62 protein-coding genes (2 of these 62 cut by a window edge) are annotated in these 55,145 nt (G+C 62.7%); 33 read left to right on the top strand and 29 right to left on the bottom strand.

Translation table 11 applies throughout. From position 1 onward, the window contains the following. From HMI59_RS01890 to HMI59_RS01880, 3 genes are all read right to left on the bottom strand, one after another. Positions 1-427: the start of an ABC transporter permease gene (locus HMI59_RS01890; protein ID WP_021473010.1), read on the bottom strand. It extends 563 nt beyond the left edge of the window; 427 of the gene's 990 nt are visible here — the first part of the coding sequence; it begins with the start codon at positions 425-427; the stop codon falls past the left edge of the window. Next, positions 427-1,410, bottom strand: coding sequence for an ABC transporter permease (locus HMI59_RS01885; protein ID WP_021473009.1), 984 nt, complete (start codon positions 1,408-1,410; stop codon positions 427-429). Before HMI59_RS01885 ends, HMI59_RS01890 begins: the two co-directional genes overlap by 1 nt. A gap of 330 nt (positions 1,411-1,740) precedes the next feature. After that, a complete protein-coding gene (locus HMI59_RS01880; protein WP_370583558.1) occupies positions 1,741-2,346 on the bottom strand; it encodes a TetR/AcrR family transcriptional regulator in 606 nt (201 codons plus the stop codon). An 87-nt stretch (positions 2,347-2,433) separates the two neighbouring features. On the opposite strand from HMI59_RS01880, the gene HMI59_RS01875 reads away from it, so the two are divergent. Further along, positions 2,434-3,003: an NAD(P)H-dependent oxidoreductase gene (locus tag HMI59_RS01875; protein WP_193592618.1), complete on the top strand. Its 570-nt coding sequence runs from the start codon at positions 2,434-2,436 to the stop codon at positions 3,001-3,003. A 172-nt stretch (positions 3,004-3,175) separates the two neighbouring features. Next, positions 3,176-4,096: a hypothetical protein gene (locus tag HMI59_RS01870; RefSeq protein WP_227471505.1), complete on the top strand. Its 921-nt coding sequence runs from the start codon at positions 3,176-3,178 to the stop codon at positions 4,094-4,096. A gap of 12 nt (positions 4,097-4,108) precedes the next feature. On the opposite strand, the gene HMI59_RS01865 is transcribed toward HMI59_RS01870, so the two are convergent. The 3 genes from HMI59_RS01865 to HMI59_RS01855 form a co-directional block, all read right to left on the bottom strand. Continuing rightward, positions 4,109-4,648: a hypothetical protein gene (locus HMI59_RS01865; RefSeq protein ID WP_166185972.1), complete on the bottom strand. Its 540-nt coding sequence runs from the start codon at positions 4,646-4,648 to the stop codon at positions 4,109-4,111. Further along, positions 4,629-5,702, bottom strand: coding sequence for a hypothetical protein (locus tag HMI59_RS01860; RefSeq protein WP_193592617.1), 1,074 nt, complete (start codon positions 5,700-5,702; stop codon positions 4,629-4,631). The genes HMI59_RS01865 and HMI59_RS01860 overlap by 20 nt, the downstream gene beginning before the upstream one ends. A gap of 125 nt (positions 5,703-5,827) precedes the next feature. Continuing rightward, positions 5,828-6,676, bottom strand: a complete 849-nt coding sequence (locus HMI59_RS01855; protein WP_193592616.1) for an isocitrate lyase/phosphoenolpyruvate mutase family protein — start codon at positions 6,674-6,676, stop codon at positions 5,828-5,830. A gap of 104 nt (positions 6,677-6,780) precedes the next feature. Here HMI59_RS01855 and HMI59_RS01850 point away from each other — a divergent pair, with 104 nt between their 5' ends. The 9 genes from HMI59_RS01850 (at position 6,781) to HMI59_RS01810 (ending at position 13,502) form a co-directional block, all read left to right on the top strand. Next, positions 6,781-8,088 carry a PLP-dependent aminotransferase family protein gene (locus HMI59_RS01850; RefSeq protein WP_193592615.1) on the top strand — a complete coding sequence of 436 codons (1,308 nt, stop codon included), beginning with the start codon at positions 6,781-6,783 and terminating at the stop codon, positions 8,086-8,088. Continuing rightward, a complete protein-coding gene (locus HMI59_RS01845) occupies positions 8,085-8,513 on the top strand; it encodes a universal stress protein (RefSeq protein ID WP_166185976.1) in 429 nt (142 codons plus the stop codon). Before HMI59_RS01850 ends, HMI59_RS01845 begins: the two co-directional genes overlap by 4 nt. 144 nt (positions 8,514-8,657) lie before the next feature. Next, the gene (locus HMI59_RS01840; protein WP_227471504.1) at positions 8,658-8,996 is read left to right on the top strand and encodes a hypothetical protein; all 339 of its coding nucleotides are present in this window, start codon (positions 8,658-8,660) and stop codon (positions 8,994-8,996) included. 60 nt (positions 8,997-9,056) lie between these two features. Continuing rightward, the gene (locus tag HMI59_RS01835; protein WP_193592614.1) at positions 9,057-9,545 is read left to right on the top strand and encodes a DUF2306 domain-containing protein; all 489 of its coding nucleotides are present in this window, start codon (positions 9,057-9,059) and stop codon (positions 9,543-9,545) included. A gap of 50 nt (positions 9,546-9,595) precedes the next feature. Next, positions 9,596-10,993 carry a mycothione reductase gene (gene mtr / locus HMI59_RS01830; protein WP_166185978.1) on the top strand — a complete coding sequence of 466 codons (1,398 nt, stop codon included), beginning with the start codon at positions 9,596-9,598 and terminating at the stop codon, positions 10,991-10,993. Positions 10,994-11,110: 117 nt separating this feature from the next. After that, positions 11,111-12,067: a DUF808 domain-containing protein gene (locus HMI59_RS01825; protein WP_166185979.1), complete on the top strand. Its 957-nt coding sequence runs from the start codon at positions 11,111-11,113 to the stop codon at positions 12,065-12,067. A gap of 24 nt (positions 12,068-12,091) precedes the next feature. Then, on the top strand, positions 12,092-12,481 hold the full coding sequence (locus HMI59_RS01820) for a hypothetical protein (protein WP_166185980.1): 390 nt from the start codon (positions 12,092-12,094) through the stop codon (positions 12,479-12,481). A gap of 74 nt (positions 12,482-12,555) precedes the next feature. Continuing rightward, positions 12,556-12,882, top strand: coding sequence for a hypothetical protein (locus HMI59_RS01815; RefSeq protein ID WP_193592613.1), 327 nt, complete (start codon positions 12,556-12,558; stop codon positions 12,880-12,882). After that, positions 12,879-13,502, top strand: coding sequence for a hypothetical protein (locus HMI59_RS01810; RefSeq protein ID WP_193592612.1), 624 nt, complete (start codon positions 12,879-12,881; stop codon positions 13,500-13,502). Before HMI59_RS01815 ends, HMI59_RS01810 begins: the two co-directional genes overlap by 4 nt. Positions 13,503-13,635: 133 nt before the next feature. On the opposite strand, the gene HMI59_RS01805 is transcribed toward HMI59_RS01810, so the two are convergent. The 4 genes from HMI59_RS01805 to HMI59_RS01790 all read right to left on the bottom strand — a co-directional run bounded on the left by HMI59_RS01805 (position 13,636) and on the right by HMI59_RS01790 (position 18,717). Continuing rightward, complete coding sequence (locus tag HMI59_RS01805) at positions 13,636-15,231, bottom strand: 2-oxo acid dehydrogenase subunit E2 (protein WP_193592611.1); 1,596 nt, start codon at positions 15,229-15,231, stop codon at positions 13,636-13,638. A 51-nt stretch (positions 15,232-15,282) separates the two neighbouring features. After that, the gene (locus HMI59_RS01800; RefSeq protein ID WP_021472993.1) at positions 15,283-16,263 is read right to left on the bottom strand and encodes an alpha-ketoacid dehydrogenase subunit beta; all 981 of its coding nucleotides are present in this window, start codon (positions 16,261-16,263) and stop codon (positions 15,283-15,285) included. Next, complete coding sequence (gene pdhA, locus HMI59_RS01795; RefSeq protein WP_021472992.1) at positions 16,263-17,447, bottom strand: pyruvate dehydrogenase (acetyl-transferring) E1 component subunit alpha; 1,185 nt, start codon at positions 17,445-17,447, stop codon at positions 16,263-16,265. The genes HMI59_RS01800 and pdhA overlap by 1 nt, the downstream gene beginning before the upstream one ends. A gap of 151 nt (positions 17,448-17,598) precedes the next feature. Then, positions 17,599-18,717, bottom strand: coding sequence for a histidinol-phosphate transaminase (locus tag HMI59_RS01790; protein ID WP_193592610.1), 1,119 nt, complete (start codon positions 18,715-18,717; stop codon positions 17,599-17,601). A gap of 105 nt (positions 18,718-18,822) precedes the next feature. On the opposite strand from HMI59_RS01790, the gene HMI59_RS01785 reads away from it, so the two are divergent. Then, complete coding sequence (locus HMI59_RS01785) at positions 18,823-19,251, top strand: phage holin family protein (protein ID WP_193592609.1); 429 nt, start codon at positions 18,823-18,825, stop codon at positions 19,249-19,251. A 17-nt stretch (positions 19,252-19,268) separates the two neighbouring features. Here the strand turns inward: HMI59_RS01785 and HMI59_RS01780 are convergent, their stop codons facing one another. Together HMI59_RS01780 and HMI59_RS01775 are read right to left on the bottom strand one after the other, a co-directional pair. Next, complete coding sequence (locus HMI59_RS01780; RefSeq protein ID WP_193592608.1) at positions 19,269-20,627, bottom strand: hypothetical protein; 1,359 nt, start codon at positions 20,625-20,627, stop codon at positions 19,269-19,271. Beyond that, positions 20,627-20,938, bottom strand: coding sequence for a hypothetical protein (locus HMI59_RS01775; RefSeq protein ID WP_021472988.1), 312 nt, complete (start codon positions 20,936-20,938; stop codon positions 20,627-20,629). The genes HMI59_RS01780 and HMI59_RS01775 overlap by 1 nt, the downstream gene beginning before the upstream one ends. 168 nt (positions 20,939-21,106) lie before the next feature. Between HMI59_RS01775 and purB the strand changes: the two genes are divergently transcribed. The 4 genes from purB (at position 21,107) to HMI59_RS01755 (ending at position 24,502) form a co-directional block, all read left to right on the top strand. Further along, positions 21,107-22,513, top strand: a complete 1,407-nt coding sequence (gene purB / locus HMI59_RS01770; protein WP_166185986.1) for an adenylosuccinate lyase — start codon at positions 21,107-21,109, stop codon at positions 22,511-22,513. A 98-nt stretch (positions 22,514-22,611) separates the two neighbouring features. After that, positions 22,612-23,268, top strand: a complete 657-nt coding sequence (locus HMI59_RS01765) for a histidine phosphatase family protein (protein ID WP_193592607.1) — start codon at positions 22,612-22,614, stop codon at positions 23,266-23,268. Between the two features lie 192 nt (positions 23,269-23,460). Further along, positions 23,461-23,964 (top strand): GNAT family N-acetyltransferase, encoded by a 504-nt coding sequence (locus HMI59_RS01760; RefSeq protein ID WP_021472985.1) that lies wholly within the window; start codon positions 23,461-23,463, stop codon positions 23,962-23,964. A gap of 103 nt (positions 23,965-24,067) precedes the next feature. Further along, a complete protein-coding gene (locus tag HMI59_RS01755) occupies positions 24,068-24,502 on the top strand; it encodes an acyl-CoA thioesterase (RefSeq protein ID WP_021472984.1) in 435 nt (144 codons plus the stop codon). Between the two features lie 161 nt (positions 24,503-24,663). Here the strand turns inward: HMI59_RS01755 and HMI59_RS01750 are convergent, their stop codons facing one another. The 5 genes from HMI59_RS01750 to HMI59_RS01730 all read right to left on the bottom strand — a co-directional run bounded on the left by HMI59_RS01750 (position 24,664) and on the right by HMI59_RS01730 (position 29,453). Next, entirely contained in the window at positions 24,664-25,413 is a 750-nt protein-coding gene (locus HMI59_RS01750) for an SDR family oxidoreductase (RefSeq protein WP_193592606.1), read from the bottom strand. Positions 25,414-25,517: 104 nt separating this feature from the next. Continuing rightward, complete coding sequence (locus HMI59_RS01745; RefSeq protein WP_021472982.1) at positions 25,518-26,858, bottom strand: MFS transporter; 1,341 nt, start codon at positions 26,856-26,858, stop codon at positions 25,518-25,520. A gap of 57 nt (positions 26,859-26,915) precedes the next feature. Continuing rightward, positions 26,916-27,929 carry a biotin-dependent carboxyltransferase family protein gene (locus HMI59_RS01740; protein ID WP_179012715.1) on the bottom strand — a complete coding sequence of 338 codons (1,014 nt, stop codon included), beginning with the start codon at positions 27,927-27,929 and terminating at the stop codon, positions 26,916-26,918. Further along, on the bottom strand, positions 27,926-28,663 hold the full coding sequence (locus tag HMI59_RS01735) for an allophanate hydrolase subunit 1 (protein WP_166185991.1): 738 nt from the start codon (positions 28,661-28,663) through the stop codon (positions 27,926-27,928). Before HMI59_RS01735 ends, HMI59_RS01740 begins: the two co-directional genes overlap by 4 nt. Position 28,664: 1 nt before the next feature. Then, positions 28,665-29,453 (bottom strand): LamB/YcsF family protein, encoded by a 789-nt coding sequence (locus HMI59_RS01730; protein ID WP_193592605.1) that lies wholly within the window; start codon positions 29,451-29,453, stop codon positions 28,665-28,667. Between the two features lie 288 nt (positions 29,454-29,741). On the opposite strand from HMI59_RS01730, the gene HMI59_RS01725 reads away from it, so the two are divergent. Further along, entirely contained in the window at positions 29,742-30,686 is a 945-nt protein-coding gene (locus tag HMI59_RS01725) for a LysR substrate-binding domain-containing protein (RefSeq protein ID WP_021472978.1), read from the top strand. Between the two features lie 121 nt (positions 30,687-30,807). Then, positions 30,808-31,029: a hypothetical protein gene (locus HMI59_RS01720; RefSeq protein ID WP_021472977.1), complete on the top strand. Its 222-nt coding sequence runs from the start codon at positions 30,808-30,810 to the stop codon at positions 31,027-31,029. 224 nt (positions 31,030-31,253) lie between these two features. Here the strand turns inward: HMI59_RS01720 and HMI59_RS01715 are convergent, their stop codons facing one another. Beyond that, the gene (locus HMI59_RS01715; RefSeq protein ID WP_021472976.1) at positions 31,254-31,928 is read right to left on the bottom strand and encodes a 4-carboxy-4-hydroxy-2-oxoadipate aldolase/oxaloacetate decarboxylase; all 675 of its coding nucleotides are present in this window, start codon (positions 31,926-31,928) and stop codon (positions 31,254-31,256) included. A gap of 17 nt (positions 31,929-31,945) precedes the next feature. Further along, positions 31,946-33,154, bottom strand: a complete 1,209-nt coding sequence (locus HMI59_RS01710) for an aspartate transaminase (protein WP_166185992.1) — start codon at positions 33,152-33,154, stop codon at positions 31,946-31,948. 287 nt (positions 33,155-33,441) lie between these two features. Between HMI59_RS01710 and HMI59_RS01705 the strand changes: the two genes are divergently transcribed. Next, entirely contained in the window at positions 33,442-33,999 is a 558-nt protein-coding gene (locus HMI59_RS01705; protein ID WP_227471503.1) for a hypothetical protein, read from the top strand. A gap of 45 nt (positions 34,000-34,044) precedes the next feature. Further along, positions 34,045-34,407, top strand: a complete 363-nt coding sequence (locus HMI59_RS01700) for a nuclear transport factor 2 family protein (RefSeq protein WP_193592604.1) — start codon at positions 34,045-34,047, stop codon at positions 34,405-34,407. Positions 34,408-34,448: 41 nt separating this feature from the next. Here the strand turns inward: HMI59_RS01700 and HMI59_RS01695 are convergent, their stop codons facing one another. Then, positions 34,449-34,883 (bottom strand): hypothetical protein, encoded by a 435-nt coding sequence (locus HMI59_RS01695; protein WP_193592603.1) that lies wholly within the window; start codon positions 34,881-34,883, stop codon positions 34,449-34,451. Positions 34,884-35,058: 175 nt separating this feature from the next. Here HMI59_RS01695 and HMI59_RS01690 point away from each other — a divergent pair, with 175 nt between their 5' ends. Next, the gene (locus tag HMI59_RS01690; protein ID WP_193592602.1) at positions 35,059-35,763 is read left to right on the top strand and encodes an alpha/beta fold hydrolase; all 705 of its coding nucleotides are present in this window, start codon (positions 35,059-35,061) and stop codon (positions 35,761-35,763) included. Between the two features lie 18 nt (positions 35,764-35,781). On the opposite strand, the gene HMI59_RS01685 is transcribed toward HMI59_RS01690, so the two are convergent. Continuing rightward, a complete protein-coding gene (locus HMI59_RS01685) occupies positions 35,782-36,204 on the bottom strand; it encodes a hypothetical protein (protein ID WP_193592601.1) in 423 nt (140 codons plus the stop codon). A gap of 194 nt (positions 36,205-36,398) precedes the next feature. On the opposite strand from HMI59_RS01685, the gene HMI59_RS01680 reads away from it, so the two are divergent. From HMI59_RS01680 to HMI59_RS01665, 4 genes are all read left to right on the top strand, one after another. Beyond that, positions 36,399-36,587, top strand: coding sequence for a CsbD family protein (locus HMI59_RS01680; protein WP_193592600.1), 189 nt, complete (start codon positions 36,399-36,401; stop codon positions 36,585-36,587). Positions 36,588-36,899: 312 nt separating this feature from the next. Next, positions 36,900-37,178: a GlsB/YeaQ/YmgE family stress response membrane protein gene (locus tag HMI59_RS01675; protein ID WP_193592599.1), complete on the top strand. Its 279-nt coding sequence runs from the start codon at positions 36,900-36,902 to the stop codon at positions 37,176-37,178. Further along, on the top strand, positions 37,171-37,431 hold the full coding sequence (locus HMI59_RS01670; protein WP_193592598.1) for a hypothetical protein: 261 nt from the start codon (positions 37,171-37,173) through the stop codon (positions 37,429-37,431). Before HMI59_RS01675 ends, HMI59_RS01670 begins: the two co-directional genes overlap by 8 nt. Before the next feature lie 166 nt (positions 37,432-37,597). Next, on the top strand, positions 37,598-38,464 hold the full coding sequence (locus HMI59_RS01665; protein WP_193592597.1) for an AraC family transcriptional regulator: 867 nt from the start codon (positions 37,598-37,600) through the stop codon (positions 38,462-38,464). Here HMI59_RS01665 and HMI59_RS01660 read toward each other — a convergent pair. The 7 genes from HMI59_RS01660 to HMI59_RS01630 form a co-directional block, all read right to left on the bottom strand. Further along, on the bottom strand, positions 38,461-39,006 hold the full coding sequence (locus tag HMI59_RS01660) for a cysteine hydrolase family protein (RefSeq protein ID WP_021472965.1): 546 nt from the start codon (positions 39,004-39,006) through the stop codon (positions 38,461-38,463). The genes HMI59_RS01665 and HMI59_RS01660 overlap by 4 nt on opposite strands. Before the next feature lie 30 nt (positions 39,007-39,036). Continuing rightward, positions 39,037-39,957, bottom strand: a complete 921-nt coding sequence (locus HMI59_RS01655; RefSeq protein ID WP_021472964.1) for an SDR family oxidoreductase — start codon at positions 39,955-39,957, stop codon at positions 39,037-39,039. A gap of 90 nt (positions 39,958-40,047) precedes the next feature. Beyond that, positions 40,048-40,851: a DUF1206 domain-containing protein gene (locus HMI59_RS01650; RefSeq protein ID WP_062098468.1), complete on the bottom strand. Its 804-nt coding sequence runs from the start codon at positions 40,849-40,851 to the stop codon at positions 40,048-40,050. Positions 40,852-40,938: 87 nt separating this feature from the next. Continuing rightward, complete coding sequence (locus HMI59_RS01645; protein ID WP_193593854.1) at positions 40,939-41,163, bottom strand: hypothetical protein; 225 nt, start codon at positions 41,161-41,163, stop codon at positions 40,939-40,941. 116 nt (positions 41,164-41,279) lie between these two features. Next, the gene (locus tag HMI59_RS01640) at positions 41,280-43,880 is read right to left on the bottom strand and encodes a GH32 C-terminal domain-containing protein (protein ID WP_370583557.1); all 2,601 of its coding nucleotides are present in this window, start codon (positions 43,878-43,880) and stop codon (positions 41,280-41,282) included. 27 nt (positions 43,881-43,907) lie between these two features. Next, complete coding sequence (locus HMI59_RS01635; protein WP_193592596.1) at positions 43,908-45,113, bottom strand: NosD domain-containing protein; 1,206 nt, start codon at positions 45,111-45,113, stop codon at positions 43,908-43,910. Between the two features lie 87 nt (positions 45,114-45,200). Further along, the gene (locus HMI59_RS01630; RefSeq protein WP_193592595.1) at positions 45,201-45,395 is read right to left on the bottom strand and encodes a hypothetical protein; all 195 of its coding nucleotides are present in this window, start codon (positions 45,393-45,395) and stop codon (positions 45,201-45,203) included. 546 nt (positions 45,396-45,941) lie between these two features. Here HMI59_RS01630 and HMI59_RS01625 point away from each other — a divergent pair. The 7 genes from HMI59_RS01625 (at position 45,942) to HMI59_RS01595 (ending at position 54,190) form a co-directional block, all read left to right on the top strand. Beyond that, a complete protein-coding gene (locus HMI59_RS01625) occupies positions 45,942-47,228 on the top strand; it encodes a sugar ABC transporter substrate-binding protein (RefSeq protein WP_193592594.1) in 1,287 nt (428 codons plus the stop codon). A gap of 82 nt (positions 47,229-47,310) precedes the next feature. Next, on the top strand, positions 47,311-48,198 hold the full coding sequence (locus HMI59_RS01620) for a carbohydrate ABC transporter permease (RefSeq protein WP_021472957.1): 888 nt from the start codon (positions 47,311-47,313) through the stop codon (positions 48,196-48,198). A gap of 5 nt (positions 48,199-48,203) precedes the next feature. Then, positions 48,204-49,127: a carbohydrate ABC transporter permease gene (locus HMI59_RS01615; RefSeq protein WP_193593638.1), complete on the top strand. Its 924-nt coding sequence runs from the start codon at positions 48,204-48,206 to the stop codon at positions 49,125-49,127. Between the two features lie 59 nt (positions 49,128-49,186). Next, positions 49,187-50,227 carry a LacI family DNA-binding transcriptional regulator gene (locus tag HMI59_RS01610; RefSeq protein ID WP_193592593.1) on the top strand — a complete coding sequence of 347 codons (1,041 nt, stop codon included), beginning with the start codon at positions 49,187-49,189 and terminating at the stop codon, positions 50,225-50,227. 38 nt (positions 50,228-50,265) lie between these two features. After that, on the top strand, positions 50,266-51,813 hold the full coding sequence (locus HMI59_RS01605) for a glycoside hydrolase family 32 protein (RefSeq protein ID WP_193592592.1): 1,548 nt from the start codon (positions 50,266-50,268) through the stop codon (positions 51,811-51,813). A gap of 11 nt (positions 51,814-51,824) precedes the next feature. Next, positions 51,825-52,772: a carbohydrate kinase gene (locus tag HMI59_RS01600; protein ID WP_193592591.1), complete on the top strand. Its 948-nt coding sequence runs from the start codon at positions 51,825-51,827 to the stop codon at positions 52,770-52,772. A 59-nt stretch (positions 52,773-52,831) separates the two neighbouring features. Then, the gene (locus HMI59_RS01595; protein ID WP_193593637.1) at positions 52,832-54,190 is read left to right on the top strand and encodes a NosD domain-containing protein; all 1,359 of its coding nucleotides are present in this window, start codon (positions 52,832-52,834) and stop codon (positions 54,188-54,190) included. A 48-nt stretch (positions 54,191-54,238) separates the two neighbouring features. Here the strand turns inward: HMI59_RS01595 and HMI59_RS01590 are convergent, their stop codons facing one another. Beyond that, the gene (locus tag HMI59_RS01590) at positions 54,239-54,706 is read right to left on the bottom strand and encodes a phage tail protein (RefSeq protein WP_193592590.1); all 468 of its coding nucleotides are present in this window, start codon (positions 54,704-54,706) and stop codon (positions 54,239-54,241) included. A gap of 185 nt (positions 54,707-54,891) precedes the next feature. On the opposite strand from HMI59_RS01590, the gene HMI59_RS01585 reads away from it, so the two are divergent. Beyond that, positions 54,892-55,145, top strand: partial view of a GAF domain-containing sensor histidine kinase gene (locus HMI59_RS01585; RefSeq protein ID WP_193592589.1) — the 5' portion only. It continues 976 nt past the right edge of the window; only the first 254 of its 1,230 coding nucleotides appear in the window; its start codon is at positions 54,892-54,894; the stop codon falls past the right edge of the window.

The following is a 55,145-nucleotide window of genomic DNA, read 5'->3' as shown; positions in this document are numbered from 1 at the left end:
TCAGCGCTTCGAGGATGAACAGCATGGTGGCGTCCACTTTGCCCCCGAAGAACGCCATGGTGCAGCCGTAGACGGCGGAGATCAGCACGGAAAGACCACCGACGATCAATCCGATGAAGATCGAGGTCCTGGTGCCGTCCACGATCAGGGCCAGGAGGTCGATGCCCGCCTGGGTGGTGCCGAAGAAGTGCTCGGGCGACGGTCCCATTCCGATGTTGAGGGGATCGATGGTGTCCTTGTCCCACGGGGTCAGGAAACCGCCAAACAGGGAAAAGAGGAACAGCGCCAGGAAGATCACGAGGCCGGCCACGGCAGTTTTGTTCCGCATGAAACGACGGAAGATGATGCGCGACTTGCCGATCACCACGTCCTGGTCTGCAACGCGGGACTCGTCGATTTCGGCGATGGGGTCAATGATGTTGCTCATTACTGGACCCTCACTCGTGGATCGACCAGCGTGGTGGCGAAGTCTGCCAGGATGGCGCCGATCGCGAAGATCACCGAACCATAGGCCAGGGTTGCCGTGGCGACGTTAACGTCCTGGAGGCCGATCGCCTGGATGCTCCACAGCCCGATGCCGGGCCACGCGAAGATCGCTTCGGCGAAGAAACCGCCCGTGAAGATGGCCGGGATAGTGAACGCGATGCTCTGCGCTACCGGGATGAAGGACACCCGCAACGCGTGTTTGCGGATTGCCTGGTTGCGGGTGAGGCCCTTGGCGCGGGCTGTCCGCACGAAGTCGGCATTGACGTTGTCCAGCAGGTATTGCCGCTGCGCGATCTGGTATCCGGCCCAACCGAAGATGGTCATCGCGAAGGTGGGCACAGCGTAGTGGGCCACAAGGTCAACGAAAGCCGGCCAGCCGGGGTCTATTCCCGGCGTCGAAATTCCCGTCACGAAGAAGATGCGCTCCCCCACCGCCTCGTTGACGCTGATGGCGCCCAGCTGCACCAGGAAGTAGGCGATCGGCGCAGGGAGAATGTGGACCAAGTAGCTGTAGGAGGTGATGACCCTGTCCGGGAACTTGTACTGCCGGGCTGCCGAGTAGACGCCCAGCGCAACACCGATGATGAGGGTCAGAATGATGGAGGCGATGAAGAGCCGGGTGGAGACCATCACGCGGTCCGCGAACTCGGCGTTGACGTACGCCCCGTTCGGGCTGCGGCCCCAATCCCAGCGTGTGATGATGCCGCCGAGCCAGTCCACGTAGCGCTGCCACGGGTTGGCATCCGGGTCCAATCCCAGTCCCCTGAACGACGCCGACACCTGTTCCGGAGTGGGCCGCGGAATCCTTTCCTGCTCGAGGAGCGCCGGCTTGAGCGTAGAGACAGCCAGGAAGTATCCCGCGCTGGTGGTCAGGAAGATCATGATCAGGTAGATTCCCGACCGCTTCAGCAGATATTTCAGCATGTCGGGCGGCTGCCCTTGATCGTGGCAAAGCTCAAAGCTGGTCCTTCCGCGGTTACCGGCGGTGGCCGGTGTCAGCTACGAATTGGCGCAGGGATGTGTACCCCCAAACCCCTTCAGTGATCACCGGCCATGTATGGCATGGGTCACATTCAAGAGGAAACTACCACAATAACTGCTTCATATTTGGCTTGAGGCGGCCCGGTTTCTCGCCTGCAGCCAGATCGTTATGAGCAGACTGCGTCATGTATGGAGGTGTTATGCCACTTACGGCCCTGCCTCACCGCAGCCGACAGCGCGCGCTCCCTTGCTGAACGTGCCCGGATGCAGCCGTCAGGTTGACGGGACGAGGCGGCGGACCAGTTCACTCCAGGAATCGGTGAGCCGCTTGGGCGAAATTCCGTGAACACGCACGTCATTGACGATCCGGTCCGGGTCCAGGGCCGCAATCAAGGCCATCGCCATCACCCAGGGATCGGGAATGCCCGCCTCCCGCAGCAGCATCTCCACATGCCGGTGCGCGAGGGCGGTGGGGGGAGCTTCGAAGCGGTTCCGGGTGGAAGCACCCGCAGCCTTCCACAGGTCACCGTTTTCCAGAATGAAATAAATCCGACCCTCACCGAAGGCAACCAGGCGGTCCCGCGGCGGCGCGCCGGGGCCCAGCGGCGGCGGCCCGAACATGAAGCCGCGCTGAAATTCGGATTCGGAGTCGCTCAGCAAGGTCATCATCAGTCCGGCCCGGCTGCCGAAGCGCCGGAACACCGTCCCCTTGCCGACTTTGGCCTTGCACGCCAAGGCATCCATGGTGAGCGCTTCGGCGCCAAACTCATCCACGAGCTCGCGCGCGGCACTCAGCAGGCGCTCCCGGTTGCGCGCGGCGTCACGCCGTTCGTGCGGCGATTCAAAAGGCACGTCCGGCCGGAGTGGGATGAAGCTCACATGAGTCATTCTAGACCCCGGGAATAGAAAGCGGACCATGGTCCGTTTAGTATCGGTGAAGGCCCAAAACCTACCAAGGAGACCACAATGACCAAGAGCACCGTCCTCACCCTCGTCGGCAGCCTCCGCGCTGATTCCCACAACAAGAAGCTCGCCGAGGCCATCGCGCTGAACGCTCCGGAAAACGTTGAGGTCCAGATCCACGGCTCGCTGGGCAACATCCCGTTCTACAACGAGGACATCGACGTCGAAGGCCAGGTTCCGGCCGAAGCCGCCGCCCTCCGTGAGGCTGCAGCCAACGCTGACACCCTCCTCCTGGTCACCCCCGAGCACAACGGCACCGTCCCCGCATCCCTCAAGAACGCCATCGACTGGCTGTCCCGCCCGTTCGGCGCCGGCGCCCTCGCAGGCAAGCCGACCGCCGTCGTCGGAACCGCTTTTGGCCAGTACGGCGGCGTCTGGGCGCAGGACGAAGCCCGCAAGGCCGTCGGCATCGCCGGCGCCAAGGTCCTCGAAGACGTCAAGCTCGCCGTGCCGGGATCCATGGTCCGCTTCGCTGAACTGCACCCGAAGGACGACGCCGAGGTCGTGGAGCAGATCAAGGGCATCTTCGAGCCGCTGACCGCCGTTCAGGATGACGAAGCAGCCGCAGCCTAGTCACTCTTCCTGGTGCCCCCGTTCCGTCCAATTACCGGACAGAACGGGGGCACTTTGCGTTCAGCGGCACCGTTTTCCACACCGTTCCCGCCCCGCGTGACCGAGTCTTGTCCGAACCGTCACCGTACTGGCATGTTGCCCACCTGCAAGGCGGCCTAACGTTTAAGGACAGGTGAACGGACAGGAGCGTGGGGCTGTCATGCGTGCCGGGCTGGGGCTGCAAAGTACGACGGCGATCGCAGCCGCCTGCCTGTTGTTCAGTACGTGGGTGGCCGGCTGCACGGCGTCGCCTGAGGCGGTTTCGCCTTCCTCCACGCCATTCGTTTCCGGAGCCGGTGCTTCAAGTCCGCAGAACCCGGACGAACCCGTCAGCAACAGCCTGACCCCGCCAGTTTCGCCTGCCACACCGCAGCTGGATACCACCCCCACGAACCCGTCTCCTCTTAGTGATCCCGGCCAGCCCTCAGTCCCCGGCCCGCTTCCGGGATCGGGCGGGGCTGTGCCCAGCGGGGCCGCTACGGGCGGCGGCGGAACGGGCGCGGGCCCAGGTCCTTCGACCCCGGCAGACACCAGCCAAGGCGCCAGCAGCCCGGCCGACCCGGGCACCGCCGTCGAGCCTTCCCCGGGGCCATCAGCCAGCCACTCAGCGGGCGGCGAGGCCGCGCGGGCAGCGGTAGTGCCCCCGCAGGTGGAGCCCGGCCCTGCCGTTTACTACGTGGCCATCAACGACGGCGGTTCCCGCGGTGTGCGGTTCGGCTGCAATGACAGCCTTGTCCCCGTCCGCGGTCCGGCGTCATCCGGCGATCCTTTGACCGTGGCCCTCGGCCGCTTGTTGGGCGCAGGGTTGCCCGTGGACAACGACGCCGCACTCTACGATTCCCTCGCGGCTTCCTCCCTGCATTTCGTCTCCGGTTATGTCAGCGGCTCCACGGTGGTGGTGAACCTGGGCGGGTCCATCCGGCCGGGGGGCGTGTGCGACATCCCCCGGATCGAAGCGCAGCTCACGCACACCGTGGTGGCTGCCAGCGGTGCAACGCGCGCCGAAATCTATGTCAACGGTATGACCTTGGAAGTCGCACTGAGCCTGCGGTGACGTGGGCGGCGGTCATGCGGTGGCAATGGCCAGGACCCGGCGGAGCGCCCACGCCACTCTGAGCAACGCCAGCGTGGACGCGAAGGCAAAGACGAAAACCACGGCTTCCGGGATCCAGAGCCCCCTCACTTCGTCACCTTCCAGGACCACAGTGATAAGGGAAGCGATCAGGAGCAGTCCGAGCCCGGGGATCGCGAACAGGAACACCTCACCGATTTGGCGTCGGTGCGTGGGGGTGAGCTTCTCCAGCGGCAGTTCGCGTTGACCGGGCGCTGATTTCTTGCCGAGGACGTTGATCAGCATGGAGACGCTGGTCAGCGTGAGGCCGGCTGTGGCGCCGGCCATCGTCGCGAGGGTCTGGAACAGCGTCCGGCGGGCACCGGGTCCGACGCCCTCCAGGATCAGAGGCTGCCGGAACAGCAATGCAGCAGCCATCCACAGGAGCACCAATATCAAGGCCCAGAGGTAGTCAGCCCTCGGATGGAGGAGGAACCAACGCCACAGGGTTCGACGCCTTCCGCGCCGCTCCACATCAACCTCGTACAAGCTCATGCCCGGCACCCCCTTCCCGGGAATCCGCCTTGACGCTTGGCGTCGGCACATCAGCACTGGCGGCCTCTTTCGCAGCCAGGGCGGCAGCCATGGCCTCGCGCACCGCAGCCATCCCACCGGCGATCAGGTCCGGCACCAGGGCAGTATCAGGTGAGCCCCGGACCTCGGGCAAAGTCCGTGCGAAGAATTCCTCATTGTCCCGCGCTTGCTTGTTCAGTATGGAAACCGCTTGGGCAACGGATTTGGCGGGATCATTGAAGGCATCCGCATCCACCTCAACGTGCGAGACGAACCGTTCCTTGAGCAGATCAACAACCTCACGATCGCCCGTCAGTGAATCTTTGCCCTCGGCCACCACGTAATCGAAATGTTCCACGGAGCCCGCGTGCCGGAATTGCTCGATCAGTTGCTGGATCCGTTCGCGGATGCGCTGTTTGTCTGCGGCCTTGCCGGACCGCCCGACGCTCAGCGAGATCCGGAACGTGCCCTCGGTCATCAGCCTCGACGCGCTGTCCAGGACATCGGCCCACTCGCCTTCCATGAGCTTTCCGGATAAACGCTCGGCCGGGAGCGCGAACTCAAAACGGCTTACTTCCAGCCGGCTGAGAATCTCCTCGACGTCCTCGCGCACCACCGGAACCAGACCGGGATCCAAGCCCAGCATCCCTTCCAGGTACTCCCCCATCCGCGAAGCGCGCGGGCCGTTGCCGCTCGTCAGCACGGCCACGACGTTTCGCTTCAAGAAAGCGAAGTAGGTGGTTTCCAGGAGGTGGTCCCCCGGGGCCAACGGCAACGGCTTGCGGCGGCCCGATGGATCCCCGACGCTGGGCAGGTTGGTGTCCCGCACCCGGTCAAGCAGCAGGACCGGGTGCGGCGTAAAGGCGACAGCCTGGGCTACCAGGACGGTTCCATCCGGGGACACGTAGTGCCGGTCCGTACCCGCTTGACGAGCCTGCTGAAGCACTTCAGCCAGCCGGCGCGCCGGAAACGGACGGCTGAGGTCATCGCCGTTCACCTGCGCAATGCGCCAAAACTGGACGCTTCGCCTCGCCATCCATCCTCCTGGTTGCCCGCTCTCCGAGCCCGGTTACCGGCTCCTTCTCTTGTTCCAAGCTATTGGTGGGGTCTGACATTAAAGGCGCGTGCCGCCGTCGTTCGCTTGCACTGGCGACGCCCGCATCAGGGCACGTACTTCGGGCCCGCCGCGAACAGCGCGTCCATTTCGTCATGGCTGCGGGTGCCCGCCAGGCAGGACCAGTTGCCGTCGCCCAGAACTTCTGTGGCGACGCGGGCCACCTTGGCATAAGCAGCCTTTGCTGTGTTGCCGCCTATGCTCACGCGCCGTACGCCGGCGTCGTGCAATTCCATGGGCGAAGGCGCGCCGAGCCCGCCCAACGCGTTCAGCGGCGCGGCAATACCGGTGGAAAGCTGGTGCAAAGTGTGGAGATCCAAGACGCCCGGGACGAAGATGCCGTCGGCGCCCGCCTGCAGGTATGAGGCCGCGCGTGCGAGCGTCTCCTCGTAAGCGGCATCGGGATAGGCCCCGGACAAGTACGTATCAGTGCGCGCGTTGATGTAGAGCGGGATCCCGCGTTCATCCGCCGCGGCCCGGATCAGGGCGATGCGGCGGGATTGTTCCGCTATATCCGCGAGCGGTTCGGTTCCGGAGTCCTCGATGTTGATTCCGACGGCGCCGGCGTCCAGTACCGCGTTGATGGTGGCGCGGAGTTCGTCGTCCGAACGTCCGTATCCCGTTTCGATGTCCGCGGTGACCGGCAGGCTTGTCGCCGCCACGACGCGCCCCAGGACCGCCATCGCCAAGCCCCACGGCACATGGTCGCCGTCGCGGTAGCCCAGACTCCAGGAGATGGCGGAGCTTGAGGTGGCGATCGCCGTCGCACCCGCTTCCTGCACCACCTTGGCCGAGGCTGCGTCCCAGACGTTCACCAAAACCAGCGGCGCGGGACCCGCTTGGTGAAGTTTATGGAACTGCTCGGCCTTGGTCACGGATGCCTGGTGCGAAGTCATGAGTACATTCCAGCCGTTCGGGTTGACTCCGTAAAGCCCCGGCCAGCCGTTTGGTTGAAAACAAACGTTGCCCTATTGGCAACCTTCGGGAGTATCCTGTCAGTGTGACCCACGAAACATTGAATGCCGACACCACTCTTCCCGCCGAAGCAATCGATGCCATTGAACGGGCAGCCACTGCGGCCCATCCGCATGAGGGACTGTTTTCAGCCCGCGCAGCCAACATCAAGCAGTCAGCGGTTCGCGACGTCTTCGACATCTCCATGCAGCCCGGATTGGTCTCCCTCGCCGGCGGCAACCCGTACCTGCAATCGCTTCCGCTGGAAAAGCTGGGACAGACGGCGGCCCGGATCATTTCCGAGGAAGGAATGACCGCACTGCAATACGGCGGCGGGCAAGGCACCGAAGAGCTCCGCCAACAGATCTGCGAAGTCATGGCCGCCGAGGGCATCAACGATGCGCGGCCGGAAAACGTAGTGGTCACCGCCGGTTCACAGTCCGCGCAGGACGTCGCCACCAAAGTGTTCTGCAACCCCGGCGACGTGGTGCTCGTTGAGAATCCGACGTACGTCGGCGCGCTGAACACGTTCGAGGCTTACCAGGTGCAGGTGGAACCGATCGAAATGGACGACGACGGCCTGGTCCCCGAGCTGCTCGAGGCCAGGATCGCTTCGCTTCAGGCTGAGGGCAAGAGCATTAAGTTCCTCTACACCATCCCCAACTTCAACAACCCTTCAGGCATCACCCTGGCCGCAGAGCGGCGCCAGCGGATCGTTGACATATGCCGCGCGGCGAATATTTTGGTCCTCGAGGACAATCCCTACGGCCTGCTGCGCTTTGACGGCCACCCCATCGAACCCATGCGGGCGGCGAACCCGGATGACGTGATCTACCTGGGCTCCTTCTCCAAGATCTTTGCCCCCGGCCTGCGCATCGGCTGGGCCTTGGTCCCCGCCCACCTGCAGCGGCGCTTCTACTTGGCTTCCGAAGCCGTCACCCTTTGCCCGCCGCCCCTCAACCAGATGCTCGTTTCCTCCTACATCCGCGAATTCGACTGGCGCGGCCAGATCGAAACCTACCGGGCGTTGTACGCGGAGCGCTGCCGGGCCCTGCTTTCTGCTTTGGACGAGCACATGCCCGAAGGCCTTATCTGGACCCGGCCTGACGGCGGCTTCTTCGTTTGGGTGACCCTGCCGGAGGGCGTGGACACTTACCCCCTCCTCGGAAAAGCCATCGACGCCGGTGTTGTCTTCATCCCCGGCGCGGCCTTTTCACCCGCGGACGGCCCGTCCAACAAGTTGCGCCTGGCCTTCAGTGCCGTGCCCCCGGATACGATTGCCGAAGGCGTACGCCGTCTGGCACCTGTGCTTGCAGAGGCCATCCAAGCCAGCAATGAAGGAGCAGCGCTATGACCGGAGTAGTCATTGTAGGAGTTGACGGCAGCGAGACCGCCTTGAGGGCTGCGAAAGCGGCCCAGCAGCTGGCCATCGGGCTGGGCGCCAATCTGCGCGTCGTCAGCGCCTTTGACACCAACCGGACCGAGGTTGTGGAAATCGGAACCGATCGATGGATTGTCTCCGACGCCGCCGAGGCCGAGGCAGTAGCCCGGACCGTAGCCGAGCAACTTGCCGACGACCGGCTGGAAGTAACCTACTCCTCTGCCCGCGGCAAGCCCGGGGAGGCCTTGGTCAAAGAAGCCGAGATCCATGATGCCCGGCTCATTGTGGTGGGCAACCGACGCATGCAGGGCATCGGAAGGGTCCTGGGCAGCGTGGCAAACACGGTGGCACACACGGCACCGTGCGACGTCTACATCGCCAAGACAGACGCCCCGTAAAGCGAGCAGGATCACGCCGCCGGGTGGGCAGTCTCACCCGGCTTTTGGCGTCTTTTGAGGCCGGCGAAAGTTGCAACCGTTATAAAATCGAGATGCCCCCAATGATGTGAGCCACCACTATTCTTTCGATTCCAGGGGATATTCTTGCTTACTTTGCAGCCTCGTCAGCGCGTTGGACACGACATCCTGCTGGCCCGCCACGGCAACAACATCAGCACCATGCATTTCGACCGCAGCAATGACCGCATCATTGCCCTGCTGGATGACGGCTCCTGGGACAGCGCCCCCAACATGATCGCCCCGCAGCTGGACATGCCCGAGACCATTGGCAGCGTCTTCCGCAAAGACTGGCGCTTCCTGTCCGTGGCCTGCATCGCCATGCTCACCATTGCGGCCGCTGCCATGGGCGTGAGCATCGAGCTCTCCAACCACATGTCCTCTTCGGACCTTCAAGCATTGCTGGTCAACTACCCGGCGTTCTGAAACCGCAGTCCAGACCGTAAAGAGGGCCGGAGGCTTCCCGGGTCCGCTACGCTCCGGAGTATGCCTTCTTCCTGGACTGTCCTGATCGCTGTGCACGCAGTGGCCGCCAGCTATGCACTCATATTTGGAGCCGTCAATCTGCTGCGACGAACCAAAAGCGGCAGTCTCCATAGGATTGTGGGGCGAATCTGGGTTGTTGCCATGTACATCGTGGTGTTGACCTCATTCGGAATCCGAACCATAGACGGCGGATTCAACTGGCTCCATGCACTCTCAGCTCTGACGTTTTGCACTCTGACAGCAGGGTTGTGGGCTGTAAGAACAGGGAATATTCGGGCCCACCGCAGCTTCATGACGGGTAGCTACTTCGGTCTGATCGGAGCGTTCGTGGGCGTGCTGGCTGTGCCCTCGCGCCGAATCCCCCAGCTTGCATTCCATGAGCTTCCTCTGCTGGGATTGCTGATCCTGGTTCTGCTCGGCACAGCAGCCATGACGGTGCTGGGGCTCGCCCGGCTTCGCAAAGCGCAAAGGCCTCTCGGCGCCGGGTAATCGGGCGTGGGTTCACTAGGGTGGAGGAAAGCCCTCAGGGAGGAACCCGCATGGAAGCTGCTGCCGCCGATCGGCACTATGACCTGGTCATCATCGGCACCGGATCCGGGAACTCCATCCCGGGTCCGGAGTTCGAAGACCTGTCGATTGCGATCATCGAAGAAGCTTCATTCGGCGGCACCTGCCTCAATGCCGGCTGCATCCCGTCCAAAATGTACGTTCACGTTGCAGACACGGCCCTGGAAATTGCTGAGTCCGGGCGGTTGGGCGTCCCGGCTACGGTCAACTCAGTCGACTGGCCGGGCATCGTAAGCCGTATCTTCCAGACCCGCATAGATCCCATCGCCGCCGCCGGTGAGGAATATCGCCGCGGCCCCATGACGCCAAACACCGATGTCTATGACCAGCACGCCGTGTTCATCGGAGAGCGCACCCTGCGCACAGGACAGGGCACCCAACAGAAAACCATCTCCGGTGACCGGATCGTCGTCGCCGCCGGCTCCCGGCCCTCAGTCCCGGAAGTCATCGCCGCCTCGGGCGTGCGCTACCACACCAGCGAAGACATCATGCGGCTGCCCGCACAGCCCAGGTCCGTGGTGATCATCGGAGGGGGTTCCATCGCCATGGAATTCGCCCACGTCTTCGACGCCCTCGGCACCGACGTCACGATCATCACCCGCTCGACGCTCCTGCGCCACCTCGACCAGGACCTCCACGACCGTTTCAACTCCTTGGCCGCAGAACGCTTCGACGTCAGGGCGGGCCGAACCACCGTGGGCGTCGAAGAGACAGACCACGGCGTAAAGGTCCGGCTCGACGACGGCTCGACCGCCACCGGGGAGGTACTCCTGGTAGCCACTGGGCGGATCCCCAACGGGGACCGGCTGGACCTGTCCTTCGGCAGGATCGAGATGACAGAAGACGGGCGCATCAAGGTGGACGAATACGGCCGCTCGACGTCGGCGCCAGGCGTCTGGGCCCTCGGCGACGTTTCCTCCCCCTACATGCTCAAACACGTAGCCAACGCCGAAATGCGCTCAGTCCGGCACAACCTGCTGAACCCCGGAAACCTGAGGAAGCTTCCGCACGACCACGTGCCCGCCGCCACGTTCACCCATCCCCAGATCGCCACCGTCGGCATGACCGAGGACCAGGCCCGCGAACGCGGGCACAACGTGACAACCAAAGTCCAGCACTACGGAGACGTCGCCTACGGATGGGCACTGGAAGACACCACCGGGATCTGCAAACTCATCGCGGACCGCAGCACCGGCAAACTCCTCGGCGCGCACTTCATGGGCCCGCAAGCTTCCACCTTGATCCAACAGATGATCACCGTGCTCAGCTTCGACCTCGACATGCGCGACTTCGCCTCCAAGCAATACTGGATCCACCCTGCGCTGCCCGAAGTCACCGAAAACGCCCTGCTCGGCCTCGAGTTCGACTAACCGGAATATTTTCGTGCCGGGCAAGCCCGGGACGTAGACTGCGACTATGCAGCTTTCAGGTCTTGCCCCAGATAATCTTGTCCGCCTGGATGCACCCCTACGGGATGGTGTGAAGCTGTGAGCGGGGGTCTTATTGCGCTGCTGGATGACGTCGCTGCCCTGGCCCGGCTAGCCGCCGCGTCTGTAGATGATGTTGCCGCCGGCGCCGCAAAGGCCGGGGCGAAGGCCGCGGGCGTCGTCATTGACGATGCGGCCGTGACACCGCAGTACGTGTCCGGGGTTGACCCGTCCCGGGAACTGCCCATGATCCGCAGGATCTTCTGGGGGTCGCTGCGAAACAAACTGCTGATCATCCTGCCGGCCCTGCTGCTGATCAGCGCCTTCATACCGGGAATCATTCCTGTGATCCTCCTGCTCGGCGGCACCTACCTCTGCTACGAGGGCGCCGAGAAGGTCTGGCACAAGGTGCGGGGCCATGCCGAAGCAGCCGACGCTCCGGCCCCGGACCGCGGGCCGGAAGCGGAGGCCAAAGTCACCCGTGGCGCCATCACCACCGACTTCATCCTGTCCTGCGAAATCATGGTCATCGCCCTGAACGAGGTCGCCGTCGAATCCCTCTGGGTTCGCGCCTTTATTTTGGTCGTCGTGGCCATCATCATCACCGTGGCCGTGTACGGGGCAGTGGCGCTCATCGTCAAAATGGACGACATCGGCCTTCACTTGACCAAGAGAGATGCCCCGGCCACCCAGCGAACCGGGCACCTGCTGGTCGCCGCAATGCCAAAAGTCCTCACCGTGATCACGGTGGTCGGAACGATCGCCATGCTCTGGGTTGGCGGACATATCTTGCTGCAAGCCAGCTACGACCTCGGCTGGCACCTGCCCTATGACCTGGTCCATAAACTCGAATCGCCCGTGGCTGAAATCCCCGCGATAGGCGGCGCCCTTGCGTGGCTGATCAACACTCTGTGTTCGGCGATCCTGGGCATCCTCTGGGGTTCCGGCGTCATGGTCCTGGTGCAGGCCGTCCGGCGTGTACTGCCGTTCGGAAAGAAGAAAAGCACTTCCCACTAAGGACGGAAGCCGTAAGATCAGGCTGTGGCGGCACCTGTGGATGTTCTCGGCCCGATCCTGGAAATGATGACCTGGGTGGGCTTCGTTCCCGGCGTGCCCCTGCTCATCGCGGCGTGGATCATCGCCAAGCGCCGGTGCCAGTGGGACTCGGTGGAAGCGACGACGTTCAGCGCCGGAGGATTCACCGGACTCCGCTGGAACCGCCCGGATGGGAGCGAACGGCAGGTGCTTCTTGAAGCCGTCCTGCCTGTGGACGGGCGGAACCCTGTCCAGGTTCACTACGACACCTGCCATCCGGCCCGCTGGTCCCTGACCCCTCCCCGGCCCGACCGGACCGTCCTGCTCCTGGGGCTGGTTTTCACTGCCGTTGGTTTGTTGAGCACGATTGGCGGCTTTGTGCTGCTGTTCTTCTAGATTTCGGAGAGCCTGCCGACGCCCGCTCGCATTTGGGGTGGTCGACCGGTACCGGCGAGTCGCATAATCGGTCCATGGGTGAGCGGCTGACCGTGGAACTGGAGGATATCGGGAGTACGTCCTGGTGGGCCGGGATCCTGACGGTCCTGACATCGCAGTACGGCAGCAGACTCCTCCGCTTTGTGGCCCGGTCCAATGGACGCTCCCTTTATACAAGCGACACGTTCACCTCACCGCGCCCCTACCGGGATGGTCCGCCGGAGGAGGCATACTCGCCCGGCATGCGACAAGCCCTGGACCGGCTCCTTGAAGACCTCGCAAGGGACGGCTGGGAGCAAACAGGCAGAGGAGAGCATCCGTGGTCTTTCGTCTTCGAGCGGGGCCAAAGGCAGGGCCTGTGACGAAGGCTGGTGACGCACCCGTGGGCTTCCTCCCGCGGTGGATCATCATGGTGGCGGCAGGGGAGGCACTCGGATTCCTGATTCCAGCGAGCATGGGCGCTTGGCTTGGGTTGATCGGGGCCCCGGACTCCGTGGTTTACCCGGCCATGATCGCCGCCGGCGCCTGTGAGGGTGCCTTGCTGGGGTACGGGCAGTGGCTGGGCTTCGGCCGCAGGGTGGTCTCGCGGGTTCCTTGGATTGTGGCCACCTCTGCCGGCGCCGCTGTTGCGTGGTCCCTTGGCATGCTCCCGGGCATCCAAGGGGGCTTGGACATCTCATCGCCGCCAACTCTCGCTCTGGTCATCGGTGGTGCAATGCTGTTGCTGGTGATAATTCCATCGCTGCAGTGGCTGGTCCTGCGCCGCGCCGGATCGAAAACCTTGCGCTGGATCCCGGTGAACGCCGGCGCCTGGGCAGCAGGCCTCCTCTGGACAATCGCACCATCGCCGATCGTGGATGAGCGTACGCCCGCCCCGGTCATGATCTCCGTGTACGCAGTGGCCGGGCTCCTCATGGCGGTCACCGTCGCAGCACTCACCGGACCAACGGCACGACGAATCGCGACAGGCCTGGCGCGGTAGAGATGTGCCGCCTATCGAGGGCAATGGACACGCGCGCGGCGCCGACCTCGCTTAAACGCCGACCTCGCTTAAACAAAGCCGGCTGCACCGTTGCCTATGGCAAGTGTGCAGCCGGTTTGCATTCAAGGTCCTGCTAGTCGAGCAGCAGCGCCGGTTCTTCCAGGATCGCTGCGACGTCAGCCATGAAGCGGGCCGACAAATCGCCGTCCACAACGCGGTGGTCGAACGAACCGCCCAGAGTGGTGATCCAGCGGGGAATGACCTCCCCGTCCAGTACCCACGGCTTCTGCTTGATGGTTCCGAAAGCAATGATGGCAACCTCGCCCGGGTTGATGATCGGGGTTCCCGTATCAATGCCCAGCGCGCCGATGTTGGTGATGGTCAGGCTTCCGCCCTGCATTTCCGCTGGCTGGGTCTTGCCGGCACGGGCTTTGGTGGCCAGTTCGTTGAGCGCCAAGGCCAGTTCCTTGAGGGAGAGGTCCTGGGCGTCCTTGATGTTGGGCACCATGAGACCACGCGGGGTCGCAGCAGCGATGCCCAGGTTCATGAAGTGCTTGATCTGGATCTCGGCGCCGCCCTTGCCGTCAGCGTCGTCAACCCATGCCGCGTTCACGCTCGGGTTCCGGGCCGCTGCCCAGATGACGGCCTTGGCCAGGATGAGCAGTGGTGAAACCTTGATGCCCTCGAAGTCGCGGGAGGCCTTGAGCCGCTTCACGAACTCCATGGTCCGGCTGGCGTCGACGTCCACAAAAATGCTCACATGCGGGGCAGAGAACGCTGAGTCCACCATCGCTTTGGCGGTTGCCTTGCGTACGCCCTTGACGGGTACGCGTTCGATTCTCTGCTCCTGCGGCTTCTTCGAGGCGCCCCAGAACGAATCGGCACCATCCAGCTCGGCATCGCGCTGTGCCTGGTAGCTGACCAAATCCTCTCTGGTCACTTCACCGCGCTGGCCGGTGGCCACGACGTCGGCAAGGTCGATCCCCAGATCACGGGCGAATTTACGGACCGGCGGTTTCGCCAAGACCCTGTTCACCAGGCCCGTGATGGTTCCGCCGATCACGGCACCGCGCGAGGCCGCCGTCGGGGTTGTTCCCTGGACCGGAGACGCTTGCTGGGAGGCCGGGGCAGCGGAAGGCACGACGGCGGGGGCCGGGTGCGGCCGCTGCGGCACCGACGGTACGGCTGCTTGGGCGGCGAGGGCGGCCTGGTGGTCCTGGACGGTTCCTTCCGGGCTCTCCGCGACGGGAACAGCCGCCGTTACCGGACGCTTGCGGGGACGGCGCTTGACGGCGTCCGCCTTCGGTCCGGAGCCAACCAAGGGGCCGCCGGCCGGTGCATCACCGCTGTCCGCCGGAAGCTTCCCATACATGGGTCCGGCATCCTGTACCGCGGACTGACCTGCGGATGGCTGGCCCTGGTTTGTTGAAGAGGCCGTTTCCCCACCCGCAGCAGGGGCTTGGGGCTGGGGAACTGCTTCGCCGGATTGGCCCTCGGAGACGGCCACGATGGGGGTCCCGACCTCCACGGTGATCCCTTCTTCCACCAAGAGCTCGGTGACCGTGCCGGCGTATGGAGAAGGCAGCTCAACGAGGGACTTGGCCGTCTCGATCTCGCAAAGGACATCGTTGATTGCCACAGTGTCGCCCGGCTTAACCTTCCACGCCACGACCTCGGCCTCGGTGAGGCCCTCGCCAACGTCCGGCAGGTTGAATTTCTTTACAGTCACAGTGGTCCTCGGTTTCCGTGCGCCCTCAGGAGGGGCTGGATCAGTGCAGGGTTAGTAGGCCAGGGAGCGGTCGAGCGCCTCGAGGATCTTGTCGATGTCCGGCAAGTAGTCCTCCTCAACCTTCGCCACCGGGTAGGGCATGTGGAATCCGCCCACGCGAATCACCGGGGCCTCCAGGTGCAGGAACGCCCGCTCGCTGATGCGGGCAGCGATCTCCCCGCCAATCCCGCCGAACGTCGGGGCTTCATGGGCCACGATGAGCCGGCCGGTCTTCTTGACGGAAGCCTCCACCGTGTCAAAGTCCACCGGGGAAATCGAACGCAGGTCCACTACCTCGATGCTTCGGCCATCCTCGGCTGCGGCGTTGGCGGCAGCCAGGGCAACGGGGACCAAGGGCCCGTACGCAACAATCGTGGCGTCCGTTCCCTCCCGGACTACGTGGGCTTTGAAAGGGTCCTCCGACAGTCCGGCATCCTCCACATCAACGTCACCCTTGAGCCAGTAGCGGCGCTTCGGCTCGAAGAAAATCACCGGGTCCTGGCATTGGATCGCCTTCTGGATCATCCAGTAGGCGTCGTGCGGGTTGGACGGTGTAATGATCCGCAGGCCTGCAGTGTGCGCAAACAACGCTTCCGGAGACTCGGAGTGGTGCTCAATCGACCCGATTCCTCCGCCGTACGGGATCCGGATAACCACGGGCACCCTCAGCTTTCCCAAGCTGCGGGAATGGATCTTGGCCAACTGCGTGGTGATCTGGTTGAAGGCCGGGAAGACAAAGCCATCGAACTGGATCTCACACACCGGTGAGTAGCCGCGGAGTGCAAGTCCAATAGCTGTGCCCACGATTCCGGACTCGGCAAGCGGGCTGTCCACCACACGATCCTCGCCGAATTCCTTGATGAGGCCGTCGGTAACCCGGTAGACGCCGCCGAGGTGCCCGATGTCCTCTCCCATGAGCAAGGACTTCGGATTGCTCTTCAGCGATGCGCGGAGGCCTTCGTTGATGGCCTTGGCGATGGTCATTGTTGCCATCAGTTGGATGCCTCCTCTTCGCTCTCAAACCCTGCCGAATACTCTTCGAACCACGCCAGTTCCTCTGCGATCAGCGGGTGCTGCTCTGCGTAGACATTGGCGAAGGCATCCCGGATATCCGGAACCTCGAGGCCGTGGGTGGTGCTGCGGACGTACTTGGCGAGTTCGTCGCCGTCGGCCTTGACCTGTTCGAAGAAGGCGTCATCCGCGAGCCCTTCCGCGCGGAGGTACTTCTCCAGCCGCTCCAGCGGGTCCTTCTCCCGCCAGGCTGCTTCTTCCGCGGATTCCCGGTATTTGGTGGGATCGTCAGCGGTGGTGTGAGCGCCGACCCGATAGGTGTAGGCCTCGATCAGCACGGGGCCCCGGCCCTCTCTTGCGTGTTCCAGCGCCCATTCAGTAACAGCGTGGACCGCAATCACGTCATTGCCGTCAACGCGTATGCCCGGGAAGCCGTATCCCTTGGCACGGTTGGCGAGGGGAACTTTGGTCTGCACTTCAGTGGGCACCGAGATGGCCCAGTGGTTGTTTTGGCAGAAGAACACCACCGGGGCGTTGTAGGAGGCTGCAAAAACCATGGATTCGTGGACGTCGCCCTCGGAGCTGGCGCCGTCACCGAAGTAGGCGATGACTGCCGCTTTGGGATCAGCCGACTCCTGCGCTGCCTTCTGGTCCCGCTGGATGCCCATGGCGTAGCCAACGGCATGCAGGGTCTGGGCGGCCAGAACCAAGGTGTAGAGGTGGAAGTTGTTTTCGCGGGGATCCCAACCTCCATTGGAGACACCGCGGAACTGCCTGAGCAGCTCGGAGAGATCGACATTCCGGACCAGCGCGACACCGTGTTCGCGGTACGTGGGAAAGATGTAGTCCTGCGGCTGGCTCGCATGGCCCGAGCCGATCTGGGCAGCTTCCTGGCCCGTGAGCGGAACCCACAAAGCCAATTCACCTTGCCGTTGGAGGGCCGTGGCTTCCTGGTCGAAACGACGGATCCGTGCCATGTCTGTGTAGAAGACGCGAAGCTTTTCCGGATCGATCCGCTTGGCGTAGTCCGAGAAGATGGAATCGGTGCCGAGCTGTCCGTCCGGGCCCAACAGCTGGACCATGTCCACAGCTTCTTCCGGCGCGACTGCCGCCGACGCCGCCGCCAGAGTCTGGTCAGCCCCGGAGGGCAGTTGTGTCGAGCCCATACAGTCTCCTTGCTAGCCCCCGCCGTTCGCAGTGGCAATTCTGTCGCTGGGATATATGCCCATTCAGGAATGCATTCCTGAATGGGCATATATTTTGGCTTTCGGTCCTTACTTTATAGGCAGTAGGTAGCGGTGGGACATTCGTTAACCGCTAGGAACCCTCCGGCGCCTTTGTATAACCTGCACAGAGCTGGAGGAATCTGCTGTTCGCTTCAACCTCGCCAATGCTTACCCGGACGCCCTCGTCTCCGAAAGCGCGCACGGACAACGCCTGTTCCGCAGCCAAGGCCGCAAACTCGCCACTGTTCGAGCCCAGGTTCAGCCACACGAAGTTCCCTTGGGCATCCGGAACGAACCATCCGAGCTCCCTGAGCCCGTTGACAACGCGTTCACGTTCATCGACGAGGCTTTGTACCCTTTCCACAACCTGGTCGAAATTCTCCAAGGACGTGACCGCAGCGCGTTCCGCAATTTGCGAGACAGCAAAGGGAGTCGCCGTGACGCGCAGGTGTTGCGTCAGCAGCGGACCGGAAACGCTGTACCCGACGCGCAGACCGGCCAAACCGTGAGCCTTGGAGAACGTCCTCAGCACCACCACATTCGGGTATTTTCGGTAAAGCTTGATGCCGTCGACAGCTTCGGGGTCCCTGACGAACTCCTGATACGCCTCGTCGATGACCACCACGACGTTTGGCGGGACGGACTTGATGAATTGTTCCGTTTCCTCGGCGGTGAGGATCGGTCCCGTGGGATTGTTCGGCGTACAGAGCAGAATGACTTTAGTGCGGACAGTAACGGCAGCAGCCATTGTCTCCAGGTCATGCCGCCCGTCCTTCAGCAAAGGGATCTGGACGCTGGCCGCTCCCGCGAGGCCAACACAGATGGGGTAGGCCTCAAAGGAGCGCCAAGCGTAGATCACTTCATCAGGCTTGCCATCGTCGTTTTGACCGGCGAAGGTGGCGAGGATCTGGTTGAGGGCGCCAAGACTGCCTGCCCCTGTGACGACGTCGTCAGCGGGTATGTCGAGGAACTTCGCCAGCGCATCGCGCAGCTTGGTAGCCAGCGGATCCGGGTAGCGGTTGATGTCCGACTGGTCCGCGATTGCCTGCAACACTGCAGGAATTGGGGGCAGCGGGTTTTCATTGGACGACAATTTGTAGCTGGTGAGGCCCTCAATCGCGGCAGGAGGTTTACCCGCCGCGTATTTGGGAAGCCTGTCCACGACCGGTCGAGGGAGTACGCCCTCCGGTACGTTGTCAGAATTAGTCATGGCTTCAAGCCTACTTGCAGGTCATCGACGGTGAAGCGCGATAGTCATTCGTTATTTATTGCCCGCAGCAGTGTCAGCACACCGCGGTATGGAAGCATTAGGTGCATGGGTTCCTTCATTGTTCGAGTCATCATCAACGGACTGGCCCTGTGGGTTGCCAGTTGGCTTTTGACAGGCCTGGAGATTTCGACGGCAGCAACGGAGAAGGCGGCAGCAAATGCCGGACTTACCAATAGTGCCGACACGGTGGGAATCGTCCTCGCCTACCTCTTCATAGGACTGATTTTCGGCGTTGTGAATGCCGTGGTCAGGCCGCTGGTCAAGCTCCTGTCCCTCCCGGTGACGATCCTGACTCTCGGTCTCTTCACGATCGTGATCAACGCGGCGATGCTTTACCTCACCGCATGGCTCAGCAGTTTTACGCCGGTGCATCTGACCATCGATTCCTTCTTCTGGACAGCTATCCTCGCCTCGATCATCATCAGCGTAGTGAGCGTGGTTGCCGGTTTGATCCCCGGAACCCGCAACCGATAGAGCATTTCAGGGAAGGCCTATCGAGGCCCGGATCCGGATCTTGACTCCGGGAGATGCGGGATCCGCAGGGCTGACCGTCCGTCAGGGGCAGGAACGGCCACCGGCGCGGGAGCCCGGACCAGCTTGAACCTGGAGACGGCCGCACCTGCACCGGAGCCAACTGCACCGGCAAATACAGCAGTAGACGCCACCAAGGACGGATCTTGACTGGCGGCTGCCAACTCGGCGCCTTCCGCATAATTGTCCAGGTCATGCCCCGGACCCAAACCGGGGTCCTCTCCCTCAGGCACCCCAACGGGCTTTGTGAGCGTCACCGTAGTTCTGTCCCTTGTCTCGGGATTCGCCTTCCCTTCGCTGCCCGGCACCCAATCCTGGGCGTGCTCGAAGTGAAGCACCGTGATTCCCGGCTCGGGAATTATCTCCCCTGTGGGTGAGCCGGCCGTCAGCACGTACTTGAGGTCGAACTCCGCAAGAAATGCTTTGTTCTGGCTGAGGTTCATGGCATGGACTCCACCCTGGCTGTGACCGACGGCCACAACGTCGTCTCCGCGTGATGCTCCCGCTTCCCGAAGGGCCTCGGCAATGGCCGGCACCACGTATTGGGAGTCATACCCTATGGCCTCAGCAATGCCTGCCTCATCCAATGGGTTAGACCCGCCCATGTTCGCCTGTTCGGGTTCGGTGCCTGGAATCATCACCATCCACGACGGCGCGTCAGCGTTGTGCGTCCGGATGACCTCGATTTCGCCGTCCCCACGGGCGTGAATCTCCTGAATCCGCCGGAGCGCCCACGCCATGGACGGATCCACGGACAGCGTCTCCTGGCTAACCGGCTCAATGCCGACAGTCCTGGGCTGCAGAGCTGGAAACATCTTGGGATTCAAGGTCTCGCGCACCGATTCCCTGGCGGTATGCCCCTCGGGAACGACCCTGTTGACTATCTCCTCCGTCACGTCGCGCCCCAACGGCCAGGACCACGTAAATTCGTCGACGCCGACGAAATGGGGCCGTGCCTGCCGTTCTTCCGCGGCTTCGTAGTCGCAGGCGCTGGCACGGACGTCGGCGCTGACTTCCACCAGTTGGCGGCGTACCCGTCCGACGTGCTGCCGGCCGGCTGCCACAGCATCCACGGCAGCGGAGCCGGTGGAAAGTGAATCGTAGAGATACGGCTCCAGCGCTTCTTGGATCCGCTGCGTTTCGTCCTCGATGCCGATCAGCTGTTGCACCAGTCCGTCCATGACCGCGACGCCGCTCAGAAGTTCTTCGAGCTGAAAAGAGATACCTCCGATTCCACCCCTGATTTTGAGGTATCCATCCTGGGCCGGAGGAGTTGGCTGCGGTGCTGAACCGGCGCCGACAGGTGCTGCATCCGCCACTACTGATCCGCTTTCCGGGAGACACTGGCGCTTTGGGAGTGGCGAAGGATGGCAGCGGCAGCTGCCTCCAGGGACTCCCGCGCACGCTGGAGCTCCGAGGCATGAACTGCCACGGTTACCCTGTAGGCGCGCCCCGCCGGTGATTGCCAGTCTTCCAACTGCGCCCGGCGCAGGGCGGCAAGTACAGTATCAGCCTGATCCACGCACGCGTTGGCCCGCCAAGCGAGCCTCTGGACTTCATGGCCGCGCGACGCGCACTCCAAGGGATCAAAGGCAGGCGGGGTGGCAGGAGGCATCAAGCCGACGCTCATAGTCCGTTACTCCATTTTGTTGTGGTGGTGATCTGTGGACTTGACGCTACGGAGCCGCTGCGGGGGTCCGGAAGCGGAAACAAGGGCTATGTGGAAAACACCGTGGGCATCCACAGAGGCGGTGTCACCAACTCGGGACCTCCCGCAGAACATGAAAGAATGGGCACCATGGCTGAATCCCCCCGCGTGTCCCTCGCTTCCGAACCCCTCGCCCTTGGTGCCCTTGATGGCCGCTACCGTGCCGCCGTCGCGCCCCTCGTCGATTACCTGTCCGAGGCGGCCCTGAACCGCGACCGCGTTCACGTCGAAGTTGAGTGGCTCATCCACCTCACCAGCCAGTCGGTACTCCCCGGCGCCGGACCCCTCTCCGACGAGCAGGTAGCCAAGCTCCGGGCCATCGTCACCGGTTTCAATGCCGCATCCGTCAACGAGCTGGCAGAGATCGAAGCCGTCACCGTGCACGACGTCAAGGCGGTCGAGTACTACATTGGCCGGCGCCTTCCCGAAATCGGGATTGAAAACCTTACCGCGATGGTGCACTTCGGTTGCACGTCCGAGGACATCAACAACCTCTCCTACGCCGTAGGCATCAAGGGTGCCGTGGAGGACGTCTGGCTTCCCAATGCCAAGGCTCTGGTGGAGCAGATCCAAGCCATGGCGGAAGCGAACCGTGAGGTTCCCATGCTGTCCCGCACGCATGGCCAGCCTGCCACGCCGACCACCCTCGGCAAGGAACTGGCTGTCATAGCGCACCGCCTGAACCGCCAGCTGGAGCGGATCGCCAAGACCCACTACCTGGGCAAGATCAACGGCGCCACGGGCACGTACGCTGCGCACGTCGCCTCCGTGCCCGGTGCTGACTGGGAAGCAGTCGCGAAGTCGTTCGTGGAGGGCCTGGGACTCACCTGGAACCCCTTGACCACGCAGATCGAAAGCCACGACTGGCAGGCCGAACTCTACGCGGATATTGCACGCTTCAACCGCATTCTCCACAACGTCTGCACGGACATCTGGAGCTACATCTCCATCGGATACTTCCGTCAGATTCCGGTTGCGGGGGCCACCGGCTCTTCAACGATGCCGCACAAGGTCAACCCGATCCGCTTCGAAAACGCAGAAGCCAACTTGGAGATCTCCAACGGCCTCCTTGACACCCTCGGGGCCACCTTAGTGACTTCCCGCTGGCAGCGCGACCTGACCGATTCCTCCTCGCAGCGCAACATCGGCGTCGCTTTCGGCCACTCCCTGCTCGCCATTTCCAACGTAGCCAAGGGCTTGAAGGCGCTTGACGTTGCAGAGGATGTGCTCGCTGCAGACCTGGACACAAACTGGGAAGTCCTGGGCGAAGCGATCCAAATGGTGATGCGCGCAGAAGCCATCGCCGGCGTTGAGGGCATGGAGAACCCGTACGAGCGTCTCAAGGACCTCACCCGCGGCCAGCGCGTGGATGCGGCGCGGATGCAGGAATTTGTTCAGGGCCTGGGGCTCTCTCCCGAGGCCGAAGCCCGTTTGCTGGCTCTCACCCCGGGCAAGTACACGGGTATCGCCAACAAGCTGGTGGATCACCTGAAGTAACTAGCAGTCAGGCGCCGAAGACGGCCGGGCCCGCGCCCCGTCGTCTTCGGTCCTCACGGCACCGAAGACCGACACCGACACGTGAGGAGCGGAGCACCATGAAGCTCCTGTTGATCAGGCACGGACAAACCCCAGGCAACGTGGCAGGCCGGCTGGATACTGCGTTCCCGGGACCAGGGCTGACTGAACTCGGTGAACGGCAGGCCGCTGCGCTTCCCCAGGCCCTCAAGGACGAGTCCCTCGAGGGGCTGTACGTTTCCACCCTCCAGCGGACACAGCGCACAGCAGGAGAACTTGCCAGGAACACCGGCCTGGACCCGGAGATGCTGGATGGCGTTCACGAGATCGAAGCCGGCGCCTTGGAAACGAACACGGACCATGAGTCCCACCTGCGGTACATGGGTACGGTCTTTGCCTGGTCCAGCGGTGATCTGGACCTTCGGATGCCCGGCGCCTACACCGGGCACGACTTCTTTGCCCGGTTCGACGCTTCGGTCGAAAAAGTGCTGGCCAACGGACACTCGACGGCGGCAATCGTCAGTCACGGCGCCGCGATCCGATGCTGGGCCGCTCGCAGGGCCGTGGACATCGACACCAATTTCGCTGAGAGGCATCCCCTGCCCAACACAGGGATCGTTGCGCTCGAAGGCGACCTGAAGACCGGCTGGCGTGTCCTGCACTGGGATCAAATGCCGGTGGGCGGACAGGCACTCGCGGACAGGACCGCCGAGGATCCCACGGGCGAGGCGCTCTAACGCCCGGCTGAGCAAGCCCAAACCAGCTGGCATTAGTCGTTGTTCTGAGCCCTCCTGGCAACCACAAGTGCGAGCTACTTGGGTAGCAGCAGTTCTCCCGGAACTAACGCGGAGGAAACACCGCGGTAACCACTCCTTCCTAGGATTAAGTCGCATCACCACCTCAGCGAAACGCAATAAAGTGAGGCACACATGCAGACTAATCCCCGGCTCAACATCCGGCAGGTTGCCTGGTCGAACCCCGTTGGCGCCGACCTGCGGGCAGCACAGCAAGCAGAATTGGATGCGCGTTTCGGAAGCACGGACCACGAGCCCGGCCCTCCGCCGTCGGAAGCCGACACCGCAGTGTTCGTGGTGGCGTACGAGAAATGTTCCGGCCAGCCCCTCGGCTGCGGTGGACTCAGGATGCTGGATGACACTACGGCCGAAATCAAGCGGCTGTATGTAGTCCCGTACGCCCGGGGATCGAGGGTTGCCAGCTCCATTCTGGCCGCATTGGAAGCGCAGGCACACTCGAGGGGATTCAGCGTCATCACGGCCGAAGCCGGTTCTGCCCAGTCGGATGGGCGAAGTTTCTATGCAAGTTCCGGTTTTGAAGAGATCCCCAACTTCGGCCCCTACGTCGGCGCGGAGGAATCGCACTGCTATTCCAAACGGATCGACTCCCACAGCGCCTCCCACACGGCCATGGCTTGAGCCGGTGGCCCGGCCCGGCTGCCAAGCCAGACCACGCCCAAAGGAACAGCACAGGCGAACGCAACATCCAGCGTTCGATGCCGCTCTTCGATAATCTCGCTTTATGGAAAAAGCAGACATCACCTTCCGGACCCGCAAATGGGTTCGGCCCGAGGACCTCAACGCCAATGGCACGCTCTTTGGTGGCAGCCTGCTGAAGTGGATCGACGAAGAGGCCGCGATCTACGCCATTCTCCAGCTGGGCAATGGCCGGGCGGTCACCAAGTACATCTCGGAAATCAACTTTGTAAGTTCAGCCGTCCAGGGTGACCTGATCGAAATGGGCCTGACCGCCAAACGCTTCGGCCGGACCTCGCTGACCATGCGTGCCGAAGTGCGCAACATGATCACCCGCCAGAGCATCCTCACTATTGAGGAAATTGTGTTCGTCAACCTGGGACCTGACGGCCGCCCTCAGCCCCACGGCTACACCGAGATCACGTACGACCGCGACCGCATTCCCACCCACCACCTGACCAAGACCCTCGAAGAGGACTGAACCAGCCGCCGTCGGGCGCTCCGCTGAAGTCAGACAGCTTAAACGGGTGCCGGCGGCCGCAGAAGTGCGGCCGCCGGCCTATGTTTTCCGGCGACGGGAGTGAGTGCCGCCGGAACCTGTGGGGGCGCCAAATGCGGGCGCCGGGATGACAGCGCCGGGTGTCAGCGCCGGTCGAAGGTGAGGCCGCCGGGAACCTGGAACGTGGGCATGAGTTCGAGCATGCCGACGTTGACGTGGCGCGGAGTCTCGATGGCGTAGTCGAGTGCGTTCACGATGTCGTCCGTGGTGAGCGATTCATAGCCCTCGTAGTAGGTCTTCCACGCTTCTTCCATGGCCTCCGGGCTGCCACCCATATTGCGGCCGAAGATCTCGGTTTCCACTCGTCCGGGGCAGATCTCTGTGACGCGGATGCGCTTGCCCACGGTGTCGTTGCGGAGCTGGCGGGAGATCTGGTGCACCGCGGCTTTGGTGGCGTGGTAGACGGTGTGGCCGTAGAAGTTGTAAACGCCGGCGATCGAGCTGATGTTGATCACGTGGCCGAGGTCGCGTTCCACCATGCCCGGCAGCACAAGTCGCGTGAGCTGGAGCAGTCCTCGCAGGTTCACGTCTACCAGTTCGTCAATGTCCTGCTCAGATGAGTCCAGGATGTTGCCCGGGCGGGACACCCCGGCGCAGTTGACCAGTACATCCACGTTGAGGCCGCTGACGACGTCGGTGAGCGCGGCCGTGTCGGTCAGGTCCAGCACGTGCGGGACGGCTCCGGTGCGGTCGGCCAGTTCAGTCAGACGGGCTTCGTTGCGGGCAACCGCGTGGACCGTCAGGCCGCGCTTGGCCAGGCGCTCGGCGATCGCCGCACCCATGCCGGTGGAAGCGCCGGTGACAAGGGCGGTGGTGTAGTCAGAAAAGGACATTGGTTCTCCAAAGGTGGGAAGGGGCGGACGCCGCCGTAGGGGCGATCGCCGAGGGGGTAGGGCCGGCCGTTTCCCGGCCCTACCCGGCGGAAAGAGGACTGCGCCTAGGCGTCGCGCAGGGGTTCGTGGGCGCGGTCCTTGACCGTGCTGACGGCGATGAGCGTGCCCAAGGCCGTGACCACTGCGTAGAAGGCCGGCATGTAGATGTTGTTCGTGCTGCTGATCAGCCACGTCATCAGCAGCGGTGCGGTGCCGCCGAACAGTGCCGAGGAAATGTTGTAACCCACGCCGTAGGCGGAGTAGCGGACCCGGGTGGGGAACAGTTCGACCAGCAGGATATGGATGACTGCGGTGTGTCCGGCAAAGATGACGGCCATAATGCAGGCGCCGAGGATGGCCAGGCCCATCTCACCGGTGGCGATCAGTGCGTAGGACGGGATGCCCAGCACTGCCATGCCGATTGCCGAGCCGGCGATGACCTTCTTGCGGCCGAGCCTGTCGGACAGGGCGCCCATGAACGGAATCGCGATGCAGATGACCACCAGGCTGCAGGCCGTGACGAGCAGAGCCTCGCCAATGGTGAAGTTCAACTGCTTACCCTTCAGGAACGTGGGCATGTAGGAGAAGAGGACGTAGTAGCCGGAGCCGTTCATCAGCGGAATGAAGAGGGCCAACAGCATGGCGCGGCGGTGGACCGGGCTGGCGAGAGCTTCCTTGAGGGGGTTCTTGGACAGACCGCCCTCTTCCTTGAGCTTTTCGAAGTTGGGGGTGTCGTTGATGGCCTTGCGGATGTACCAGCCGATGATGCCCATGGGGATGGCGACAAGGAAGGGGATTCGCCACGCGAAGGAACCAAAGCCGCCGCCGTCGATGGCTGCCTGGGTAAGCCACGGCGACATTGCGTAGGCAACCAGGGTGCCGGTGAGGAGTGCGGCGAATGAGGCGATTTGGGCGTATGACGTGATGACGCCGCGCTTGCCTTCAGGAGCGTGCTCAGCGAGGAAGGTCATGGCGCCGGCAGCTTCGCCGCCCACGGAGAAGCCCTGCACCAGGCGCAACAGCACCAACAAGATGGGCGCAGCGATGCCGATCGCTGCATACGGCGGCAGCAAACCAATACCGGCCGTGGCCACGCTGATCAGCATGATCACAAAGACAAGCAGCTTTTGCCTGCCGATCCTGTCCCCGAGGTAGCCGCAAACAATCGCGCCGAGCGGCCGGACGAAGAAGGACACGGCGTAGCCGGCGAACACGAACAACAGTGCATTGTCCGGGTTTCCGGGGGCGAGGAATACCAGGGCCAGTGTTCCCGCCATGAAGGCGAAAATGCCGTTGTCGTACAGTTCCACGAAGATGCCAACACAGCCTGCGGTGACAACCTTGCGGGTTTGGCGGCTGGTGAGCCGCTCACGCTGCCCGGGGGCAGCATTGGTGCTTGCGGTCATGACTTTTCCTTACTGAAATGAGCGTAGCAACGCCTTTGGGGTATTACGACAGGTTCTTTAGCTGCATGCCGCAACTGGTAGGTCCTGCCATTGGGGACGGCATCCGATGCCAAGGAGTCCGAAGACGGTGTTGACGGATTCGCGGAGGGTTTCCAGCTGTGCCCGCGAGCGTCGATGGGCGGCAGTTGCCTCCGCCACTGTGGTCTTCCGGAAGCGGACCTTGTCCCCCGGACGCGCCTGGGCCAGGACATCCAGTCCGGTGCTGGTGACCACGGCGAGCACTGGATACCCGGCGGTGACGCCGCGCCCCCGGTGCAGTACCAGCAGTTCCTCCCGTGAAGGAACCTCGACGGCGCCAACCGGCACACCGCGGGAAAGCACCTCGCTGTTGGAGGTTCTTTCGGGAAGTTCCCCGCCAAGCCGCAGGCCGATGTGGTTGCTGCGTCCGCTAACGGTGTACTCGGAGGAGAAAAGCAGTTCGCCGGATTCACCAAACTCGGCAACGTCCGGCCCGTCGGTCACGTCGACCGCCAAGTCTGACCCCATGCCGGGCTTTTCAAGACCCAACCTGAAGAGGGGAAGGTCGAAGTAGGGTTGGCGGATGGGGCGTACGCTCCGCCGGGCAGCCAGGCTGCTCCCCTCTTTCAACTGCAGGCCGAAACCGACCACGGTATCCGGTGCCGCGCTCCCGAGCAGGGTTTCCGCCTCGACCGAGCCGTGGATCGCCATGTACGCCCGGAGGCCCCGATGGATTCCGCGGATGGAAACCGATTCGCCGGCGAGGACCGAGACCGGTTCCCATTGGCTCGCGGGTCGGCCGCCGACGGTCAGTGTCAGGGGTGCCCCCGTGACGGCGATCAACAGATCCGTGGTGGCCCTCATGCGGAAGTCCAAGGCGGTGATCTCGATCAACGGCGCGTTATCAAGGTTTCCGGCCAGAATGTTGGCAGCACGGGCCGAGTACTGGTCCAAAGCGCCGTTGACCGGCAGGCCATAGCGGGGACCGCGTGTCCGGCCGAGGTCCGTGACAACGGAATTGCCCGGTTGCTGGATGAGAATCTCACCGCTCATGGCTGTGCCTCCCGTGCCAGCGGTTGCAGTTCCTGGCCGGCAAGGAGGGAAAACTCCTCGATGCCGATGCGGCGAAAGCGCAAGACGTCGCCAGGGGTGTAGGGAACCAGGGGCTCACGGCGGATGTTGAGGACTGACAGAGGAGTTTGGCCGATGACGCACCAGCCGCCAGGGGCGACCGCTGGAGCGATGACCGCTTGACGGCCGGCAACTGAGACAGCGCCTGCAGGTACGCTCAGCCGGGGATCCTTCAAACGGGGAACCGGCTTAGGGAAAGCCGGACCGTCCATCATGGGGGAACCTGCGGGCGCTCCCAAGCAGCGGATGGTGTAGGTCTTTTCGGTGTGGAGCCGGATGACGTCCTCCGTGGAGATGCCCTGATGCTCGGCAACCTTCTCCAGGTCCGGGCCGAACTCACCGCCGTAAACCACGGGAACATCGAATTCCCGCGGGGCTGCAGTGGACCCGGCAGCGCGTGCCAGTTCACCCAGGCCGAGCCTGACGAAGGCGCGCATCTGGCCAGCGGATACCATCACGGGATCGAACTCCACCAGGACGGAATCATAGGTGGGCACGGCGGCACGCAGCCCTTCCGCTCCGCAGTCTTCCAGCCAGTCAGCGAGGCGGTGGACGGTCAGCCAGTTGTCGTCGCTGGTTCCGGAAATCGCCACTACACGGAGCGCGGAGTCCCCTGATTCGTAGATCTCCGTGGGAGCCACCGTCAGGACCGCCATGTCAGGCTGCCTTCCGCTTGGCGTCCATGACCTCAGCCAAGGGAGCAATTTGGACACCGGCTGCGACGAGCTCGGAACGAATCAAGCGGGCAAGTTCAACGGCGCCGGGGTTGTCGCCGTGCAGGAGGACGGTGTCAACGTTGATGTCCATGTCCACACCGCTGGCGCAGCGAAGCTTGCATTCAACCACCATGCGGATGGTTCGATCAACAATCTCGCTGGGGTCGTGGAGTACCGCGCCGGGCTGGCTGCGGGGAACCAGCGTCCCGTCTTCCTGGTATGCGCGATCCACGATGCCGACGATCGCCACGTCCAGGCCGGCCGAACGTGCAGCCGATGCCAGTTCACCTTCCTGGGCAACCACAATCAGTTCCTTGTCCACTTGGGCTGCAGCCTCTGCCACGGCCGATGCATAGTCGGCACGGACAGCCACGAGGTTCCCCAGACGGCCGTGTGGTGCGATGTGGGTGACTTTGGTTCCGTTGAAAGCGGCAAACCCGTTCAAGGCACCCAATTGGTAGAGGACGTCGTTCTGGACTTCGTGGGCGCTGAGTCCCATGTCCCGGCGGCCAAAACCCCTCAGGTCGGGAAAGCTGGGGTGCGCACCGATACCCACCCCGCGGCGGACGCATTCAGCAACTGTGGCTGCCATGATGTCAGGATCACCGGCATGGAACCCGCAAGCGATGTTGGCGCTTGAAACGATCTCCAGGAGTTCGGAATCGTCGCCAATGGTGTACGCGCCAAATCCTTCTCCGAGATCCGCAACAAGATCAATCATCGGGTTCACGTGGTTCTCTTTCCGTGGGTATAACTTATGAATTTCCGAAAAAGGACAAAAACCCATAAGGACTCATATTGCATTTCCGGGGAGCGTGGCTGACTTTCGGGTAATCCAAAACCTTCGCCAGAAGTTCTACCAAAAGTCTCGCACCCAGCCACAGCCCCGCACAAAGACCTAATAGCTATCCCGTAATAGCTCTGCGTTATGACGTGTAACACCCGGTCCTGTGACGCGGCTCCCTGCAGTTGCCGGGCGCGGGTGTGGATATATTTGAACGACCAGAAAGGTGGATCCATGGACACGCGGAAGCTCTCATACTTCGTCCAGATTGTTGACTCGGGGAGCATCACCAAGGCTGCGGCGGCCCTCCATGTAGCCCAGCCGGCCCTCAGCCAGCAGGTATCGTCCCTCGAGAATGAGCTGAAGCAGCGCCTGCTGATCCGCAGCAAGCAGGGCGTGCAGCCGACCGCTGCGGGCCATACCCTGTACCGGCATGCGCAGTCCATCCTTCGTCTGGTGGAGCAGGCGCGGCAAGATGTGGCTACATCGGGCGCAGCTCCCTCAGGCCGGGTGTCCATAGCGATCGCCCCCTACAGCATGGCGTCCAGCCTGACTCCCCGGATCATCAGCGAGGTCAGCCGCCGGTACCCGGACATCGTGGTTCACCTGACCGAAATCTTCGGTGGCGTCCTGAGCGAAGCCATTAAGAACGGGCGCCTGGACATGGCGTTGATCTATGAACCGGGCAAGATCCGCGGCGTACAGTTCACCACCATGATCGTTGAGGACCTCCACCTGGTGGTGCATCCGGATGTGGACGTGAGCCAGGGCCGGGACACCGTGACCCTTGCAGAGGCGAGCACTGTGGGGCTCTTCCTCCCGGAGAAGAACCACACCCTTCGTCAACTGATCGAGAAGGGCCTGGCTGAACAGGACCTGCCGTTGAAGCTGGTGGGGGAGGTTGAATCCGTTCCGTCGTTGACCAGGCTCATCCAAGCCAATCTGGGAGGCACAGTCCTGCCGAAGTCTGCTGCCGATGCGCTCTTCCCCGATCAGGACTTCCAAGTGCTGCGCATCGTGGAGCCGGCCCTGCAGAGCAAGATCGCGCTGTGCACACCGGACCACGAGCCCCTGTCCGAGGCCGCCTCCGCAGTGCTGCTGGTAGTCAAGGAAATGCTCCACCAACAGCTGATCTCCAAGTACGGGACAGACCCCGTCCAACTGCCCGGGCATCCATAAAAAAGCCTTATCCAGCCAGACATCTTTGGTCTTATTCAAATCCGTTTCAACTTCCTAATATCGAATTAAGAACAAATTCGATACCAGCCCGGGCTGCCGGGCACATTCAAAGGATAAAACGGTGAAAAAGATCAGCACTCTGGGATGGGTATCCAATCCAACGCACGGAGCAGCCACAGCCCGCACCGGATTCCACTGCCCTCGAAATGGTTTCTGGCGCCCGGTGGGCGGAATCGGTGAACCTCTGTTTGTCTTTGAGGGCAGCCTGATGCCTCCGCACGGCGGCAACAGCATCGAATGGCACCTTGTGGACACCCGTCCCGGCCACTCCGGACTCGACTAGAGCCCAGGCGGCCGCCACGCAGGGCACAGACGGCAGGCAACTATGGCGCCACGACCCGCAACTATGCGGGCGGGCGCCTTTCTGCTGCCCGGCACGCAGGGCACCCAAGCCAACCACCCGCCGTCGGTACGCCTCGCACCAAACCGGCCGCCCGCCGTCGTGCATCCAACGACGAAAGGACCGGCCGCTTCCAGGAACGCGGCCGGTCCATTGCGCTGAGGCGACTAGTCCTCCACCAGAAGGCCCTTCTGCTTGAGCTTCTCGGTGAGGCCGCAGAGCTCAATGGTGTTGCCGCCGTCGTGGTAAAGCTTGATGAGCTCGCGCTCGTGGTCGTCACGGGCCTGGGACAGGGCGATGACTTCCTCGGCCTCTTCCCGGCGGACCACCACCACGCCGTCGGCGTCACCGCGCAGGATGTCGCCGGGGTAAATGATTTCGTCGCCGAAAACCAGCGGGTGGTTGATGGGACCGAGCGTCTCCTTCACGGTGCCCTTGATGCAGACGCTGCCGGAGAAGACCGGCAAGCCAAGTTCGATCAGGTCCTGGGTGTCGCGGACGCCGGAGTCGGTGACCATGGCCGCGATGCCCTTGGCCTTCATGGCATTGCCAAGCACATCACCGAACGTGCCCGCCTCGGCCATCTCCTGCGCGCCGACCAGCACGACGTCCCCTGCCTGGGCATAGTGGATGGCCACCTGCAGCATCAGGTTGTCCTGCGGAGCGCACGCAACAGTGACGGCCGGACCGCAGAAGGACATGGAGCGGTCGATCGGCTTGATGCGGGAGCTCAGCGCACCGCGGCGGCCCTGTGCCTCGTGGATGGTCGCCGACGAGAACTTGGCCAGGCGGGCTACGACGTCCGCTTCGGGACGCTCGAACTTGGTTTTGACGTGGATCATGGTGTGTTCCTTAGTTTCTAGTTCAGTGCGTTCACGGCGTCGCGGATGGAGTCCACGCCCGCGTTGATGGTCTCCAGCGAGGTGGCGAAGGAGATCCGGAAGTAGGGCCCCAGGCCGTAAGCCGAACCTTGGATCACCGCCACGCGCGCGGCGTCCAGCAGGTAGAGGGTGAAGTCCTGGTCGTTGGCGATCACACGGCCGTCAGGGGCGGTCTTGCCGATCACCCCGGCGCAGTTCACGTAGGCGTAGAAGGCGCCCTCCGCGGGAGCGACGGACAAGCCGTTGATGGCATTCAAACCCTCGACGGCGGCATCGCGGCGTTTGCGGTAGACCTCCACGCTGTCCCGGACGAAGGACTGGTCCCCGTTCAATGCGGCGGCCGCGGCCGCCTGGCTGATGGACGACGGGCAGGAAGAGGTCTGCGACTGGAGTTTGTTCATCGCTGCGATCAGCGGCGCAGGGCCAACACCGTAGCCGAGGCGCCAGCCGGTCATGGCATAGGCCTTGGAAACGCCGTTCACCAGCAGGATGCGGTCCTTCAACGCCGGCGCAGCAGTGACCAGGCTGGTGACCCGGCCTTGACCGAAGTAAACCTCATCGTAGATCTCGTCGGTGAGGACGAAGACGTGCGGGTTCTCTTCGAGGACCGCACCGATGGCCTGGAGTTCCTCACGGGAGTAGACAGCGCCGGTCGGGTTGGACGGAGCGTTGAGGATGAGCCACTTGGTCTTGGGCGTGATCGCCTTGGCGAGCGCCCCCGGAGTGAGCTTGAAGCCTTCTTTCTCCGTGGTCTCGACGATAACCGGGGTGCCGTCGTTGGCAAGGACCATATCCGGGTAGGACACCCAGTACGGCGCCGGGACGATGACCTCGTCACCGGCGTTGAGGGAAGCCATCAGCGCGACGTACAGAACCTGCTTGGCGCCGCCACCGATCGTCAACTGGTTGGCCCCGTACGAGTGGCCGGTGTCCCGCTCGATTTTGCCGAGGATCGCCGCCTGCAATTCGGGGGTGCCGGTAACCGAGGTGTACTTGGTTTCGCCCCTGTTGATGGCTTCAACGGCGGCAGCCTTGATGTGGTCCGGGGTGTCGAAATCCGGCTCACCTACCGTGAGGTCGATGATCTGGACGCCTTCGGCTTTCAGTTCGCGCACACGGGCGGCCGCGGCGACGCTGGCTGAGGCCTTGATGCGGGTAACCCTCGACGCCGGCAGGAACTCGGACATGTCTCCTCCAGGAATGTGGAACTCAGGACGCGCGGATTCGCGTATCTCCTGTTTCGAGACTAGGTACTCGCGGGGTTCTCTGGATAAGACCTAATGTGCGTGGATTCATAAGGGGGGCTTATGACGGCCACCTCGAAGACGCCTGTTTGGATGCCTGCTCCGGCAGTACGGGCTTCTTCCATGCGCTTTGCTTATGGGTTCACTCGGTATTGGTATTTCCGCGCACCCACCATCCCTGCCTACATTCGACAGGTCATCAGCGCCCACCCGTCGCAAGGAGTACCCTCATGCCGACCCCGACCATGGCCGGACAGTCGCGCCGCGCCGACCAGCAGGTCCAAGGCCGTTCAGCAACGGGACGGTACACGTACCGCGCAGGCTCCCCCGCGCGAACATCGTCGAACGCCAACGCCGGGCACGCCAAGCTGGTTCACGCACTCGGAGTCCACCGCCAGCTCCTCTCCCACGCCGCCAGTTCCATCCGGACACTAACCTCTGCACGGAATGAGTTGATTGCCCAAGCCGTGGAGGACGGAATATCAATTGCCACCATTGCTGCGGTCATCAGGGAGAACGCCAGGTCTGTCCGTACCATCGCTTTGGCCTATGACGACCTCCACCTGAGCGGGGTCCCACGCAAACTACAGCTGGAAGCCTTGAAGGCAAAGAACGATGCCCTCAAGGAAGCCGAGCGGCACCGGGACGCTATCTTGGAACGCCGGGAAGCACTGATCTCCATCGCCCTGCGCACCCAGGCCTGCGACGAGTTGGAGCTCGCGTCCCTGACAGGCCTGACGCCGGACCACATTCGCCGTTCCAGCCGCAGCGTAGGACGCCCTGCCTGACCCGGAGGCGTTGAACGCCGGGCGTGCGGCGGGTACAACGGATGAATGAGCGACGTGAATTCATGGATGGACCTGTATGTACGTGCCTGGAGCTCCAACGAGCCCGATGACATCCGGGCCCTTTTCACCGAGGACGCCATCTACAACACCCGCCCGCACGACACCAACGCCTGGCGGGGACATGATGCGATCGTCAGGGAATGGTCCGGCGACTCATCAGACAAGCCCGAAGACTGGACCTTCGACTGGACGCTCCTTGGCCGCGACGGAGATACCGCCTTCGTCCAAGGCGTCACCACCTATCTCAACGGCGACCCGACCTACGACAACCTGTGGGTCCTCCGTTTCGCCAAGGACGGAAGGGTCCGCGAGTTCACAGAGTGGTACATGGCACGCAAATCCGGCTAAACCATCGACGCCGGGGTAAAGCCCGGTCCTTGGTGCGACGCTTAGGAGTGCGACAGTGTGCTGATCAGGACGTTCTCATGAATCCTGGTCAGGCCCTGGTACTCCGGCCGGTCCGCGTCAACGCCGTCGTTGACGAGTTTCGTTTCGGAGCCATCCCTGGCCGAGACGGTCACGATGGCTTTGCTCGACAACGTGCCGCCACATCCGACCACCCAAGCAGTGGCGTCCTCCGGAACGACGGCGATGCACTGAGAACCTTCGTCCGGACCATTGGCGGCGAAGTACCTCACGCCAAGGTGTTCCACCAGCAGCCGGGAGCTTCCGGCGTCGAGATTGACTCCCTCGGCAACATAGCTCGGGAGGGCATCCTCCTGGGCCATCTCCCTGTCGAGTGCCGCCAAGCCCTTGGGCGCGGTCGAACACCCGGCCAGGATCGCGCCGGCCAACACCGCGAACGCCAATAATCGACGCCTCATAGCTCTGCCCCCTCAGGCTCTGTGTGCCTAGAGGCTACCGCAGGTGCAGATTTTGCTGCATCATTCGCATGGTCAAAGCTGAAACCGCGTCAAACACGGGACCGCTTTCCGCGGGAACGAGGATGATCCAGCAAAAAGTGTTCATCTTGGGCGCAGCCTCCCGTAGGGTACCGGCATGGACATCATCCTGGTTCCCGGTTTCTGGTTGGACGCATCGTCGTGGGATGAGGTGGTCCCCGCCCTCGAGGAAGCCGGACACACCGTCCACGCCCTCACACTCCCTGGCCTGGAGTCGAAGGATGCAGCACGGGCGGACATCGGCCTGCGGACTCACATCGATGCCGTCATCCGGACTCTGGATTCCTTGGACGGCAAGGCGATCCTGGTAGGACACTCCGGGGGCGGCGCGATCATCCACGGCGTGGTGGATGCCAGGCCCGACCGCGTTGCCCGCGCAATCTACGTCGACAGCGGGCCGTTGGGCGAAGGCGGAGTCATCAACGACGAGTTGCCTGCCGAAGGCGACGAAATTCCGCTGCCTCCATGGGAAGCATTCGAGGACGCAGACCTGGTAGACCTGGACGAGGACCTGCGAACAGCGTTCCGCGCACGTGCCATTCCTCAGCCAAAGGGCGTGGCCGTTGAACAGCAGCACCTCCATAATGTGCGGCGATACGAGGTTCCGGCCACCGTGATCGCGTGCGAGTTCCCGTCATCCATGCTCAACGAGATGATGGACGCCGGGCATCCTTTTACGGAAGAACTCGCTCGCATAAAACAGGCTGATTTCATCGACCTGCCTACCGGGCACTGGCCCCAATTTACCAAGCCGGCGGAATTGGGGACGGCGATCCTCGCGGCGGTTGGGCGGGCAGCCTAAGACGGACCGCCTCAGCGATCAGGGCTTAGGCCGAGTGTTGGTTGCGGGTCCTTCGGGTGCCGCGCCGCCCTCGTCCGTCCAGTCGCTTCCGGTTGTGTCATCAAGCGCGGGATCGGAGACGACGTCTCCCTTGACCGTTGGGGTTGTGACAGGACGGTCCTCCGGACGAGTTGTTTCGCCACCTTTACTGTCGAGAATGCCAGGAAAGAGTGCTTCGGCTTTTTCAAGCAGCTTCTTGCCGGCGGCGTAGAGGTTGTCCACGATCTCCGGAACGGACTCTTGGACCGTCTCGGCTGCATGGTGCACGTTTTCCTGGACCTCGGGGTTCTTCAGGACTTTCTCCGAGCCGCCGCGGATACGGCGATACACCTCCGGCCAGGACTTGGATCCCCAGATGTATCCAACCGCGACACCAGCGGCGAACATTACTTTCCCTTTCACGGGACCACTCCTTTCGAGGTGCTATTTCCTACGACACTAGCGGTGCATAACGGCAGTGTCACGCTGGTTTCCGCAGCGGACCGGCAGGTGCTATTGAACGGGCATTTGCTCAAATGCAACATTCGACTAAAATTTATTGCCAACCAGCGGAAACACCGCAGGCATTGAACATCGCAACCCGAGGAGTGAAAACCATGGGACTGGATGACAAGATTAAGAACGCCGCCGAAAACCTGGGCGGCAAGGCCAAGGAAAAAACCGGCGAGGCAACCGGAGACCGGGACCTGCAGGCCGAGGGTGCCGGCGATCAGGCGTCCGCAAACATCAAGCAGGCCGGCGAGAAGTTGAAGGATGCCGCCAAGGACGCTTTCGGCAAGAAATAAGGCCTTACGGCCCGTTGCAACCGGTCGGAGCGGCGTTGATGGAGCTTCAGTAACGAAATAGTCAGGTTACTTGCTGTTCTTCCCGGGACCGGCTAGCGTTGCAGGTGTGGTCGCTCGGCAGGATCAGTGACAGGAGTGCTCTTGGTTGGGTTTAAAAATTCACAGTAGTTCTCACACCACTCCATTCCCCCACACATTCGGGGCATGACGGAGATGATCCGCTGCGCACGGATGTTTGATCTATATACCCGATGAACTGAACCGCTTCACGGAGTAAATGGGATTTCCATTAACAAGAAAGTAGGAGCAAAAATGGGTTTCTTTGGTTTTCTTCTCCTAGGCCTTTTGGCAGGCGCAATTGCCAAGCTTATTCTTCCCGGACGCCAAGGCGGCGGCTGGCTGGTGACTCTGCTTCTGGGCGTCGTTGGCGCCTTGCTGGGTGGCTGGATCGGCGGCTTGCTCTTCGGTGAGGGACTCACGGAATTCTTCGCCATCCGCACATGGCTCCTGGCCATCGGCGGTTCGATCCTCGTGCTGCTGGTCTACGGCCTGGTAACCAACCGCCGCACGCACCGGACGCACCATGGCTAACGGAACCACACCACACTCCGACCCGGAAGATATGGAAGGCCAGTACTCCGAGGGTAATTACGGGGACGCGGGAGCATCTCCGGAAGCACTCAAGGAGGACGCCGGCGGCGACTACACGGCGGGTGACTACGCAGAGAAGACCGTCCCGTCCGCGGACGCGGAACTCGACGAGCGCAACACCGAAGACACGCCGGAAGACCGTCCCTTCTCCTCCGAGCCGGGTGACGAAGCTGCAGGCACGGGTCATCCGTAGAGCTGGCCCCTCGCGAAACTGAATAGGTAAAGGCAAGAACCCGGACGCACCATGGGAGCGTCCGGGTTCTTGCCGTCCGGGCGTGTTTGGCTGATATTTTCGGGCACGGATAGTCGGGCGGGAGCCTTCACCGGCGCCGTAGTGTGATTTTCGGAATGGAGGATCCATGCAGGAATGGAACAGGGCTATCGAGCTCATTGAGCAAGACCTGGCTGCCGCCGTCGACATGAAGACGGTGGCAAGGACCGCCCTGACGTCTGAGTATCACTTCAGGCGGATGTTCGCGTCCCTGGCCGGGATGCCCGTCTCAGAGTACGTGCGCCGGCGGCGCCTGACGGCTGCCACTGCTGAAATCATCGCGGGCGCCGGTGTGCTCGATGTTGCCGTCCGGTACGGTTACCGATCCGCCGAGGCATTCAGCCGCGCCTTCAAGGCGTACCACGGGTTGACGCCTTCCGACGCCCGGCGTCCCAACGCCGTCCTCCGTTCCCAACCTCAATTGAGGTTCCACCTCCGCATCGAAGGGAACATAGACATGAAGCACCGCATAGTGAACAAAGCCGCTTTCCGGCTGGTCGGCCGGAAGACCAGGGTTCCGCTCGTCCATGAAGGGCCCAATCCGGCCATCATTGAATTCCAGCGCAGCATCGACCCTGGCGTCACCAGGCGCCTGCTGGAACTGGTGGACACTGAGCCAACAGGCCCGGTCTCCGTAACAGCCAACATCGAGGAGTCCCGCAGCGAAGGCAGTGAACTGGACTATTGGCATGCCGTGGCCACCACGGGGCCGGCACCCGAGGGGTTTGACGTCCTCGAGGTACCGGCCGGGCAGTGGGTTGTTTTCGAAACGGAGGGAAAATTTCCCGAAGTCCTGCAGCGCATGTGGGCCGACGCAGCAACGGAATGGTTCCCTGCCAACCCGTACCGATGGGCCCCGGGCCCGGAGCTCTTGAGCGTCAAGGCCCAGCCCGGCGGCACCCATGGCAGCGGGCAGTTGTGGATCCCCGTGGAACCGGAAGGGCAGCCCGCCTAGAACAACGCGAGGACCTCCTCCAAGGGAAGCACCCGCTGCCTGTACTCCCGCGTGAGAATCCGCAACACGGCTTCGGCGGCTTCAGCGTTCTCCGTGGCGATGGCATCTGCGGCATAAATGACGCGGATGTTGTGGGCAAAGGCGTCGGCCGCCGTCTGCGCGATGCAGTTATGCGCTGAAACTCCCGCCAGGACCACCGTGTCCACCTCCCAGTTCCGCAGGCGCATCCACAGGTCTGTGCCCATGAAGGCGCTGTCGCGGGTCTTGACCATCTGGGGGAAATCGGTCGTGAGCAGGCCGGGAACAAACTCGGCCTGCTCACTGCCCCGGAAAATAAAGCCCTGATCGTCGTCGAGCATATTCAGGCTCCACGTCGATTTGTCCCGCTCATGCTCGGTTCCAATAAGGAGAACCTTCGCTCCCGCCTCCCGCGCCCCGCTGGTCAGTGAGTTGCAGGCAGCCACAACTTCCTCGCGTCTCTGCTTGAGGGCAGGGTCCTCGAAGAAGGCGTTTTGCATGTCAATTACCAGAACAGCGATCATCAGCGCGGTGGCACCTCTCTTGTCGTGGAGTTAAAGGCCCTTGCCGCCCGTGACGGGAAGCACGGCACCTGAAATGTAGGAACCCTCGTCGGAAGCGAGCAGAACGTATGCCGGGGCAAGCTCAGCCGGTTGGCCCGCGCGGCCCAGCGGAGTGTCCTGCCCGAACGACGGGAGCTTGTCCGGCCACTCGGTCGCCGGGATCAAAGGCGTCCAGATGGGACCCGGGGCAACAGCATTGACGCGGATTCCCTTGGGGCCGAGTTCCTGTGCCATCGCTTTGGTGAAGGCCACCTGCGCCGCCTTGGTCATGGCGTAGTCCACCAGCTGAGCAGACGGGTTAAAGGCCTGGATGGAGGCGGTGACGATGATCGAGTCCCCCGGGCGCAGATGCGGAATGGCCGCCTGCGCGGTCCACATCAGGGAGTAAAGGTTGGTCTTGAAGACCCTGTCGAACTCCTCCGTCGGTATGGTCTCAAGCCCCTCGCGGTTCTTCTGGTAGGCCGCGTTGAGGACCACGATGTTGAGCCCGCCGAATTCCTGGACTGTACGTTCCACGATCTCGGTTGCGAATCCTTCGTCACGGGAATCTCCCGGGAGCAGGAGTGCCCGCGCGCCGCACTCACGGATCCATTCCGCCGTCGAACGCGCATCTTCCTCCTCCTCCGGAAGGTAACTGATGGCGACGTTGGCACCCTCGCGCGCGTAGGCGATGGCCACCGCCGCGCCGATGCCGGAGTCACCGCCGGTGATCAACGCCGTCTTGCCTTCAAGCCGGCCGTGGCCGACGTAGCTGGACTCACCGTGATCGGGCTGGGGCTCCAGGGGTTTGGTCAGGCCCGGTTGCTTCTGCTCCTGCTGCGGAAACTCCCCGGAGTGATACCCGCTGCGAGGGTCCTTCGGCGGAGCCGTGAGCTTGTGGTTTCCCTGCTGTTCCGGATCGCTTTGTGTCATGGTCCTGCCCCTTCAGAATCGGTTCACTGGTGCGCGACGCTTAACGTCCCACCCGGCTTGTACCCAGGGTGCCGCACTATGAAACTGCGGCTAGGTCCTCATGGTCTTTGCCTTGACCATGAGGAACAGCCCATACGCAATAAGGCCCGCGGCCACGGCGGCAAGGAGGTACGGTCCGTAGGGCTGTTCCTTGAGGGCCTTAAGGCTGCCGTCCAACCCCGTTGACTGCTCGGGCCGGGCGGTAACAGTAGCGATGACCACAAGCAGTCCCACAAGAAGGAGCGCGAACCCCTTGGCGACGTACCCCACCGTTCCCACGGCTACTTGGAATTTCCGTGGTCCTTCGTGCGGCGAAAGGACAAGGTCCTTCTTGAACGACCTCGTGAAACCTCGCACCGCGAACACAATGCCGGTGATCATGACGCCGGCTCCCGCAGCTATCAGAAACGCGACGCCCCAGGGAGATTGCATGAGGGTGGCGGTGAGGTCACTGCTGGATTGACGGCTGTTGCGCGCCTGCCCGACGACGAAGGACATGATGGTCACGGCCACAAAAGCGAAGACCGCTGCCTGGCCTGCCTCGGAAAGGCGCTTGGAGAGCTTGGGATGGGACTGGTTGCGGTGGCCGAAGATAGCGTTGGACAACTGCCATAGAGCCAAGGCCGCGCAGGCAGCGAAACAGACCCAGAGCAGCAACGGGCCGAAGGGTTGGGCGGCCAGTTCGGCGATGGCACCGGAAACATCCGCTTCGCCGCTGCTTCCAAAGGCCAAGCGCGCGGCGATGACACCGATCAGCACGTGGAGCAACCCACTCACAGCGAATCCCGACCGCGCCGCAATTTCAAAGGGCCGCGAGTTCGAGGCTTCCTCGGCTGCGTCTGCGGCCTTCCGCATCTCTTCTTTGATGACAAGCCTCCTGATGACTTAGGACTTGAACACCATGGTGCCACCGGAAGCGTGCCGGGGCCACGTGAGTGGTGGCTAGTAGCCGCAGACCGACTGCGGCCAAATGCTCCGGAGGCCGACGCCCAGGGGATTGAACTGCTCGCGGATCGAGGTGACTGCGCGGTCTTGGCCATCTGGGGCGTGCGTTCCGCCGGCAAGCTGTGCGGCATCCGTGCTTGATGAAGTGACGGTGATCTGGTCGGGCATTTCGGCAGTCCTTCCGGCAGGTTCCGCCAGCTCCTCGGCTGACACTTCAACCATCGGACGGGGTCCTCAAGAACGACGCCGGGTCATCTCAAGATTCGCTCAAGATCGTGGAAGGCCCGACGGCGGCCGGCCGCCTGGGTGCGCGGCCGCCGTCGAGCCTCACTCACCGGCTACCACATCGCGTTGTGAAGCGGCGTGACGGTGAGGCTTTCGAGTCGGGCAGTCCCTCCCTCCGAAAACAGGGACAATGTGTTCGCGCCCGCTGCCGGAAACACTTGGTCGGTCAGCGTAGCCAGACCGTCCTGCGCGAAGACCTCCACGGATGCCCTGTCCACATAGAGCCGCAGCCGAAGCCTGCCGTTGATCAGCTGGACGGGTACGTCATCCACAGAGGCGAAGGCCGGATGGAAACCTTCGTTGCCGGAGGCCGTCCTGTCGATGAAAACGCGACCCGAACTTGTTGCGTAACCAACCTTGGTGGCCTCAGTTGAATTACCCAGGACCTTCAGCCCGAACGCCGATGCCGTCCCCGGGGAGAACTCCGCATCCACCTGCACCACGTCCCCTGAAACGGGAAGGGTGCTGGTCCCCGGAGCGATGTCCTGCGCGGATGCGGTGTAGGCGGCACCCGTGTTCTTCAACGCGTCCACCTCCTGGACCACTTTCTGCGTGAGTCGCGGTCCCTGGGCGGTTTGGGTGAGCTGGACTTCGCGGGGCAACGCCATGGTTCCCCGCCACGTGCTTGTTGGCGTGGACTGCCCGTAGTCCCAGTTGTTCATCCAGCCCACCATGATCCGTTTGCCGTCGGGGGCGTTACTGAAGGAAACGGCTGCGTAGTAGTCCCGGCCCCAGTCCAACCAGTCGTGCTGTTCCAGCCGCGTGATGTCAGAGGCTACGAACTCGTCCGCGAGGATGTGGCCCCAACCGCCACGGTTGTTGTCGACGATCCGGATGGTTGCCTCGCTTCCCTTGTAGGCGCTGACGTTCCAGGCCTTCCATTCCAGATGTTCGGAATTGGAACCGGTGGTGGTTCGAACGGCCTGTCCGTTGATCATGAGATTTACGGTGGTTTCACTGCTTCGCGGTTTTGCCGGCTCCGAACCGAGGACCATGTTGTCCAACGTCAGGTGGCCCCATGCCCCTGTGGCGTTGTCCACAATCCGGATGCGGGCTATTTGACCGTAGTACGGGGTTACATCCCAGTTCTTCCAGTTCATGTCACCCGAATTGCTGCCCGTGGTGCTTCGCACGGGCACGCCGTTGACCAGGAGTTCCACTTGGAGTTGGCCGTCCGTCCGGTTGCCGCCGCCCAGGAGGAACCCGATATTGGTGTTGGTGAGGTAGAACTCCGGGGACGTGATTGTTCCGGTGTTGTTGTCAGCGTTGGGGCCGCCCTCGAATGTGTTGATGCGTTTGCCGATCGCGTACTCACCGCCAACGGTTGACGGGTTTCTGGCTGCCTCAAGGTCTCCGGTCAGCTGCCAACCGGCCGCACTCAGGGTTCCCGGGTATTCGAAGCCGTCGAACAGGAGGTATCCGGGGGGTGGCGTGTTGCCGGGTTGCTCCCCTGCCTGCCGCGGGTGGTTTCCGCCACCGGCAAGGAAGTTGATGTAGTCCTTGGTGATCGCGAACGGTGCGGATTCCAGGGTGCCCGTTGGGACATCTCCCCCGTTGAAGCCGTTCACCAGGCCGGCACCGATCGACCCGGTAACTGTTTGCTGACCTGCCAGAGTTCCGCTGGGCGGGGCTGTCCCCCACGGACCCCCGGGATTGGCGGGATCGTTGCTCACGTTCCATCCGCTGTAGCTTCCTCCGTTGAACCCCGCGAGCAGGGTTCCCGGTGGGGCCACATCCACTGGATCAGTGGTTTCGGAGGTGAATGTTGTTCCGTCGAAGCTGCCTACGAAGTACTGGCCCCCGCTGCCACCAGCCACGGATCCCGGGTTGATGTTGACCACCAGCACCCACTTGATGTTGTTCGGGTTCCCATCCACCGCGAGAGGGAAGAGGTCCGGGCACTCCCACTGCCCACCCGTCGCGTTGGCTGGTTCGAAGTCATCCAAATACGTCCAGCTCTTAAGGTCTGTGCTCTTGTAGAACAAAACCCTGTGCTCGTTGGCTTCCACGGCGGACATCACCCAGTACGAGCCAGCTGCCCCTTGGTACCAGAACACTTTGGGGTCCCGGAAGTCCGTGGTGTTCCTGTTGAGGACAGGATTGCCCGAGTACTTGGTCCAGGTTTGGCCGCTGTCCGTGCTGTACGCCAGGGACTGGGCCTGCTTGCCGGCCAGCGTGGGGTGGTTGCCGGTGAAGTTGCTGGTGTACACAGCCACCATCGGCGGATTCTGCAACGTCCCGAATCCACTTGTGTTCTGTGAATCCACCACGATTGAGCCGGAAAAGATGTCCTCCGTAGCCTGTCCGCTGCCGTTGAAGGTTTGGGGGATTGCGAGTGGCTGCTCGGTCCAGTGCAACAAATCCGTGGACGTCGCGTGCCCCCAACTCATGTTGCCCCACGTGGTTCCGTAAGGGTTGTACTGGTAGTACATGTGGTAGGTGCCGTTGTAGTAGACCAGCCCGTTGGGATCGTTCATCCAGTTCTTGACCGGCGTGTAGTGCAAATAGGGACGGTACTGCTGGGTGGCGGGGTCGGGATCGCTGGCATGCGCCGGGGCGGGCGCGGCAGTCGCGGCCACCACCAAGGTGAGTGAAGCAACGACGGCGGCCGCCGCCAACGCCGACAGTCCCCGTTTGGTGCGTCTTGTCATCATTGACAGACCTTCCTTCTCAGCGACGGGTCAGGGGGTTGCCCGGAATGAGTAGGAACTCGTGTAATGCACAAACTCACCCGCACCGCCGCTATCCAGCACCTTGGTCCCGGTGGTGGATCCGTCCAGCACTACCGTGTTCGCCGCTACCGAGGAGATGGTGTTATTGGCAGCGATGTAGTTGTTGGCGCCCGAGGCCACCAGGATGATGGTCGGTTTCTGGCCTGAGGGAGTCACCGACCCGGAGGGTACGTCGTAGCTGAAATGGTTCCCTGTGACGGTATTCCCGCTCCCGGCAACATGGACCAGGCCGAACAGGTCATCCAATCCGTTGTTGTAGGGCTTCAGCGGATCAAAAGGCTCCACCTGCCGCAGGAAATGGTTGGCACCAACGAGGTTCTCAGTGCAATTGCCTTCAAAGTTCACCATCCCCGGGTAGAACGCGTGAAACCTGTTGGCCGTGATGGACGAACGAGTGCAGTCCTTGAAATGGACACTGCTCTTCCCTCGGGGAAATACATTGTTGGCACTGACCAGAAGGCCCATATGGCCCTCGGCGAAAATGGAGAAGCCCACATAGCCGGCGCCGATGAGGTTGTCAGTCACTTTGGATGCCTGCCCCGAGCCCGTGAGTTCGATGCAGCTCCCGCATTCAGCCAGGAAGTTGCCACTGACACTAAGGGCGTCCGTGTCCCGCACCACCAGCCCGTGCTCCAGGTAGACCATTCCCATTCCTTCAACCCGGCAGGAATCATTGGCCGAATCGAAGCGGATACCCGTTTTGCCGTTCACGTAAGAGTTCTGGTTCGAATTGAAGGACACACCGTCGAGGCAAAAATTCTGAAAGACAATGGAACTGAGTCGCGGGTCGCCGGTTCGGTAAACCCTGAAAGCTTCAGTGTTGCCGTCCGTGTTTTCGACTCGGATGCGGCTGCCGCCGGGGAAGATTTCGTGCCAGCTGGAGGTGTTGCCGGCGTTGTATCGGATGCTGCTGGACGTGAATCCGTGCCCTGAGCCGCGGATGGTGAGGAAGCTGATGTCCACGTTGACACGGGTTTTCAAGGAGTAGTCGCCCGGCGGGATGTACACCACCGCGCCGGGTTTGGAGGCCTGATTCGTCTGTTGGGACTTCACGTCCGCGATGATGCTGTTGATGATGAGCCCGATGTCGTTATAGGGCGTGGCCGACGGATTCCCGGGGACCGACCAGGTGGTGACGTCGTAGACAGTGGTCATAGCGTGTTCTCCTCACATCGTTGGGGGTACTGCTTTATGGCCGTGCGTTGACTGCTTGTGCGTTGCTTCTGTTGCCTTGAGCCGGGTTTACAGCATTCCGATAATGGCCCGATGCCCTTGTGCGGCTTGGGTGCTTCCTTGGCTTTGATGCGGATTTGGCGTGTCCGGCTTGTTCTTGGCCAAGGCCTCCTTCGCTGAAAGTACGACGGCGGTTGCGGACAGTGCCGCTGCCGGGAACAACCGGAGGATGCTCCTTCGGCTGAGGGGCTCGGATGGGTTCATGATTCTCCTTTGAACTTGTCGGTTGACTGGGCTTTGTACTGGGACAACAGGGAGTTAACTGGGCTTGGCGCACCTGTCGGTGGGAAACAGTGCACCCCTTTACGCCAGGCGCACCCGTTCGTGGGAAGTGCCGCACCCCCTCGCGCCGATCGCACCCCGGAGTTTGGGTGCGATCGGCGGGTAAGGGTGCAGCCCCGGGTAGGGGTGCGATCGGCGGGTAAGGGTGCGCCCCAGGATCCGGCCATCCCCGCCAGAGGTGCGTCCAGCGGGTAGGGTGCAGCCCCGACGCCCCCTGAGCCCAGCCAAAACAGCGGCCGAGCCAGCCAAAATATGCCAAAACGATTTGTCGAGTGGCGTCGATCACTTTATGGCCTAGGAATCCAGGCCGTCAAGTGCCCCGAATTGTTTCGAAGAAGGCTGTTGACACATCGGCGCAACTAGCCCTATTGTCGGTGCCAAGTCGTTTTGGCAAAACGATTTTTCAAGCCAACATTAGCTCCACCATCTCTCTGCAATTTCCGTTCAAGAGAAAGTGAGTCGACAGCGATGTCCACTCGAAAGACCATTTCCAAGCTCGTCTCCTTCGGCGGGCTGTGCACCGCCGTCGCACTCGTTGCCACCGGTTGTGGCGCTGGCGGTGCCGCACCATCGTCCGGCGGATCGGGCGGCTCCAGCACTGTCAACGTGCTGGTGGAAGCCGGCGGCCACGCTGAGCTCACCGGCGTGGCCGAGCAGTGCAAGAAGGACGCCGGCGTGGACGTGAACTTCGTCGAACTCCCCTACGACGGCATGTTCAACCGCCTCTCCAGCGAGTTCTCCTCCGGCAATGTCTCCTTCGACGTAGCTGCCCTGGACTCCGTGTGGCTCCCCAGCTTCAAGGACGCCGTCCAGCCCATCGACGAGCTCTTCACCGACGAGGCAAAGAAGGACATTTTCCCGGCGCTTGTGAAGGAAGCGAACGTGGACGGCCACTTCATCGGCATGCCGGCCTGGACCAATGCCGAGATCATTCTGTACCGCAAGGACTTGTTCGAGGACGCCAAGAACAAGGCGGATTTCCAAGCCAAGTACGGCTATGAACTGGCAGCCCCCAAGACCTGGAAGCAGTACCAGGACATTTCCGAGTTCTTCACCAAGGACGGCATGTTCGGCACGGACGTGAAGGGTGCCGTGGAAACCGAATGGCTGGCACACGTGCTCCAGGCCGGGTCTCCCATGGTGCTGGACGAGAACAACAACGTGGTCATCGATAACGCCGCCCACAAGGAAGCCCTGGACTTCTACGTCAGCCTCACCAAGTCCGCCCCGACCGGTGCTGCGCAGGTGGACTGGGCTGCAGCGCAGAACCTGTTCAACCAGGGCAAGACGGCAATGACCCGTTTCTGGGCACACGCCTACCGCCAGATCCCTGCCGATTCCCCGGTGGCAGGCAAGGTGGGTGCAGCTGCGATGATCGGCGGCAGCGCCGGCGTCGCGGGTGTCCCGGGACCGTGGTACCTGTCCGTACCCAAGGCGACCAAGAACACCGAGGCAGCTAAGAAGTTCGTCAAGTGCGCCTACGACTACAACAGCATGGGTATCGACTCCAAGCTGGGCCTGGCAGCACGAATCAGCGCCTTCGAGAAGTACCAGGACCAGCCGGGCTATGAGAGCTTCAAGCCGCTGATCGAGACCCTCAACGCCCCCGCCACGGCAACCCGTCCGGCAACGGCAAAGTGGCAGCAGATCGTGGACACCGTCCTGATTCCGTTGCTGCAGAAGGCCGTGGCCGGAGGCGACACCTCCGCCCTCCTGGCCGACGCCAAGAAGCAGGTCCAGGACCTCCTGAAGTAAAGACTCCGCGGCCGGCACCACCACAAATACCGTGCCGGCCGCGGCTCCAACCAGCAGAAAACAACCAGCAGAAAAGAAAACCGTGCGTATCTCCGATCGCCGCTTTGCCCTCTTCCTGATGACGCCCGCGGCCCTGTTCCTGGCCGTGTTCGTCGCCTACCCGCTGTTTCGCCTGGTGGCGGACAGCTTCTTCAAGATCTCGCCGATCGCCGGCGGTCCCCGCGAGTTCGTGGGTTTCCAGAACTACGTCACCGCCTTCGCGTCCGAGGCCTTCACCAGTGCAGGCTGGCGGACCCTCGCCTACACCCTGGTGGTGGTGACCCTCGAGTTCGCGCTCGGGCTCGGCATGGCCTTGCTTTTCACAACGCTCGGCAAGAAGTCACAGATCTGGCGGACCGTCTTCCTTTACCCGTTGATGATCGCGCCGATCGTGGCCGGCCTTCTGTGGAAGTTCCTGATGATCGACAACTTCGGCCTGATCGGGACCCTCCTCCACCAAGCCGGACTCCTGGAAAATCCAAACCAGATCGGCTGGTTGTCCGACCCCAACATCGTCCTGTTTTCGGTAGCGATCCCGGACATCTGGCTCACCACATCGTTCATGTGCCTCGTGCTGTTTGCGGGCCTGCAGAACATACCCGGTGACCTGATCGAAGCCGCCCGCCTCGACGGCGCACGCGCCCCGGCCCTCCTGTTCCGGATCATCATCCCGCTGCTGCGTCCCGTGATCGCCGTGGCACTGGTGGTCCGTGGAATCGACGCCGCCCGCGCTTTCGACACCATCCTCATCCAAACCAACGGCGGCCCGCAGTCGGCCTCCGAAACCATGAGCCTCCTGATCTACCGGACCATGATCCGCTTCGGCGATCCGGGTCTTGCGAGCGCCATGGGCACCATCTACCTCATCGCGATGCTCGCCGTCGCCTTCTTCGCGGTGGCCACCATCTGGCGGCCGGGAAAGGACACCTGATGACCATGGTGAGCGCACCAAGCAAAGCCAGCCCGCCGGCGTCGAACCTTCCGGCTTCCCAGCCTCCGCGCAGGCGCCGCGGGGTCAACCGTGAAGGCCTCGAAGCAGGCCGCCGCAGTACCAGGACCATCCTGTGGATACTGCTTGCGGCAGCCATGGTGCTTTACGGGTTCCCGTTCCTCTACTTGTTGTTCACGTCGTTCAAGACGCCGATCGACACCATTGCAGTTCCGCCCACCATCCTCCCCAAGGAATGGACACTGGAGAACTACGTCAACGCGTTGGGCCGTGGCGGTGTGGTGGCATCGTTCATCAACAGCATCCAGACCGCGGTAATCAGCACCCTGCTTTCCCTGGTGCTGGCCATTCCTGCGGCCTACGGCATCACGCGCTACAAAACCCCGAGCGGCCGGGTATTCATCATGGCCGCCCTGGTGACGCGCATGGTTCCGCCGGTGGCGATCGGCATTCCGTTGGCGTCGATGATGGCTTCGGTGGGCCTGGCTGACACTCCCATTGCACTGTCCATTGCGCACACCACCATTTCCCTGCCGCTCTCCATCTGGCTCATGTCCAGCTTCTTCGAAGCCGTGCCGCGGGACCTGGAGGAAGCAGCAACGGTTGACGGCTGCAGCCGGCTGGGCGCGTTGTGGCGGGTAGTGATCCCGGTAGTATCAGGCGGCATTGCAGTGACCGCGATCTTCGCCTTCCTGGCCTCATGGAACGAGTTCCTGTTTGCACTCCTGATGACCGCCATCCGTTCACAAACCACACCGGTGGTGATCGCGAACTTCCAAACCCAGTTCGGGCTCGACTGGGGATCCATGACGGCACTCGCGGCGGTGTACTCGATCCCGGTGATCCTGCTGACACTGTTGCTGCAACGGAAGATCGTCGCGGGCATGACGCTCGGCGCCGTCAAGGGCTGACGCAGTAGCCTACTGATAGCCCCGCAAGGGCAAACCGACCATAAGGACGTGGGAGACAGATGAGCAACAAGAACGTGGGCATCAAGGATGTGGCCGTCGCCGCCGGCGTGTCCGTCACGACTGTTTCCCACGTCCTCAACGAGGTTTCCTACGCCAGGGTCAGCCCCGAAACCAGGGACAAGGTGAGGAGCGTTGCCGAAGAGCTCGGCTACGGTCCCAACCGCCTGGCACAAGCGCTTCGCACGCAGCGGACCGGCATGCTTGGCCTGGTGAGTGAGGAAATCGCCACCACCCCGCACGCCGGCCGGATCATCCTCGGTGCGGATGAAGCCGCGAAGGCCCGCGGGTACAACCTGATGATCATCAACACGCCGGGCTCAGCCAGCCTCGAATCGCGGCAAGCCGACGTCCAGGCGTTGTTGGAGCGACGGGTGGACGGCATCCTGTACGCCACCATGTACCACCGCAACGTGGAACTGCCGTCCAACCTCGGCAGCGTCCCGTCGGTCCTGGTTGACTCGGTGGCGACCGCCGGGAACATCGCCGCTGTGATCCCGGACGAAGACGGAGGCGCCCGTGCCGCCGTCGGCGCACTGTTGGAGGCCGGCCACAAGCGGATCGGCTTCATCAACAACACCGATGACGTGCCCGCCACCCGCGAGCGCCTCCACGCCTTCCGCGCCACGCTCAAAGAAGCGGGGCTCGACGGCGATGGGGCACCTGTTGAGTCCGAACTCTCCGAAGTGCAGGGCGGCTATGAAGCGGCCCTCCGCATCTTGTCGGGCCAAGATAGGCCGACGGCACTTTTCTGCTACAACGACCGCATGGCGATGGGTGCCTACCGTGCTGCAGCGGAGTTGGGCCTGACCATCCCTGCCGACCTTTCCGTGGTGGGTTTCGACGATCAGGAACTCATCGCCGCCAACCTCTATCCGGGGCTCACAACTGTGGCCCTTCCGCATTACGAGATGGGTGCTTGGGCTGCCGAGCACCTGATTGACGCTATTGAAGGCAAAACGGACCTGAATCCGTTGGCCCTCCGCCCGACCATCCTGGGTTGCCCCCTGGTCCGCCGCGACTCGATCGCGGCTCCCCGGTAAGCCGCCCTTTCCACGTACTTCCAAGAGGAACGCCACACATGTCCACTAGCCTTGATGCCGCACGCCCGGAGACAGCTCCGGACAAAGATTCCGGGTTCCGGCCAGCCATCCATTTCACGGCAAAGGACACTTGGCTCAATGACCCCAACGGCCTGGTTTTCCACGACGGCCTGTACCACCTTTTCTTCCAGAACAATCCCTCCGGCAACGTGTGGGGCAATATGTCCTGGGGGCACGCCACGTCCACGGATCTCCTGCATTGGACGGAGCTTCCGGTGGCTATCGCCTGCGATGAGCGGGAGGACATCTTCTCCGGAAGCGTTGTGGTGGACCACGGCAACACGTCCGGCTTTGGCACGGCTGATGCTCCGGCTTTAGTTGCTATTTACACGAGTGCTTTCAAGCCGGGAACCGAATACAGCGGCACTCAAGCGCAGTCCCTTGCGTACAGCACCGATTCGGGAATGACCTGGCAAAAGTACGGCGGAAATCCCGTGCTCACCCGCGGCTCGGCCCACTTCCGGGACCCCAAAGTCTTCCGCTACGAAGGCGGCGGTGACGCCTATTGGGTGATGGTCGCCGTCGAAGCCCAACAGCAGAAGGTGGTCCTGTACCGCTCTGATGACCTGAAATCTTGGGATTTTCTGAGCGAGTTCGGCCCGGCCAATGCCGATGGGGGCGAGTGGGAGTGCCCTGACCTTTTTCCGCTGGCACTGGACGGGGACCCGGCGGACACCAGGTGGGTGTTGATCGTCAACGTGAACCCCGGCGCTGTGGCCGGAGGGTCGGGCGGCCAGTACTTTGTGGGACAGTTCGACGGCGTCCGTTTCGTTCCGGACGCAGCTACCCTCGCCGCCCCTGCCGGGCTGTCCGCCCTGCCCGACGCGGAGGCACGCACCGAGGCGCTGCAGCACTGCCTCTGGTTGGACTGGGGACGCGACTGCTACGCATCTGTCTCCTTCAGCAATGTTCCGGGAGGCCGGCGCATCATCATCGGATGGATGAGCAACTGGGACTACGCCAACGAGTTGCCTACTTCTCCGTGGCGTTCGGCCATGACACTCCCCCGCGAGCTTCGGCTCGTCACGGTCGGAGGCTCGCCCCGTTTGGTCCAGGAACCTGTGCTGCCCGAACTTCCGGCCGGGAGCTCCTTTGAACCCGGCGATCCTTCCTTCAGCCTGCCGGACGCTGAACCGGGAAGCGCGCTGGTGATCGACGCCGAAACGCGGCTCGAATGCGAAGGCCTGGTGGAGTTTATGCTGTTCGGCAGCCGGGACGGCACGCAAGGCACCTACCTTCGTTACGATCCAACCACTGCCCGTCTCACGCTGGACCGCAGGGAGTCCGGAAACACCGGCTTCCACCAGAAGTTCCCGTCGGTTGAATCAGCGCCCCTTGAACTGGAAGACGGCCTGCTGAAGCTGCTCATCGTTGCCGATCACTGCTCAGTGGAAGTGTTCGCCCAAGATGGCCGCGTTGTCCTGACGGACCTCGTCTTCCCGGACGCCCACAGCGTGAAGAACCGGCTCACCGTAACCGGCGGCCGGGCGACCCTGCTCAAACTCGCCGTTTCGAAGCTCAGCTAAGGAGGACCCCAATGCAAACAACCCGGCAAAACCCAGACCCCGGAAACCCGCTGGAGGTCCTGGTAGTGGGCGAAGCGATCATGGACATCGTGGTTTCACCCCAAGGTTCCGTGGCATATCCGGGAGGATCACCAACCAACGTCGCCTACGGTCTGGGCCGACTGGGGGTTGAAGCCGCGCTCCTCACATCCATAGGTGACGACCCACGCGGAACTGCCATCGAACAGCACCTCAATGGAGCCGGCGTGGCACTGCTGCCCGGGTCCCGACGACCGGGCAGGACCGCGACGGCAACAGCCACGCTCGCGGACGACGGCTCAGCCCACTACGACTTTGATATCTACTGGGCACTTCCGGCAACCGCTCCGGCCACGTTGCCCAAGATCCTGCACACCGGATCCATAGCCACCTTCCTTGCGCCCGGAGCGGCGGCGGTCAAAGAGCTTCTGCTTCAATCGCACCAACGCTGCCTGGTCACGTATGACCCGAACATCCGCCCGGCTCTCTTGGGAAGCCACGCTGAAGCCAAGAGCATCTTCGAAGAGCTGGTCCCGCTCACCGACGTGGTCAAGCTGAGCGATGAGGATGCTCAGTGGCTCTACCCGGACCTGCAGCTGGACGACGTCCCCGGGCACATCCTCGGATGCGGTGCACGGCTCGTGGCCATCACCACCGGGTCCCGGGGTTCAGTCCTTGCTACCGCGCAGGCCCACGCTGTGGTTCCCGCTGTCGGGTCCAAAGTGGCAGATACCATCGGCGCAGGCGATTCCTATATGTCGGCTTTGATCCATGGCCTCCTGCATCGCGGAAGCGAAGGTCTCTCAGCGTCAGTGCTGGCTTCGTTGGGTCGGACTGCGGCCAAAGCTGCCGCCATCACAGTCCGCCGGGCGGGCGCCAACCCGCCGACATTGGCGGAGCTGCACATGGACCTGCCGGAACAGGAAGCGTTGGTCCCGTGATCCACCAAGGCCCAGAAATGACTACGCTCCCAACCCACCACCCCGAGGGGATTCACACCATGTCCAGCAACAACTACTACGACGTCACCACGTGGCCTGTTGGCAACCCTTTCGAGGACGTCGGAGAAGTCATCAACAGCATCATCGCCGATATCAAGCAGCGGCAAACCGCCGCGGACGTGAACGACGGCGGTAAGCCGGGTGCGGTGATCTACCTTCCGCCCGGTGATTATCGCCTGCGCACGCAGGTACTGATCGACACAAGCTTCCTCAGGATCCAAGGTTCAGGGCATGGCTTCACGTCATCGAGCATCCGGTTCAACGTGCCGCAGGAAGAATGGCACGGTTTGCACGAACTGTGGCCCGGGGGCAGCCGGATCCTGATGGACTTCGCGGCGGGCGAGGCTGCGGACGAATCAGAGGGGGCCGCTTTCCTCGTCAAGCGTGAGGGCAGCCCACGGATCAGTTCCGTTGAGTTCACCGACTTCTGCATCGATGGCCTGCACTTCTTACCGGACGGCTCCGCGCTCCCTGCGGAGAACACGTACGTCAACGGCAAGACCGGCATCCACGTTGCCAGTGCCAATGACTCCTTCCGCGTCAATGGCATGGGGTTCATCTACCTGGAGCATGCCCTTGCCATCCACAAAGCTGATGCGCTCTCCATCCACGACAACTTCATTGCCGAATGCGGAAACTGCATCGAACTGCGGGGATGGGGACAGGCATCCAAGATCACCGACAACCTGATCGGTGCAGGTTTCAAAGGCCACTCGATCTACGCGGAGAACCATGGCGGCCTCCTGATTACGGCCAACAATGTGTTCCCCCGCGGGGCCAGCAGCGTCCACCTTTCCGGGGTAACGCGCTCGAGTGTCACGAACAACCGTCTGCACTCGTTCTACCCCGGGATGGTCATACTTGCCGAGGGAAGCTCCGAGAACCTCGTGGCCACCAACCACTTCCTCCGCGATCACGAACCCTGGACGCCCTTCTTCGGGATCGACAACGGCTTGGACGACGATTACGGATTGCTGACCGTCAACGGCAACGACAACTCGATCTTCGCGAACCACTTCTCCTTGATCGTGGACGCGAAGAACATTCGGCCCTCCGGCACGGCTCCCGTGATCATCAAGCTCGCCGAGGGGGCAGGCAATATGGTCTCCACCAGCCACGTGGTGGCCAAGGATGTCCAGGCAACGTCGAGTGAGTCCTGCTTTGAGGCGCAAGTGGACGCACTGCTGACAAGCCAGATCACGGAAGGACTGCAGGTCACCACGGTCCTGGTAGCTCCAGCATCGACCCGGAACACCATCCTGGATTCCGGAAGCGAAGCCCAGGTGGACGCAGACCGGACCACCAACGCGGTGCGGGCCACGCCGAGCATCCAAGTGACGGCTACCCCCGGCATGTAACTGGCAATAGGGGTTGCTCCCAGCGCTGGGAACAACCCCTGCTGCCAGTCAGATGGAGTATTCGCCTTTGATCACAAAGAACGAGCCCCGGATCTCTCCTGCCAGCTTGGACTTCTGCCGTGCGAACTTGAAGGTGCCGGCCAGTTCCGCGGGAATCTCCATGCCTTGGGAAAGCTTGAAGCCAACAGCCCGCTTGGATCCCTCCTCAAGGCCGTACAGGACGTTGATGGACAGGCCGGATTGGTAGAACACGTACGTCCAGCGGGTGCCTTCCACCTCAAAGGACGTGACCTCGAGGGGCCGCGACTCGATGACGAGGTCCCGTTCCTTAAGGACCCGGTTCACGTAGTCGACGATCTCCGGGGACTCCTCCGCCGGGACCGTGGTGAAGACGTGGTTGTACTTGTTCTTGAAGTACCGCGCTTCGTTGGCCCGCAGCCCTGCGAGTGCCTCCGCGACAGGGGAAGACTCAAGCCCCGCGGTGGAGACGTTCTGGAAGTCGACGGTGTAAGGCATGGCTCCTCCTGCGTGGGTTCCTGTTTGTTGGTTTCACCTTATGCCGGTGGTGGCGGGCCCTGCTTCTCCGATCCTGCTCGGTCCCGTGACCCAGTCCCCCGCCGACCCAGTCCCCCGCCGGAAAGCTCAGCAGCCTCTTCGGTATCATCAGCAGGTAATCCTAAAGAAGCTTGGGGGCCGTATTGATGACGGGTGCACAGGGGCAGCTGGCGTTCACCGATGAAGCCGGCAGGGACACCACCCTGCGAGAATACGGACTGGACCCGTCCCTCGATTCGCCGCTCCTGCCCAATGCCGCGGTGGCCGGCGCCCTCCAAAACCTGGTGCGCCTGGCCACCGAACTGTGCGGTGTTCCGTTCGGGGTAGTCAACATCATCAGCGCGGACTCCCAGCACCAGATTGGCGCGTGGGGTGTGGACCGCCGCATCTGCTCGCGCGA

Source organism: Paenarthrobacter sp. YJN-5, assembly GCF_015040095.1.
Taxonomy (GTDB): Bacteria; Actinomycetota; Actinomycetes; order Actinomycetales; family Micrococcaceae; genus Arthrobacter; species Arthrobacter ureafaciens.
Note: the sequence above shows the minus strand (reverse complement) of the source record. Positions and strands in the feature narration are given on the sequence as shown.

Excerpts from the sequence above, each read along its gene's own strand:
- HMI59_RS01700 (WP_193592604.1), top strand. The coding sequence starts at position 34,045 with ATGAGCGACGTGAATTCATGGATGGACCTGTATGTACGTGCCTGGAGC.
- HMI59_RS01680 (WP_193592600.1), top strand. The coding sequence starts at position 36,399 with ATGGGACTGGATGACAAGATTAAGAACGCCGCCGAAAACCTGGGCGGC.
- HMI59_RS01655 (WP_021472964.1), bottom strand. The coding sequence starts at position 39,957 with ATGACACAAAGCGATCCGGAACAGCAGGGAAACCACAAGCTCACGGCT.
- HMI59_RS01765 (WP_193592607.1), top strand. The coding sequence starts at position 22,612 with ATGAAGCTCCTGTTGATCAGGCACGGACAAACCCCAGGCAACGTGGCA.
- HMI59_RS01790 (WP_193592610.1), bottom strand. The coding sequence starts at position 18,717 with ATGACTAATTCTGACAACGTACCGGAGGGCGTACTCCCTCGACCGGTC.
- HMI59_RS01725 (WP_021472978.1), top strand. The coding sequence starts at position 29,742 with ATGGACACGCGGAAGCTCTCATACTTCGTCCAGATTGTTGACTCGGGG.
- HMI59_RS01735 (WP_166185991.1), bottom strand. The coding sequence starts at position 28,663 with ATGGCGGTCCTGACGGTGGCTCCCACGGAGATCTACGAATCAGGGGAC.
- HMI59_RS01885 (WP_021473009.1), bottom strand. The coding sequence starts at position 1,410 with ATGCTGAAATATCTGCTGAAGCGGTCGGGAATCTACCTGATCATGATC.
- HMI59_RS01855 (WP_193592616.1), bottom strand. The coding sequence starts at position 6,676 with ATGACTTCGCACCAGGCATCCGTGACCAAGGCCGAGCAGTTCCATAAA.
- HMI59_RS01785 (WP_193592609.1), top strand. The coding sequence starts at position 18,823 with ATGGGTTCCTTCATTGTTCGAGTCATCATCAACGGACTGGCCCTGTGG.
- HMI59_RS01865 (WP_166185972.1), bottom strand. The coding sequence starts at position 4,648 with ATGAGCTTGTACGAGGTTGATGTGGAGCGGCGCGGAAGGCGTCGAACC.
- HMI59_RS01625 (WP_193592594.1), top strand. The coding sequence starts at position 45,942 with ATGTCCACTCGAAAGACCATTTCCAAGCTCGTCTCCTTCGGCGGGCTG.
- HMI59_RS01710 (WP_166185992.1), bottom strand. The coding sequence starts at position 33,154 with ATGTCCGAGTTCCTGCCGGCGTCGAGGGTTACCCGCATCAAGGCCTCA.
- HMI59_RS01610 (WP_193592593.1), top strand. The coding sequence starts at position 49,187 with ATGAGCAACAAGAACGTGGGCATCAAGGATGTGGCCGTCGCCGCCGGC.
- HMI59_RS01635 (WP_193592596.1), bottom strand. The coding sequence starts at position 45,113 with ATGACCACTGTCTACGACGTCACCACCTGGTCGGTCCCCGGGAATCCG.
- HMI59_RS01835 (WP_193592614.1), top strand. The coding sequence starts at position 9,057 with ATGCCTTCTTCCTGGACTGTCCTGATCGCTGTGCACGCAGTGGCCGCC.
- HMI59_RS01750 (WP_193592606.1), bottom strand. The coding sequence starts at position 25,413 with ATGTCCTTTTCTGACTACACCACCGCCCTTGTCACCGGCGCTTCCACC.
- HMI59_RS01600 (WP_193592591.1), top strand. The coding sequence starts at position 51,825 with ATGCAAACAACCCGGCAAAACCCAGACCCCGGAAACCCGCTGGAGGTC.
- HMI59_RS01775 (WP_021472988.1), bottom strand. The coding sequence starts at position 20,938 with ATGAGCGTCGGCTTGATGCCTCCTGCCACCCCGCCTGCCTTTGATCCC.
- mtr (WP_166185978.1), top strand. The coding sequence starts at position 9,596 with ATGGAAGCTGCTGCCGCCGATCGGCACTATGACCTGGTCATCATCGGC.
- HMI59_RS01760 (WP_021472985.1), top strand. The coding sequence starts at position 23,461 with ATGCAGACTAATCCCCGGCTCAACATCCGGCAGGTTGCCTGGTCGAAC.
- HMI59_RS01670 (WP_193592598.1), top strand. The coding sequence starts at position 37,171 with ATGGCTAACGGAACCACACCACACTCCGACCCGGAAGATATGGAAGGC.
- HMI59_RS01755 (WP_021472984.1), top strand. The coding sequence starts at position 24,068 with ATGGAAAAAGCAGACATCACCTTCCGGACCCGCAAATGGGTTCGGCCC.
- HMI59_RS01875 (WP_193592618.1), top strand. The coding sequence starts at position 2,434 with ATGACCAAGAGCACCGTCCTCACCCTCGTCGGCAGCCTCCGCGCTGAT.
- HMI59_RS01645 (WP_193593854.1), bottom strand. The coding sequence starts at position 41,163 with ATGGTTGAAGTGTCAGCCGAGGAGCTGGCGGAACCTGCCGGAAGGACT.
- HMI59_RS01640 (WP_370583557.1), bottom strand. The coding sequence starts at position 43,880 with ATGATGACAAGACGCACCAAACGGGGACTGTCGGCGTTGGCGGCGGCC.
- HMI59_RS01845 (WP_166185976.1), top strand. The coding sequence starts at position 8,085 with ATGACCGGAGTAGTCATTGTAGGAGTTGACGGCAGCGAGACCGCCTTG.
- HMI59_RS01705 (WP_227471503.1), top strand. The coding sequence starts at position 33,442 with ATGCCGACCCCGACCATGGCCGGACAGTCGCGCCGCGCCGACCAGCAG.
- HMI59_RS01615 (WP_193593638.1), top strand. The coding sequence starts at position 48,204 with ATGGTGAGCGCACCAAGCAAAGCCAGCCCGCCGGCGTCGAACCTTCCG.
- HMI59_RS01800 (WP_021472993.1), bottom strand. The coding sequence starts at position 16,263 with ATGGCAACAATGACCATCGCCAAGGCCATCAACGAAGGCCTCCGCGCA.
- HMI59_RS01595 (WP_193593637.1), top strand. The coding sequence starts at position 52,832 with ATGTCCAGCAACAACTACTACGACGTCACCACGTGGCCTGTTGGCAAC.
- pdhA (WP_021472992.1), bottom strand. The coding sequence starts at position 17,447 with ATGGGCTCGACACAACTGCCCTCCGGGGCTGACCAGACTCTGGCGGCG.
- HMI59_RS01815 (WP_193592613.1), top strand. The coding sequence starts at position 12,556 with ATGGGTGAGCGGCTGACCGTGGAACTGGAGGATATCGGGAGTACGTCC.
- HMI59_RS01695 (WP_193592603.1), bottom strand. The coding sequence starts at position 34,883 with ATGAGGCGTCGATTATTGGCGTTCGCGGTGTTGGCCGGCGCGATCCTG.
- HMI59_RS01665 (WP_193592597.1), top strand. The coding sequence starts at position 37,598 with ATGCAGGAATGGAACAGGGCTATCGAGCTCATTGAGCAAGACCTGGCT.
- HMI59_RS01590 (WP_193592590.1), bottom strand. The coding sequence starts at position 54,706 with ATGCCTTACACCGTCGACTTCCAGAACGTCTCCACCGCGGGGCTTGAG.
- HMI59_RS01740 (WP_179012715.1), bottom strand. The coding sequence starts at position 27,929 with ATGAGCGGTGAGATTCTCATCCAGCAACCGGGCAATTCCGTTGTCACG.
- HMI59_RS01745 (WP_021472982.1), bottom strand. The coding sequence starts at position 26,858 with ATGACCGCAAGCACCAATGCTGCCCCCGGGCAGCGTGAGCGGCTCACC.
- HMI59_RS01650 (WP_062098468.1), bottom strand. The coding sequence starts at position 40,851 with ATGCGGAAGGCCGCAGACGCAGCCGAGGAAGCCTCGAACTCGCGGCCC.
- HMI59_RS01715 (WP_021472976.1), bottom strand. The coding sequence starts at position 31,928 with ATGATCCACGTCAAAACCAAGTTCGAGCGTCCCGAAGCGGACGTCGTA.
- HMI59_RS01660 (WP_021472965.1), bottom strand. The coding sequence starts at position 39,006 with ATGATCGCTGTTCTGGTAATTGACATGCAAAACGCCTTCTTCGAGGAC.
- HMI59_RS01605 (WP_193592592.1), top strand. The coding sequence starts at position 50,266 with ATGTCCACTAGCCTTGATGCCGCACGCCCGGAGACAGCTCCGGACAAA.
- purB (WP_166185986.1), top strand. The coding sequence starts at position 21,107 with ATGGCTGAATCCCCCCGCGTGTCCCTCGCTTCCGAACCCCTCGCCCTT.
- HMI59_RS01690 (WP_193592602.1), top strand. The coding sequence starts at position 35,059 with ATGGACATCATCCTGGTTCCCGGTTTCTGGTTGGACGCATCGTCGTGG.
- HMI59_RS01675 (WP_193592599.1), top strand. The coding sequence starts at position 36,900 with ATGGGTTTCTTTGGTTTTCTTCTCCTAGGCCTTTTGGCAGGCGCAATT.
- HMI59_RS01860 (WP_193592617.1), bottom strand. The coding sequence starts at position 5,702 with ATGGCGAGGCGAAGCGTCCAGTTTTGGCGCATTGCGCAGGTGAACGGC.
- HMI59_RS01630 (WP_193592595.1), bottom strand. The coding sequence starts at position 45,395 with ATGAACCCATCCGAGCCCCTCAGCCGAAGGAGCATCCTCCGGTTGTTC.